We start from the raw sequence: 57,526 nt of genomic DNA, 5'->3' as shown, positions 1-57,526 counted from the left end.
AAAGATCTTCAGGGCCAAAAGACCTCTCTTCCAGAGGTTCTGTCGGAGACCGCTGGACTCCAGATACGGCAGTACGGGGGTCTTGATACCTTCGCCACCGCCTCCATCCGGGGGTCCACCTCTGAACAGGTCGCCGTCTATCTGGACGGTCTCCTTTTAAACACGGTGCAAGGAGGGGATTTCAACCTGGCAAGTATTCCCGTCAATGAGATTGAGCGGATTGAAATCTACCGGGGTGCCGTACCGGCACGTCTTGGGACCAGTGCCTTGGGAGGCGCCATTCTGATCCGAACCCGCTCTGCAGAGTTAAAGAAAGGTCACACAACCCGACTCTCCACCTCTTATGGCTCCTTCAACACGCTTGAAACCTCCATTTTTCAGGCCCAAAAATTACGATCGAGTCATTACGCGGCCAACTATTCGCTCACCCGAACGGATGGGGACTTTTCCTTTCTCAACAACAACGGAACCCCCTTTAATTCCAGTGACGACCGTACAGAGAAGAGGGAAAATAATGACCTCACACGCCATAAACTTCTCTTGAAGATGGGACGTTCACTCGCCAATGGATCGCTCGAGTTCCAGGAAAATTTCTTGAGGGAGGAGCGTGGAATCCCTGGATTGGGGGCATTGACCTCGGAGAAGGCAAGCCTTTCTTCAACACGAACCGTTACCCAACTTCGGTGGCAACAGGAGGAATGGTCACTCGCCCCGTTTCTCCATTTTGAAAAACAACGGTTTAAAGATCAGGAGGGAGAGATCGGACTCGGAATCCAGGACAATAGTAATAACACCTGGGGATATGGGTTTGATTCAAGTCTTGAGAGGATGATTGGTCGGTTTCAACGAGGGACGCTCGTGATGAATTATCGCGGAGAGCAGTTTTTGCCGGAGGATTTTTCTTCGAGCACCCCGGAGGTCAACAGCCTCCGAAACCAATTTGGGATCGGCCTGGAAGACGAGATCGTCCTTCTGGAGGAGAGAATCATCCTGAATCCTTCGCTGCGAACCGAACATATCCTGAACAACTTTTCCTCCGGAGAAACGAACTTCCATCCCGTGAGTGGAAAAATGGGAGTACGGTTTCATGCAACGCCTTCCGTTGTATTGAGGACGAATTTTGCGAGGGCCTATCGGATCCCGAGCTTCTCCGAGCTATTCGGGGATCGGGGAAGTCTCCTGGGAAATCCGGACCTCCAGCCAGAAAAGGGATGGAACGGAGATATCGGTTTTTCATGGGAAACAAGCCCGCTCTCCTTCTCGACCGCCTATTTTCTAAACCAGACGGAGGATATGATCCAGTTTCTTCAGACCTCCCAACTAACCGCCCGGGCCGAGAATCTGACCAAGGCAAGGATTCAAGGGGTAGAAACCGATGTGCGGATTCCGCTGTCCGAACAGGCAGCCTTTTCCGCGAATTACACCTTTCAAAGGGCCAAGGATGCCTCGGGGTTTCCGGGCACGGAGGGGAAATTTCTCCCCGGCCGACCGGTTCATGAGGCAAGTGGGCGACTCCATTATCGCTATCGCATGGCCCAGATCTATACCGATCTGACTTATCTCGATAACAATTTTCTCGATACCCAGAACATCCTCAGGACGGAGAATCGTTTTCTGTGGGGAAGCGGTATTTCAATCTCACCCGTTAAGTGGCTCACAACCAGTTTTGATGTAAAAAATATCTTAAGTGATCAGGTGGTTGATGTCGTCGGATTTCCCCTGCCGGGACGGAGTTTTTATGGAAGGTTGGAAGCAAATATTTAAGCGTACCACCTGCCCGGTCATCGGGGTTGTGTCGCTCTTCATAAGTATCGGCTGTGGTGAGATTTCGGAGCTGACTCATCAACCGCCAAATCCTCCGGTCGCTTCCCCTGCGGAATCGACGCCTGCCGTACAAGGCAAGGTTGCCGTCATCCTGGGGGCCAACTTTACGGATTCGACCGGGACGATCAACGTCATTCCCCTTCAATCGCCCCGAACCGCTTCAACCCATTTGACAACAACGCATAGCGACGCGACCGTTCGCTCCTTCAGTGGTCTCATTTATGTGATCAACCGGAAAGGGGCCGACAATATTCAGATCATTGACCCTTCCGATTTCAAAACCGTTCTTCAGTTGTCCACGGGACTTGCCACCAATCCGCAAGATATCGCCGTCGTCAGCGCTTCTAAGGCGTATGTGACGCTGTACGAACCGGAGGAGAATCAGACGCCGGGATTGACCGTCGACGACCTGCTCATCATTGATCTTTCAACCGGGACGATCGCTCGGACAATCGACCTCACACCATTCACGTGGGATGACGGAGATCGTTTTGCGCGCGCCTCCTCCCTCTTATTGATCGACAACAAGCTTTACATCGCTATCCAGGATCTGCCGGGAAATCTGGCGCTCCGTCCCGACCAACCGGGCAAACTGCTCCGTCTCGATACCCGAAATGAGCAGATTGATGCCGCCCTGACGCTGGAATGTCGTAACCCCTTCTCCATGAGCACCTCACCAAAGACTGGGAAAATTTTTGTCGGTTGTGCCGACTTTTTTGATCTCCGCTCCCCTTATGGTGGGGTGGAGGCGGTACGTATCGAACCTTTTGAGACCGAGGGGATCTTTCTGGATGATCTGTTTCTGGATGGCTGGCTCGGAGACCTGGAGGTTTCCGGTGAACATGGTTTCGCGGTGGTTGGGGCCACAGACTACTCCGAGAATCGTATCGTCCGTTTTTCCATGAATGAGGAGAATTCTGAATTTACTGTGCTGTACCGAAGTGGCTCCTATCTTCAGGAGATCGCCGTGAGCGATGAGGGGGATTTACTGGTGGGGGATCGAAACCCCGAACAGAGTGGTGTCTTGTTTTTAGATCCGGCAACGGGAGCGGTTTTGGAAGGGCCGATCAATGTCGGTGCGGCCCCGTCTTCGATTGCTTTTGTGGAGAGATAAATGAGGTTGTTGCTTATTCTAACATTGTTTTTCTTATCGGGTTGTCTTGGGGAGGAATTTCGTCTGCAGAACCAGACAACACCGTCCCCTCCTGTCTCCTCTCCCCCCTCCTCAGCCGGGTCGAATTCCGATGAGGAGACGATCACCAAGGTGGTTACCAAACCGCCCTATCTGGCGCTTGAGGGAATCGGATCGAGACGGCAACTCCAGACAGAAATCACGTTAGAACAGCCTTCTTCGTTACCCTCTCCATCCGCGGGAGAGGGGGTCATTTGGAAATCAGACGACGAGACGATTGCAACGGTTGATACAAAAGGTCTTGTCACGGCCCGTGGAACGGGAGCAACCTTTATACGAGCAACATCGGGTAACAAGAGCGGCTCTACCTATCTGGTGATCCGGGAGACCCCATCCGCCGCCTCTGCGACGGAATCAACAACGGCTGGCACCCCGACAACTGCAGAGCCAAGAGAGTTCGTCGACTGTGATCCGCTTCCGCGAACGGCCGATCCGTATGCGGATCGTGTTGTCTCATTCTCTCCGGGTCGCGGTTTTTCTGAAAACCAGGATCTGGATCGGGCCTTGGGTCCTCCCAAGGGAGAGGGTTGCTGTCAGGGGGGTCATGACGTTGTCAATCTCGGCCGCGGTGAAATTATCCTTGAGTTGACCGATTATGAGATTTGCAACGGTGACGGCCCGGATTTGATCGTCTTTGAAAACCCATTTTTTGTTGAGGGGCCGAACCGCCAACCAACCACGCGCTCCTTTGCGGAACCGGCCCGCGTTGCCCTCTCCCAAGATGGGGAGAATTTTTATGAATTCCCATGCGACGTCTCTGATTGGCCTTTTTATCCCTGTTGTGACACTGGGGTTCTTGAATATCATGGCTGTGCCGGCATCCTCCCGGTCTTTGCCAATCCGGACGAAAATGAGATCGATCCAACCGATCCAACGGTCGCAGGAGGGGATTCCTTTGATTTAGACGAGATTGGACTCAACTCCGCCCGATACATCCGGATCCGGGATGCAGGACTTCAGGCAATCCTTGTAAATGGATTTGATCTTGATGCCGTGGCGGTTGTGAACGGGAGGAGGCCATAATGTTCATGGTCGGCTTAAAACTTGCTCGCACAGGGGCCTATCCTGTCAGAACATCCTTGCCGCTCCCGCTGGCTCAAATAGCCATTGATGATTCACTGGCCCAAGAGATCCATAAGGGTCTCAAGGCACTTGAAAACGGCTCCAAGTGGCCCAGTCTTTTTTCGCCGATCAAGAAATTCTGGGAAGAGCACCCGAGGATCTCCAGTATCGTCCTCTTTTATGGGGTACTCCGTCTCTTTGAACTCTTTTGGGGGGATATCTCCACCCCCATCTATACAGATCACATAAAACCGCACCTCGCCTTTTGCCTCGACTACTGGGGCCTTCTCGAGTACTTCCCCTCCTTCCAGGACTACAACGCCAAAAGCCCGTATAAAAATCTAAATCGTCAGCAACATTTTATTGATCAAAGCGATCTTCGTGAGAAGGAAATTCTAGGAAGGCAAAAGGCGCTAGAAAAAAAGATTGAAGATCTTAACCAAACATTAGAAAGGGGACATTCATGCAAGCACGTCACATCACAGCAATAGCCTCTACAGCCGCCGGTCTCTTGGCGGCCTGTGGAATCTTTTCAGAGGACGATTACGAACCCCGTCCGGGAACCGGGCCTGTGGGAGGCGGAGGGAACCGCTCCCGGGATGATGGAGGGGTTGAAAAAGATGAAGGAGTTGTCAATCCACCGCCCGCTCCCGAAAAACTCTCGGTCGTCGTCGAGGGCGATTATGTCGCCGCACGTGGAAATGCCCTGGTATTTAGTGAGAAGGGATCTTCATTCGTCGATGGACGGTCTATGCCGGTCTACTCCGATTCAACCGTTTTTCTTTACGGCCGGAAGGCGTATCTACTCCAGCGGTGGGGCGAGGATTCCCTGAAGTGCCTGGATGTGGATACCGGAAGCTCCTGCTTCAACTTTGGGGGAGTGGAAAAGATCGACTTCGAGGATAACAGCAACCCACAGGCGGTCGTCGTGAAAGACGGTTTTGCCTACGTCTCCTTGAACCACCCAGCCATTTCGGGAGATGTGGTAAAGATCGATCTTGCAACCGGTCTGATTGCTCCAAATCGATTTGATTTCACCTCTTTTATGAATCCAGATGGAGATATGCACTCATTTGCCGGCAACATGGTCGCTGTCGGGGGCACGCTCTTCATCCTCTTGGGGGATCTTCAATCCGACTATTATGCCAACACAGATGGAAAATTAGGGGAAATTTACACCGGGGATGAAGATAATCTGCGCGTTTTTCCCCTTACGGAATGTCTCAATCCGGTCGGCATCGCCCACGCAGAGACTGGAGAGCTCTTTTTTAGCTGCGCTGGCAATTTTTTCCCTCCGGAAGGTCGTGCCGTCGGGTTTTTTGATCTCAATGCGAGGATTGTCGGGGGCTACTTCATTGGACATGAAGAACTGTACAATCGGTTCCTCATGAGCGGGTCGCCCGGAGATATTGAAATTAGCGGTCGTCGAGGTTTCTTCACCTTGAATTTCACCAATCAGGACGATTTCACCCCTCATTCGGCTGAAGTCCGGTCGTTTGATGTCGATCGTCTTGTCCTCGATCCAGAACCTTGGCATTTCAGCGATGGGGGATTTATTGGTGACCTGGCTGTTGGGTCAACCTTGATGGTGGCCGATCGCGGTTCAACCCTTGAAAATAGTGGAACCTTTGTTTATGACCTTGAAACACGTAGGAGATTGGGGCGTTATTTAAGGCTCGATCCACCGGTGGCGGTGGCTACTGAAAAGTGAGTTCATCATTAATTGATTGAAAAGGAGAAAATTATGAAACCTCGTATCCTGACTGTCATCGCTATCGTCCTCGCGGCTGCCTTGAGTCGGCTGATTCCACATCCCTGGAATTTCGCACCGATCACGGCGATCGCCCTCTTCGGAGGAGCTCACCTTCCGAAACAGTGGGCGTATAGTTTACCGCTTGTGGCGATGTTTCTGAGTGATCTCATACTCGGTTTTCATCCGGAGATGCCGCTGGTCTATCTAAGCTTTCTGCTCATTGTGGCAATCGGTCAGTTTGTCTCACAGCGGAAGAGCTTTTTCCGCGTGACGGGGGCTGCCCTTGTAAGCTCCGTTCTCTTCTTTCTGCTCTCCAATCTCGGAGTCTGGCTCGTTGGGGTGTTCTATCCAAAAACAGTTGATGGCCTTGTCACCTGTTACATCGCAGCAATCCCGTTCTTCCAAAATACCCTGATCGGAGATCTGCTGTACACGGCAACGCTCTTCAGCGGCTTCGCATTGTTGAGTCGCTCCTGGTCGGCGCTTCGTGAATCGGCAACAGCCTAGTTTGATTCGACTCTTTCGATTCATTGTTATCTCTTTGGGGCTCCACTGTGGTGGGGCCCTTGTTGCCTCTCTGTTTTTCCATTTTCCCCCCTCTCCGCTCGCCGGTGGAGAGGAGCGAATTCAAGTTGTTTTATCCGGAGGAACACCCTCCCCTTGGCCTTCGGAAGGTGGGTCGACGAGTGGCGGGAGGGGAAATAAAACAAGTGGTCCCCTCCAGGCAGGGCGTGAAGGTGTATTAAATCCAACCGGGTCCGGCCCGGAGGGTACGGATCCGCTTCTTGCAAAGATTCGTACACAAATCGAAAAAAACCGATATTATCCGTACCTCGCCCAGAAAATGGGAAAGAGCGGAAAGGTTGGTGTTCGATTTCAAATTAACGGGGAGGGTGGTTTGTCGCAGCTGGTGGTAGAGCAGTCTTCCGGTCAAACGATTTTTGATGAGGCTGCCTTAAAAACGGTTCAAAAAGGGGTGCCGTACCCCCTCTATAAGGAACCCATCTTCGTCTGGTTGAATTATGAATAAATCGACTGTTGTTCTTTTGACTTTCTCATTTTGGAGCGGAATTTGCTCCAATTTACCCGCCGAAGAAAGAGATCCAGGTCCCCCCAACGCCCCTTTACAAATAGAAAATTTTTCGAACAGCTTCGTTCAAAAATTTCCAAGGCACTTTCGAACCTTCCCGTTTCAGGGGGGGAAGGCACGGCAGGTGTATGAGGTTCGTGAAGAGAACGGGAATCGTTATCTGGCGGGAAAGGATGACCAAGATATCTCCATCCAGATTTTTCGGCGGTTTCACTGGGAATTGGAAAAACACCCGATCTTCCAATGGCGTTGGCGGGCCCGTCTCCTCCCGCAAGGGGCGAAGGAATCCGAACCGACAAAAAATGACAGTGCCTGCGGTGTCTACGTCGTTTTCGGCGGATACACCGGCAACAGCCTGAAATATGTCTGGAGCAGTTCCTTATCCGTAGGAACCGTCGCTGTTAAAAAGCCGGGAAAGGCATATTTTGTGGTGATGAATCGAGGTTCGCCCGGCAGCTGGCAGGAGATCAAGGTGGATGTCTTAAACGACTACCAGAGAATTTTTAAGGAAAAACCGAGGGCGAATCCAATCGGATTTGGAATCTTGACCGACGGCAATGCGACCCACTCTCCATCGGCCTGTGATTACGATGATTTTGCCGTCTCAAGGAGCTAGGAGCCTGTCGGAATAAGGTTATCCTTTTCTCCCCTTTTACTTCTTGATTTGTCCCGTAAGCACCGTTAGAACCGCAGCCGGCATGGAGTTGATTTTATTCTATCTTTTTGCCGGTCTTTCGGTTCTTTCCGCTATTTTTGTCATCACCTTTAGAAACACACTCTCATCGGCCTGCGCCCTTATTCTGACCCTGTTTGGAATCGCCTGTCTCTTTGTCCTGCTCGGAGCCCACTTTTTGGCAGTACTCCAGGTCCTGGTTTATGCCGGAGCGGTCATGGTCCTGTTTGTCTTCATTATCATGCTTCTTAATCTGGGACATGAGGAGCTTTTGCGACTAAAACTCTCCTACTCCTCCGTCCTGGGAATTCTATTTGCGAGCTACTTCGGTTTTCTCCTGATATTGAAGATAGGAATGATTTCAAAACCGTTCTCTCCGTTCCTATCGAAGGACTATGGATCGGTCCAGGAAGTTGGAAGGCTCCTCTTCTCAAAGTTTCTGGTCCCGTTTGAGGCGATTTCCCTGCTGTTGCTGATTGCAATGATCGGGGCGGTCGTTTTGGGGAGGAAAAGAGCATGATCACCCTCGGTCATTACGTGATGCTTTCCGCCCTTCTTTTTATCATCGGAGTTGCCGGCGTGCTCACACGCCGAAATGCAATTGTCATCCTCATGTCAATCGAGTTGATGCTGAATGCGAGCAATCTTGCGTTCGTCGCATTCTCCAGGTTTCATGGTCTCCTTGAGGGTCAGGTAATCTCATTTTTTGTTATTGCCCTGGCCGCCGCCGAGGCAACGGTAGGGCTTGCGATTGTGGTAGCCATTTTTAGAAAACAGGGAACGATCGATCTGGGTCATTTCAAATTTTTGAGAGGTTAGGTAACGATGGAATCACTCGTTCTAGGTCTGCCGCTGGCTGCCTTTGTGGCATTGCTACCGCTCCTGCCACTCCTGGGGGCATTCTTAAACGGTATCGTTGCGGTTCTTTGCCGGAGCGGCTTAAGAGAGGTCCCAAAGGCGTTGGTCTCATTGATCGGGGTTGGACTCCCGCTCGGGGCATTTGGACTAACCCTGCTCCTCTTTTCTCTTGCTAAAAATCCTGCTGAAGGGATTTCAACGGCCCCCCTCTGGACCTGGATTGCCTTTGATGATTTTGCGGCCCACGTCGCCTTCAAGGTCGATCGCCTTTCACTCACCCTCTCTTTGGTGGTGACAGGGGTCGGCTCCCTGATCCATCTTTATTCGGTCGGTTACATGTCCCACGACAAGGGGTTCGCCCGCTACTTTTCGTATCTCAATCTCTTCCTCTTTTCGATGCTCGTACTCGTTTTAGCGGGAAATCTTCCCTTGATGTTCGTCGGTTGGGAAGGGGTCGGCCTTTGTTCCTATCTTTTGATTGGGTTCTGGTTCGAGGACCCAGCCAAGGCTTATGCCGGCAAGAAGGCGTTCATTGTCAACCGGATAGGAGATCTTGGTTTCCTTCTCGGGATGTTCGTTCTCTACACCGTACTCGTCAAAAAGGGGGTGGCTTCGCCGCATGGCCTGCTCAGTTTTGACATCCTCCAGCAGTATCGCACGGAGCTCTCAGGGGTAGCGACACTCGCCTGCCTTCTCCTGTTCACGGGGGCCGTTGGAAAATCGGCCCAGATCCCCCTGTATGTCTGGCTTCCCGATGCGATGGCTGGTCCAACACCGGTCTCGGCCCTCATCCATGCCGCAACGATGGTGACCGCCGGCATCTACATGATCGCCCGCCTTCATTTCCTCTATACGCTGTCACCCGTTGCGATGGAGGTTGTCGCCGTCATTGGCGCCTCCACCGCCTTTTTTGCCGCCACGATCGGACTCGTGCAGCGAGACATCAAAAAAGTCTTGGCCTATTCCACCGTTTCCCAGCTCGGGTACATGTTTCTGGCCTTGGGTGTCGGGGCCTTTTCTGCCGCCATTTTCCACCTGGTCACCCATGCCTTTTTCAAGGCCTGTCTCTTTCTCGGTTCCGGTTCGGTCATCCATGCGCTCTCGGGCGAACAGGATATCTGGAAAATGGGCGGCCTTCGAAAGAGGATGCCGGTCACCTTTGCTACCTTTTTTATGGCGACCCTCGCCATTGTTGGCCTCTTTCCGTTTGCCGGTTTTTTCAGCAAGGATGCGATCCTCTTTCAGACCTTTGCAACAAACCACAAGATCCTCTGGGGCGTCGGTTTTGTAACCGCCGGGCTCACCGCTTTTTATATGTCTCGTCTCTTGACCGTTGTCTTTCTGGGATCCAACCGAACGGAGAAGGAGAAATTGGCGCATCTCCATGAGTCTCCTCTCAGCATGACGATTCCGTTGATCCTTCTGGGGCTCCTCTCGCTGGGAGGGGGTTGGATGGCAATTCCGGAGGCACTTCATGGAGGAGATCATTTCTTCAAGTGGCTAGCCCCGCTCTTCCCTTACGAGCATTTTTTCGATCTCCTCGAGGCGGCGGGGCATGGGCTTGAGCTTTTGTTCTCCGTTGTGACGCTCCTCTGGGTTTTTCACTTAGGCCTCATCACCATGATTCTGTACGCCCAGAAGCCGGCCATCATGGATCGCCTGGCAGGACGGTTCAGACGACTCCATAAAATTCTGGAAGAGAAATATTACCTGGATGAGATCTACAATTTTCTTGTTGTCCGATCGATCGAGTCCTTTTCGCGCGTTGTCCTCTGGCGGTTTCATGATGAAAAGGTGGTCGATGGCCTTCTCGTTCATGGCTCTGCGGAGACGGTCGGTCTGATGGGTCGAACCTTAAACCTTCTTCAAACGGGGGTTGTTCAAAATTATGCCCTCTTCTTTATTGTAGGAGTGATTTTTCTGATCGCCTGCGTGATTTTATGAACTTTTTGGATAACCATCTTTTGTCGCTTCTCATCTTCTCTCCTCTCGCGGGCATCCTCCCCCTTTCTCTCGTTTCAAACGACCGCCTTCAACGTTCGATCGCTTTCTTGACCACATTGATCCCGCTTGCCTTGTCACTGCGTCTCTTGGCCCTTTTTCAGGGAACCTCTCCCTTCGAATTTCAGGAAGTCGTCCCGTGGTTACCCCTGTTCAATGTTTATTACCGTCTGGGGCTTGATGGCTTCAGCCTGCCACTGGTTCTACTGACCACCTTTCTGATGCCGATCATTTTTCTCTCCTGCTGGGAAGAGCCCAAGAAGAAGATCCGCCAGTTCCTGGTCTTTTTTCTCCTCCTCCAGACCGGGATGTTGGGGGTTTTCGCAAGCCTCGATCTGTTTCTCTTTTATGTCTTTTGGGAGGCGATGTTGATTCCGATGTATTTTTTAATTGGCCTCTGGGGCGGCCCGAGGCGGGTTTATGCCGCCCTGAAGTTCGTGCTGTACACGATGGTCGGAAGTCTTTTGATGCTCGCCGCGATCCTCGCCCTCTATTCTTTGGCCGGGAAGACGTTCAATCTTCTGGATCTGTACCGTCTGGGACTCAGTGAAACCAAACAGCTCCTCCTGTTTGGTGCCTTTGCCTTGGCCTTTGCAGTCAAGGTCCCGCTTTTTCCGTTTCACACCTGGTTGCCGGATGCGCACGTCGAGGCACCGACCGCCGGTAGCGTTATCCTGGCCGGTGTCCTTCTAAAGATGGGGACTTACGGGTTTGTACGCTTCGCCCTTCCCCTCTTTCCCCAGGCCGTGGAGCGCCTCGCCCCGCTGTTTATGATCCTCTCAGTCATCGGGATTGTTTATGGGGCACTCGTCTCCATGGTCCAGGAAGATATGAAGAAGCTCGTCGCCTATTCCTCCGTTTCCCACCTGGGATTCGTCATGTTGGGGATTTTCTCTCTCACCCCTCAGGGGATCGCCGGGGCAACGCTTCAGATGGTGAACCATGGAATCTCCACCGGCGCCCTCTTTCTCTTGGTCGGAATGATCTATGAGCGACGCCACAGCCGTCAGATAGCCGATTTCGGTGGCCTTGCCTCTTCGATGCCGATCTTTGCCATGCTGTTCCTGATCGTCTCTCTCTCCTCCCTGGGTCTGCCCGGAACGAACGGATTTGTTGGAGAGTTTCTCATCCTGCTGGGAACCTACAAGGTGGGGCCGCTCTTCGCAGCGATTGGAGGAATTGGGATCATCTTTGCCGCCGTCTACCTTCTCTGGATGGTTCGCCGCGTCTTTTTTGGCCCTTTAAACAAAAAGGAAAACAGGATGCTTCGGGACCTCACACCGCGTGAGATCGGGCTCCTTCTTCCCCTGGTCTTTCTGATTTTCTGGATCGGTTTTTACCCCGGGTTTTTACTGAAGAGAATGGATAACGCCGTCAACCAACTTTTGGAAAATACGGTGTACTTTAGCCATGGAAATACTCAAAACAACTGACTGGTCACAGCTTATCTTTGCGGCCCTCCCGATATGGCTCCTGGTGACCGGGGCGATCCTCATCCTGATATTCTCTGCCGTTGCCAAAACGCTTCCTCACTCGATTTACTGGGTTATTGCCGCTTTACTGGCGCTCTCCTCGCTGTTTCTTGTCGGGGCGGGATGGTGGAGGATGGAACCGACCTCGATTGCCCTCTTGTCCTTCGACCGGCTTGCCTTCTGTCTCGATGCGATCTTTTTAATCGCCCTGTTCCTCTCGCTCTTCTTTTCCCATGATTACCTCAAGGAGAGAGGTCTGGAGGGGGGCGAATATTACACCCTCCTGCTACTCACAACCGCTGGTCTCATGCTGATTGCGCACGCGGCAGACCTGCTCATCCTCTTTCTTGGGATTGAAATTGCCTCGCTCTCTGCCTATATCCTGGCCGGATTTCAAAGAGGTTCTGTTCGTTCCTACGAAGCGGCCTTGAAATACTTCATCCTTGGTTCTTTCGCCTCCGGTTTTCTGCTGTATGGGATAGCGCTCTTGTTCGGTGCGACCGGTTCCACCGATCTGGCCGATATCGCCAAGATCTCCGATCTGGTCTCCGACTCCGAGGGGATTCTGATGGGACTTGGCTCTCTCCTCCTCCTCGTTGGTGTCGCCTTTAAAATAGCGGCGGTCCCTTTCCAATTCTGGTCTCCTGATGTTTATGAGGGGGCCCCCACACCAGTCACCGGCCTCATGGCCTCGGCGGTCAAGGCCGGCGGATTTGCCGCCCTTCTCCGCCTTGTTGTGCCGTTGATGGAAACTCTCCAGGTCCCTTGGGTCCCCATCTTTTGGACACTCTCCGCGCTGACGATGACGGTCGGAAATCTCATGGCGCTTCGTCAGACGAATATCAAGAGGATGCTCGCCTATTCCTCGATCGCCCATGCCGGTTATGCCCTGGTCGGTGTTGCCGCCGCCTTTCAGGAAAAGACCTCTTTTGAGACAACGCTCGCTGCGGTGCTGTTTTATCTCTTTGCCTACTCGTTCATGACACTCGGGGCGTTTGGCGTTGTTGTGGCCTTGGGTCGTGGTTCCTCAGAGCCTGATGAAATTTCCGAATATGCCTCTCTAGCCGAGAAGCGGCCTGTCTTGGCCGCCAGCCTGACTTTTTTTCTCCTCTCCTTGATTGGAATCCCGCCAACGATCGGTTTTGTCGGAAAATTTTATCTCTTTTCCGGTGCGGTTCAGGCAGGTCTGACAGGCCTTGTCGTGGTTGCGGTGTTAAACAGTGCCGTTTCTGTCTATTACTATCTCGGTCCGATCGTAAAAATGTATTTCCAAAAAGGAAACCCGCTAACACCCCAGCCTGTTTCCAAGCTGTTGATTGCCGGGCTCGTCATCTGTCTCTTTGCCGTCCTTTATTTGGGGCTCCTTCCGACAAGTCTCATGGTGATTGCGCAGGAATCGGTGAAAGGAATGTTGTTTTAACTTATGCTTAAAGACCTCGATGATTATCTCGATGAACGGCGCGAGCAGGGACATTTGGTCGGCGCCTGGGGATTTCATTCCCATACCGACTTTACCAAGATGAGTCCGGAGGAGTCGAACGTCTGGTTCTTTGAACAGGTTTTCAATTTCCTCCGCGCATTTTTCGGATTGGTCCTCCCCGACTCACTCGAGCTGATCACCTACAACGCCACCCAGCGGATCGAACGCAAGGGGCTCGACCAGATGACCTTCTTGGACGAATTCATGCTGATCTTGAAGAAGCTCAAGGAGCCGATCTGGACCTGTCGCCTGGGGCTCGGCATCATCGGTTTCTTACGGACGGCTCACGATCCCCAGAATCTGATCCGGCTACAGATCCAGGAACCAACCTCCTTTATTATATGGGGCGGACCCGATGAGACCGGTTTTCAATCGTTCTCGATCGGCTACACCCTTTTCTCCGATGTCATCTTGCCGGGTGAAAACACCGAACTCTGGTCGCTCAATCAACCGCTCTTAGAGAAAGGTCTTCGCAAATGGGAGGAGCAATCCGGTCACCGGATTGAGGTAGTCGACTCCAATGGCAATCTACCCGTCTATGAGTATGGGTTTAAGAAAGACTGACGACTTCTTTAGGATGACCTAAAGCAATTTCGGACGTTGGTTTGTTAATCACCGAATGGATCCAGCCGCTTAGGATCATTCCCCCTATTAGGGCAGCATAGGTAACGACACTCAAACCAATGCTTTGACTTATTGTAAATGTATCCTTCTCATCCAAAACGGGCTTAACCAACAGATAATCGATACCTTTAAAGAGGATAGCTGAAAAGCCACCTCCAATCACCCCAACAGTCGATTCGATGCCAATATCGGCTGTTCGTTCTAAAGGGGGATAAGGAGAGAATAACGCCTTTTGAATAAGGCTTGCCCCCAATTGAACAGACCCTCCAAGAATGAAGGCCCTCTTGAGAGTTTCACCACCCCAAGCGATGATAACAAAGGAACCAATCACTGCCGCGTTAGACGACCGGTCTCGGTCTTCTACGAACCCGAAAGAACCTGGGCTAAATATTGAATCTGCTATCATGACTAAGCTCCTCTCCTGTAGGCGGTTTAATTACCACCGATAAACTTCTCAACTGACATTGTTAGGTCAATACCTCCGTGTTTATTCTCGACTGAAAGCCACACGCGGTGCGAAAAAGTACTCTTTGAGGGGATTTTCCGTACCTTGCGGGGGTACGCGACGTAGCGAATTATTTTTATACCAGTATAAAAAACTCGCGATTAAATTTGACTGTGGTATAAAAAACTCGTACTATCCATTTGGTGACTGTGAATCTACAGAAACGTTACCTTCAAGATCAGATTGAGGCCGATTTAAGACGCAAGATGGTTTTTGTGGGGGGACCACGCCAGGTCGGCAAGACAACCGTTGCCTTAAAAATCATGGGGGAGGACCAATCAGGATATCTCAATTGGGATGTTCCAGGACATCGAGAGCTTATTTTGAGACGTGAGCTTCCTCCCACATCACTTTGGGTTTTTGATGAAGTCCATAAGTATCGCTCGTGGAGAAACTATCTGAAGGGGTTGTATGACCTTCATCGTGAAAAGAAGAAGATTTTAGTCACAGGAAGCGCACGACTTGATTATTACCGAAGAGGAGGGGATTCTCTTCAGGGCCGTTATCATTATTTGCGACTGCACCCCCTTTCAGTGGCCGAACTTAAACTTGAAAGAGAAGAAGATTTTCAATCCCTTCTCAAACTAGGTGGATTTCCGGAGCCCTTCTTTTCAGGATCAGAAGTAGAGGCTAAGCGTTGGTCACGAGAATACCGAACAAGATTCATCAGAGAAGATTTGACTTCATTGGAAAGGATTCAGGATCTGGGCAACCTCGAGCTTCTGATGATTCGTCTTCCAGAATTGGTTGGTTCACCCCTTTCTATCAATGCCGTTCGCGAAGACCTCCAGGTGAGTCACAAAACGGCCACCACATGGCTTCAGATCCTCGAAAGGCTTTATACCATTTTCAGACTCTCTCCCTTTGGGAGTTCCAAAATCCGAGCCGTTAAAAAAGAACAGAAGCATTACCATTTTGATTGGACACTTGTCTCGGAGCTACCTTATCGATTTGAAAATCTCGTTGCCTCGCACCTTCTAAAATGGGTTGAGTTCAAGCAGGACACCGAAGGAAGTAATGTCGAATTGAGATATTTTAGAGATATTGACGGTCGTGAAGTTGATTTTGTTATTGTAGAGGGCAAAAAACCGATCCTTGCCATTGAGTGCAAGTGGAGTGACTCAGACATTTCGGGAGGCCTAAAATATTTTAGGGCCAAATTTCCACAATGCGAAGCCTGGCAGATTACAGCAACAGGTAAAAAAGATTATCTCTCACCAGACGGAATTCGAGTTGGCCCAGCCATTTCTTTGTTAAAGAATTTTATCTAACACCTTAAAAAACATACCAGAGATAGAAAAGATTCCCGGCCAGTGTCACCCAGGCGATCTGTTTTCCTCGAGAGGCTCGCCTCAGAAGATCACCAGAGAGCTGATCGCTCTTTTGTAGCCGCCAAAGAATTGTTGGGATCAGGATAGCACTATTTAAAATGAGGGGGAGGAGAAGCCACCAGGAGGTGTGACTGTTTTCGGTCAGCAACGCCCCCTTCCCTCGAGCAAGATCAGCGATATGGGTCATCAAGAGCAGGGTCGTCGCAATGAGTGTCAACCAGGAGCCGGCCGAAGAGCTGAGAATTTTGTGCTCCAGGTGATTGTTGTGCCTGGACCTTCCCGAAATATGACTATGAACCGATCCGTAGCAGATATAAATGACGAGCCCGATATTGAGCCAGCTCGCAAAACGAAGCCATGAGGTGGGGGGCAGGTAATAAATAAGACCGAGACAACTGAGCGCCCCCAAGATTGGAAGAAGAAGCCCACCAGGCACCTTAAACGGCCTCTCCCTCCGGGGATCTTTGACGCGGAGGATGACGATCCCGACACAGACCAGAATAAAGGCAAACAGGGTGCCGATATTGGTCAGGTCAACCATCTCATCAAGGCTGCTAAACATCGAGGCGACACCGACGCCGACACCGGTCAGGATCGTGGTGACGTGAGGGGTCCGAAACCGCGGGTGGATCCCGGCAAACCAGGGGGGGAGAAGCCCGTCTCGTGCCATCGCAAAAAAGATTCTTGGCTGACCCAGCTGAAAGACAAAAAGGACAGCGGTGTGGGCAATGACCGATCCCAAGGCAATAATAAAAACATAGAGCCCCTTGTATTTCCCGATATTGGCATATTCAAAGGCGAGCGTAAGTGGCTCTGCCTGCTGGGTTGAAAGTGTCTTTGCCAAATCAGGATACGGGATGATGCCAGTGAAGACGGCGGCAATGAGGATATAAAAAATCGTACAGATGATAAGCGAGGCAATGATCCCGATCGGGAGATCTCTTTGGGGATTTTTAGACTCCTCTGCCACCGTCGAGACCGCATCAAAACCGATGTAGGCAAAGAAGATAACCGCGGCGCCCGACGCCACCCCCTCCCATCCGTTCGGCATGAAGGGCTGCCAGTTGTCGGTGTTCATGTATTTCATCCCGACGACGGCAAAAAAACTCAGGACGACCAGTTTGATGATGACCATGACGGCGTTGAACCAGGCACTCTCCCGAATCCCGATGACAAGAATAACCGTGATCAGGGCAACAATCCCAAAGGAGAGGAGGTTAAAAATGATTGGAATCCCCAAAAAATGAGGGGCATTTTCAATGAGCCCCGGAATCTTCTGGGCCGTTGTAAAATCGGTCGACAACCAATCGGGGATTGCCCAGACCGGCCTGACGAGGGTCTTGAAATAATTGGCCCAGCTGATCGCCACGGCAACATTGCCAACGGCATATTCAATGATCAGGTCCCAACCGATAATCCAGGCGACGACTTCGCCCAATGTGGCATAGGCATAGGTGTAGGCCGAGCCGGAGATCGGCACCATAGAGGCAAACTCGGCATAACAGAGGGCGGTGAACCCACAGGCAATCGCCGTCAGGACAAATGAAAGCATGAGGGCGGGTCCGGCGCCAAGTCGGTGGACATCGCCTGCCGCCGCGGTACCGATCGTCGCAAAAATGCCGGCACCGATAATTGCCCCCACACCGAGGAGTGTTAATTGAACGGGACCCAAGACCCGGCGAAGGGTTGCCTGACCACTGCTGACTTCTTTGAGGATCGACTCGATACTTTTGAGAGAAAAAATCCCCTTCATGGGCCTGTACTAAGCAGACTCGATTGAAGAAGCAAAGTTTTTCTTCAACGGGACTGTTGAATTAGACCCGCTGTCATTTTGAGGAGGTCTTGGAGCCCCTCGTTGGTGGCGGATGAGATGGCAACAACCACCTTTCCCTTCACCTTAAAAGCATTCGACACCACCTTTATTTGCCCCTTGATCTCCGGTCGATCCACTTTTGTGAGCACAATCAATTCCGGTCTCTTTAGAAAAAGTGGATTGTATTGTTTGAGTTCATCCCGAATCGCCCGATACGCCTCAAAAGGGTCGGGTTGGGAGGGGTCTGCGATATCGATCAGGTGCAAGAAGGCGCGGGTCTTCTCGATATGCCTCAAAAACTTGAAACCGAGCCCGGCCCCGCCACTGGCCCCTTCAATAAGGCCGGGAAGATCGGCAACCGTAAAACTCTTCTCTCCGTATTGAACCACTCCGAGTACCGGGGTTTTGGTGGTAAAGGGGTAATCGGCAATTTTTGGCCTCGCCTTTGAGATGACGGAGAGGAGGGTTGATTTTCCAGCGTTCGGAAAGCCGATCAGACCGACATCGGCAAGAAGTTTGAGTTCCAGATCGACCCATCGCTCCTCACCGGGGGAGCCTTTTTCAAAACGTCGCGGGGCCTGATTGGTGGAGGTGGCAAAGTTCATATTGCCGAGGCCGCCACGCCCCCCTTTGGCGATGACTTGACTCTGACCCGATTTATTCAGCTCCGCCAGAATCTCCCCTGTCTCAACCTCCTTGATAAGAGTCCCCGGGGGGACACGAATGAGGAGATCCTCGCCCGACCGCCCATTGCAATCGCTCCCCTGACCATGCCCCCCTTTCGGGGCCTTGAAATGTTTTCGATACCGAAAGTCCAGAAGGGTGGCGAGGCTCGCATCCGCCTTGAAGATCACATGCCCGCCACGTCCTCCATCCCCGCCATTGGGCCCACCACGCGGGATAAATTTCTCCCTCCGGAAAGAGACACAGCCGTCCCCCCCATCACCAGCCTTGAGAAAGATCCTCGCCTCGTCGATGAATTTCATAAAAAAATTCTAATGAGCTAATGAGCTGTGTAATAGATAGAAAGATTAATTTCTAGCACCTATTTCCATAAAGAACCGAGTGCCACCGGTGAGATGTCGAGCATTTCTGAATCAACCTTAAGGACTGCTGTCTTAAGGACTGCTGTCCGGATTTTTAGATCTCCGCTGCCTTTGATGCGTCTCCCCAAGAGACCTGACAAAGGCTGCAAACGTCTGCTTGACGACGCGGAGCGTTTTGCGCAGCTTATCCGACGCTCAACCCATCGACCATTTACATTAAGTGAGTCTCGGTACGTTATGAGGCAGCTGCTTGCCTCGGCCCATCGTGCCTCAAAAAATGCCCATTGTCCCTATTCACGCTTTCATGTTGGTGCTGCCGCCTGGGACGGTGCAAGCCTATTTGTTGGGTGCAATGTTGAGAATGCCAGCTATGGACTGACTCAATGCGCCGAAAGGGTTGCCTTGACAAGCGCCACGGCACAAGGGGCAAGACGGATTAGGGCCCTTGCCTTGGTGACCCCTGACAACTCGCCAAAAGCTGTTCTGAATCTTCGGACCCCTTGTGGGGCCTGCCGGCAAGTCATGATCGAGCTCATGGATGACAAGACCCCCATCCTTATTGAGGGGGCCGGCATTTTTACCCTAAAAGAACTTCTTCCCAACGCCTTTCGATTAAAGTAGACGGCATTGCGCTATGCTTCGCAAAAAGGCCGAGGAGTATCATTCGCTGATCCTCTCTCTGCTTTTCCATGTCTGTGATTTTATCGTAAGCCGAACACTGCTTGATCTTTTCCGCCTTTTCGGCGTCAAGCGGGATCAGATAAAAATCCGCCACCTGGAAATCTACCTCTGTAGCACCACTTTTCTGATCCTGTTATTGATTTATCTGAGTTGGTCCTCGAATTTTGCTGGTTGGATTCTTGTCATTCTCGGTTCAACACGCATCCTTCAGGTGATCAGCATCAATGCGATGTCGCTCCTCTTTGGGCTCCGACTCCTCTCTCCGGAGGTGCCGGATCGAGAGAGGATGCGATGGCATTTTATTGCCATCTTCTTTTCTGTCCTGGATATCCTTTTTCTTTATGGATTCTTCTATCACTTTTTTAACCGCCTCTACGGCGTCCTCTCGGTCTCTCCGGATTCCTTCTTTGACCATCTTTACTTTGCGATGATTACCCTCATGACGGTCGGCTACGGTGATATCGTCCCTCTATCAGCCCTTGGTAAATTTCTCGCCATATCTGAAACCTTTGTAGGCGTCTTTGTCTTTGTGTTCCTGGTTAACTCGGCGGTCAGTCGTTTTCAGAGGCATCTCGAATAGTTTAAAAACGCTATTGTCCTTCTCCAACAAATTAACTACCATTCCGAACCTTATGAAGCAGGAGAGCTACGCTGGCGCGGATCAGCAGATTAAACCGTTCTTCCGGTACCACCTCATCCCCCAGATCTATTTCTTTCTGAAGGGGTTTCCCAAAGGCTCCTTCATGTCGGTTGATGTGACGGACCAGTGCAATCTCCGCTGTGCCCACTGCTATTTCTTTGAGCAGGAGCAGGAGGGGGTTCTCGACGTTGACGGGTGGGAACAAAAGATCCTCGACCTCAAGGCAAAATCGAAATTCCTTCATAGCTGTACGTGGGTCGGTGGTGAACCGCTGCTTCGAAAAAACATTATTGAACGGTGCAAACGGCATTTCATGCATAACCTCATCGTCACGAACGGAACAACACCGCTCCCGGACTGGCCGGATGTCTACTTCCATGTCTCGATTGATGGAAATGAGGAGGCGCACGAAACGATGCGCCGGCAACGAGGACTCTACCAGTTGATGATGAAGAACGTGAGTCGCCCTGATCTCCACGTGACAGGGACGATGTGCATCACCTCCATTAATATGAATACGATTGAGGAGGTCCTGGATGACTGGCGACCCCACCTGAAGGGATTTATGTTCGACTTTTACACCCCGATTGAGGGACTCTCGGATGAGCTCTGGATGGGTTGGGAAAAGCGGGATGAACTGATTGATCAGCTCCTTCGTCTTAAAAAGGAGAAATACGGCGACTTCGTCGCCATGCCGGACCGTGTCCTCGAGCTTATGAAGAGTACGCATTCAAAAAAGGTGACCGATCATTGCATCTTTACAACACACGGCTACTCGCTCACAACGACGGGCGGAACTAAGGAGAAATGCATGCTTGGTCCCAAGGCCGACTGCGACCGGTGTGGCTGCGTCGTCCCATTCTGGCTCCACCACCGTATCGAAAAGAAGACTATCCTAAAGGCGACCTACCATGAAATTCGGCGCCGGCTGGGTCACCCTGGAAATGGAAGGGGGGAGGCATGACGGAAAATTCCCCTCCGATTAAGGTCATGATCGTCGATGATTCCGCCTCGTATTGCAAGGCAAGGAAACGGCTCCTGCTGCAGCGATTCGGTTCAAGAGTTGAGGTCTCTTCTTATCAAGACCCACAGGAAGCGCTCGATCAACTTGGAAAAGATTTCTCGCTCATCCTCGTCGACTGGCTCATGCCCGGTCTTGATGGACGTGAATTTTTGAGGAGGGCGCTCGAGAAAGGGATCGACTCAAAACGAATTGTTATTCTTTCAGGGAAGCCTGCCGATTTTCTGCACGAAGAATTCCCCTTGGGGGAATGCCTCGCGGTTATTGAAAAGGGGGATCTCGCCCAGGAAGAGGCGCTTTTTTCGATCGTCAAGGAAATAACCGAATCGGCTGCTTGAGTGACAGGCACTCTTCTGGAATGTGAGGGTGAGACAAGGTCATAGACCAAACTCGAATGCGCCAACATCAGGTGCTAAGCCGCTACAGGGGAGGCCAACATAGGTACCATGATCAATAACCGGAGATTTGTCACCTGGCATAAATTGCTTATCGAGGAGGGGGTTGGCTATTGAACTATTCCTGTCCTGACCCGTCATGATCTTCCATCGCTTAAAATCAATATAGTCTCTGGGTGCACCGATCCCAGGATAAACGAACTCGAGCCCCTCATCAGACCAATAATAATTGTAATCAAACGTTCCAATATCGCCGTCGATGGGTTTGCCAAGATCAAGAAAAATTCCAATTCGCCCATACAAAATATTGTTTTTTAGACTGATTCCTGAGAGATCTGATAGGCGTAAGAAATAGACAGAAACTCTGTTATCAATAAAGGTGTTGTTGTGTATTTTGACTTCAGAGGCTCGAGAGTCTACTCTCAATCCCCGACCCATATTACGATAGACAATATTATTACGAAAAACAATATTCTCACTCCGCTCATCTATGGAAACGCCATTTCCATTTTCATAAATTTGATTATTGTAAATGACCATATTCTTCGACCTGTCTTCTTCTTCGTAGGTTCCTGACTGGATTTGAATTCCCATCCCTGGATTATCATTAGTTCCCAAAGTCACTCCACCATTTTGATAAATTCGGCAGTTTGTAATAATTGTGCCATCTCCCTGGATGTAGAAGCCATGACCTTGATTACTGGCCGGTATACCGTTGTTATGAACCTCACAGGTATCGACAATGGTGTTGAAACCACCTGTTTCTTTAAAGCCATGGCTGGTATCGTGAAGTTTCAGATTGCGAAAGATAGTATCCCGGGCTTGATAAACATCAATCCCCTTACCCCCTTGTCCTCCTGGATGCTTAGAATCTGGGGAAATTCCCAACCAATTTCGTACTTCGAAATATTCGAAAACAATCCCTTCTATACCACATTGGACCGACAAACCGTTTGTCCCCCTAGGGAATTCACTCCCATCAATAATGATGTACTCACCAGGTATTGAGGATTTGTAAGTAACATGATTACGAACGTTCCGCTGCCCACTACAACCGGACTCACCTCCATTAAAAGTAATAATTTCTCTGTAAACTCCAGGGGAAATGCTAACGGTATCACCCTCTAACACATGCTCTTGATCATCCGATGCCCTCCTGATCGTCTTCCAGGGATGGGCCTCACTTCCGTCTCCATTTTCATCATCACCACTCGCCCCGTTGACATACCAGATCCTTCCGGATGTGGGTGTGACAGCTGGAAGGGGATGGGGATCTGGCTTAAACGTAGATCCTAAAGGATAACAGAGGCTACTCTTGTTCTTAATTTGTTTAAGGGCAACTCCTTGTGTTGATTTAGCAGCAGAATGAAATGAGACGAAAATGATCATAAGACACAAAAGACTACAATAGCTGATCACTCTTTGCTTCATCCCGATCTCGAATCCTCTTTTCCCTAGGAATTATACAATACAATAATATGACTGTCACCTAATTGAGGGGTCGCCTCATTGGACCTTCGCCGGGAGTTCTTGGGCCTCCCCCCCCTCCGTCACCCGATTCGCAGCGGCCGGTGGCAGGATTGCAGGAGCTTCCCTCCAGACAGGTGACATTTCCACAAAGAGTGGCCGGGGTAAGAGTGGAGCCGCCAGCTCCGCAACCGTAACATTTGCAGGGGTCTGTTGGATCATCAATGCAATCGATCACACCGGGTCCGAATGAAAATCTGTAGAGATTGGGTACTGATCTCTCCTCACCCACAAGTTCCCTCGCACAAGAAGAGTAATCGGGAAGAAGCGGATCACCACCTCCTTCCTCATGAGGTCGGAAAACCGGACCGATGGGGTCGCGTGGATGCACTTCTTCTTCGCTGGTGCAATCAAGAAGCTGCTGTTGGGCCGTGTTTAAAGCAGAACAACCGCAGTCGGTGCTGTCCGGGTCACAATCTTTTTTTGTCCCATCCTTTTTGTCATCCGGTTGGCAGTCCCCCTTTTTTTCACAACACTCTCGTGTATCCGGGCCGTACTCGCTCGTGTCTTGACATGGGTCTTCCTTTTTGGTGTCCTTTGCTTTGGAAGACTCGGCATTCTGGCATCCCGCTGATTCGTCATCCGGGGCCCTGCACGACAGTTCATCCAATGATATGTGGTGAATCGACTTGCTTCCCTCCATAAGGGTTGTTGGCACACCCATCTGTGCTAACATGATGTGCCCAATTTCATGCGCCAAAGATCCGCTAGGAGAGTTACCAATACCCTGTGCCTTCAACTGATCCCTTGATTGAAACATATACGGTGTAACTACAATCGCAGCATTCGTCAATTCGCCCATACCTTGAGGGTCCACAGCCGGAGCAAAAGCAAATTTTCCCGTCTCAATTGTACTCATCTGAACAGCAAGGGGGTCGGAGATCAGCGTTTCTCCAATGGCCTCAGCCAATAATCCCCAGTCGGTTCCCGCACAAGCGTTGGTCTGTGCTGCGGAACAGGCTTTATTGAAGAGATCTAAATTATCCCTGATAAGATCAACGGCATTGTGGGTAATCGTGCTGAGTTGCGTTCTTTCCTGGTCCGTCAATTCTTCGGTTATACTGCATAATCTCGTTAGTTGAGCGCATTTAGCCTTTATCGCATCAGCGGTGGATATTCGAGCCGATTGGGAATACTGGCATCCCGGATCCCGGGTTACTTTCCACGGACTGCCTGTTTTGGGGAGTCTGATCCATTTCTTGGTAGAGGCAAAGGCATACCCACATTGAAGCACTTTATCCGACCTCACATCTCCTCTTTTGAGGGCGAAGCAGGCGGCGGGGATGGAAAATCCCCCACCCCCTTTCATGCCGGATCCAAGACTCTTTGAGGGATTGCACTGGGTCATCGGATTTTCGGCATTGCCGACAATACCTTCAATACCCTGCGAGATATTGGGTCCCTGACCCGTCAAGCCTTGAAAGGGAGTGGTTTTGTTCTCCCCACTTATGGAAGATCCCTGTCGCATCATTCCGGCCGTTCCCTCGGGACCTGCCGCCGCTTCAAGACAAGGGGGGAGACCCTTTCCGCAGAAGAAATCGTTTTCGACCATTTCACAGGAAGAACAACCCCAGACGGGGCCCTGAAGTTCTGGGTTTTTGTAGGTATTTAAATATCCGGCCATGGCCGAGACACAAACCTTCTTTCCCTTTTCTCCCGGCTTCTCGCGACAACCGCTTTTGTAGCGGCGCACCTCGTTTTGTTCAAAATCGACGCAGGCCAGACCGATATCTTTATTGGGATAATCGCGCACGGCGGCCACAAAGAAAGACCAATTGTTCTTGACCATTCGTTGAAAAAGGCAGCCTTTTTGAGTTGGAAGCAAGACATCACACGTGGCGATCCCCAGATTTAAGACAGCCTTGAGCCCCTCCTTGGATTCGTCGACGTTCCCCTTGGTGATGACCGCCTTGGCCAAGGCGGAGAGGGCTAAATCATAAACACGGGCCGTATTTAAACTGATGAGGGGCTCGTAACTCACCCAAGCCGCATATTGCCTCATGGCCTCTTCATAATTCCCCCTGTTGATGGCGCGCCCGTATTTCAGGACAACATCCTGTTTGATCGGGTCTGATTTGCAGGCGGGGTCATCGGCGAATTTGACCATGCAATCGGTGTAAAAACGGTTCAAAACATCTTCCCTGATCTTTGCCCATTCCTTTTCCCAAAGGGGAACTTCGGAAAAAAAATTGACGAAATGAAATTCATTTTTTTTCGGTTTAACCCACTTCTTCTCCGACTTCTTCAACGATTCTACCTTCTGTTTATCGGGGAGCTTGATCGGACCGGCGTGACTTGAAAAACCAAGAAGCCCAACAAACGAGATCAGGAGTAAGGCTATCTTGATCATCCTCATAGTTTAGGGAGTTCTCCCCTGGTATTGCCAGCGCTGGGCGAGTGTCATGCCGGGCCTCAGCTCAAGGGTTGGGATTTCATCCAGATGGGCTGTTTTTGGGTCCTCTTCAATCAATAATCCAATAAAGAGACCGAGACCAGCACCGACGGCGGCTCCACCGGCAAGCCCTCCCAATGCCCATCCTGCGTATTCACAGGGAGAAGGCTGTTCGCAGACGATATTGGCAAATAAAAGCCCTCCACCCGTTCCCACCACGGCCCCCGTCAAGGTGCCAATGAGAAGTCCTTTTTTCCACTTGCTCTTGGCCTCAACGAGATGAGGCGTTGAGAGGGCTAACAAAAAAAGCCCGATCAGAAAGATTGCCCTTTTTGTCTTGCGATGATTTCTGGATTGGTTGCTCATAATGTCTCCTGTAGACACGTTGTCCCACACCTGATCTTTCGTCGATTATCCCGGCAGGCTAGGTCTGGGACAGCTCTGATAACGAAAGTTTCGGGGAACATGGACCGTTGCATCTAGCGTAGGCTCCCACAAGCCACGACACCGACAAAGAATTTCTCGGATAACATCATCGACATAAGACATGGCACCCGAGGCGAGTTCGGACATCGATGCTTCCTCATCGACGTAGAGATAAGCCTTCCTTTGGCGCCCTTCAAGGGAACAGGCGCCCAATTGGGCCTGCTCCAGAATAAACCAGATCTCCTGCTGGGCCTTGAAATCGTCTTCACATTGGTCAATAGCACGTCGAACAGTTTGTGAGAGACCACCAAACGGGTTATACCCAGAGCCTCGATCCCCCAAACTCTCTGTGGGAAATGAGGTAGTTAATCCAATACCAATGATACTCACTACAAAAACGAGAATCTTTCGCATAAAACCTCCTTAAGGGGGTCATTATAGCTCCAAAACTAAAGGAAGTTAAATGAAAAAGGCCTGAATGATCCTGTTATGAAAAAAGAAGTGTACCCTACCCAAGGTACGTTCAAAGCAGATTGATCTCTGTACAAGAGCCGGTAAGGTCGGAGAGGTCAACGTGCTCCAGATTATCAACATCACCCTGCACCTCTGCATCGGACGCCAAGGAGATATCGGCCTCGATCTGACAAAGAAACCCTTCCATAAAGGACCCTAAGTCACTTGTTGAAACATTACACGCCGCTTTCAAGGCATCAACCGCCTTATCAGGCAAAGGATTTGTATCGTATCCTTGAATCAAGGATCTTACCCCAGATTTTTCCGTAACCGTCTCTGTACAATTTCCAACGGGAGGGGCTCCCGGCGTAAAAGGATTTGGCAGATCCACAGGGGCTGCTTCCCCACCAAGACAACCCGTCAGCAAGGGCCCAAATAATAAAACGTAAAGCAGATGCCTCGTCTTCATTTCTTTAGGAGCTGTGTCTCCATTAAGGTCTTCACATCTTTTTCGGTGATCTTTGATGTTTTTAAATCGTTTTTGCTTGAGACAACCTTCGATTCCACCTTTTCTTCTACAGTGGCAGAGGCTTGTTCGTAACCCAACAAGGCGTCTGCACGAAGGGACTCCAACCTGCTGCAATGATCTATCAACCGGATCGCCTCACGGTAGGCGATGCACGCTCCACCCCGATCACCTTTTTCAAAATTCAGTCTGCCCGATTCAAGGTAAGCTTGGCATAAATACTGTGTCAAGGTTAACGAACGATTGCTCAGTTGCTCCAAGATACTGATGAGATGGCGAAGAAAAAGGGAGGCATTGGATCGATCCCCCTGGTTCCGATAAATCATCGCCAGATTGAGGGCAATAGCGAGACTACTCTCCTCATCTCCCAGGTGTTGTGCCAACTCTAAGGCATGCTGATAATGATTTTTAGAGGTCTCCCAATCATTCTGAAGATGAGCTATCTTTCCCAGGCCGTTGTGGGCATAAAATAGATATTCCTTGGCACTACTTTTCAAGCTTAAATTGAGGCATGTCTCGTAATATTTTCTTGCCACTTCCCATTGTTCGAGAGTAACGTAGCATTGTGCAAGCCCATAAAATGCATACGCCTGCTTTCTGATATTACCTATTTTTTTATAATAACTTATCTCTTCTTCAAAAACCTGAATCGCCTCTTCTACCTTGTTTTGTGCCAGCCAAGTAAGCCCCAGTTCGTTATTCAAAACCTTCCGTTGCTGATCATTTGAAAGGGATTTCCACTTTTTATAATTCTCATCGAAAACCCTCGCCGCTTCATCAATAAATCCTTCCCTCATTTTGATACTGGCCTGCAGATTACGCAAAAAGAGGATCCTTGGATCCACCTGTTCTCGGATTTGACTCTCCATAAGAGACATCGCTCCCTCCAGAACCTCTTTGGCAGAGTCAAATTCCCTCATTTTGATATAAATCATCGTCATTTCACGAAGGCATTCTTCGACCCATTCCCAATGGGCCGAAGGATTTTCTTTGAGAAGTTTGTGGGTCTCCTTTAGGAGATCAAGCGCCTGTTTGTGGTTGTTGGTAAAAAACAGGGCCTGCACCTCACCAAGAGAGGCCTTGATTCGATCTTGAATTTCTGAAGAAAAAAGCCGAGCTGTCCGAAAGACATGGAGCGCCTCTACCCAGTCGTCTCGAGACACCACATATTCTGCATATTGTAAAATAAGTTGAAAACGTTCCGAAGACCTTCCTTTGCCCAAGCCAAGATGATACCATGCCACCTCTTTGGTATCTTGAAGTTGAGAAAACAACTCACCCAAGGCCTGATGAACCGAGGCCAACAAAGAGGAATCGACATGCCCTGAAACCCAGTCTTTTAAACTGACATTTTTGAATTCCAGCGTTTCTTCTTTTGGTTTCCATAAAACCAACTGTGCAGCCAAGAGAGATTCCCAATCCCGGGAGCTAATCTTAAAACCTAGCTTGTCAACAAGAGTTCTGGTCAGTGGAGTTTTTGAAACGGCTATGCCGATCAAAAGCTTCTTCGCAGGAAGGGATAAGCGAGAAAACGTCTCTTTATGATAATTTTTTAGTTTCAAAGGGAGATCCCATTTTTCCTCCGCAAGAGGAAGTCCCTCAATCAGTTCTGCATTCCATTGCCCATGTTCGTCGAATATTTGTTGGGCGTGGATCAGCGCCTGTAAAAGGCCTGTCAGATAGAGGGGATTTCCTCCACTTCTTGAGTTAAAGGGAGCCACGATCAAATCGGGCGGATTCTCAATGCCCAGAACGGAAGAAACGAATTCTCCGACTTCTTTCTTGTCAAAGTTGTCCAATGAAATTTTATGTAAAGAATCAACCTGTAAATCGATAGGGCCTGCGAGACAGATCATAATTGAATAGGGATAAAATTGGCTCAGCCATTTTCTTGCTAAATTAACTGTTTCATTGTCCGCGTTGTCTGCTAGAAGCAAGGTATCTCCCCGAATATCCTCTCTCTTGACCTCCGTTAGGGGTAGGACCTGTACACCTTGAAGTTGGGCGTGATACTTGAGTTCGCTTAAAAGACGTGACTTCCCTGTTCCAATCTCTCCTGTGATAAAGAGACCTCCTTGAGGAATCGTATGAGATTGGAAAATCTGACCATAGAAATGCAGCAGATTTTTCCATTCTATTTCTCGACCGATCAACCGACCTTCTCCCGGAATATAAGCAAGGGCCGTTGCCTCTGTCTCTAACGGATAGTTTTTCTGCCCCAGCCAGTTCAGATCGCGAATCACTTGATGGGCTGTATGGTAGCGCTCCGACGGATTCTTTCTTAATATTTTTTCAAAAATGGGGTCGAGGTAGGAAGGAATATCCGAATATTGCTGCGAAATAGGTAGTGGTGTCCAGTGGCGCTGCCTTTCAAGAGTCTCCATTAAATTGGCTGTTCGAAACGGATTCTGGCCGGCGAGGCACTCGTACCAGGTAATGCCCAACGAATAGAGATCGGCGCGACCATCAGAGCCTCCCCCAAGAAGGTTTTCTGGGGCCATATAGGCGGGTGTTCCAGCAAGAATCCCCTCCTTACGAAACGCAACAAGTCCAAAATCGATCAATTTGGCTATTTTCTCGCCGGAAGTCGATACCGTAACGAGTATATTTTGAGGTTTAATGTCGAAATGATAGATTCGTTCCCGATGTAAATAACCGAGGGCCCTTAAGACCTGTATAAAGAGTAAATTCACCTCTTCAGGTGACCACTCCCTTGTTGCCTCAAAGATGTTTTTCCCCTCAATGTACTCGCTCGTAAAAAAATATCTGCCTTCATCGTCCCTCCCGAAATCGATGATACGGACAATGTGTGGATGATTAAGTCTTTTGAGTGTCGTAAACTCCCGTTTGAAGTTCTCTAAAACTTCTTCCGGGGTCAGTTTTCCCTGATCAATATTTAGTTGTTTGAGGGCAACGCGTTGACCCTTTGCCTCGACAAGAGAAACAACGCCACCAAGCCCCTCACCCAATTTTGTGATCCGCCTCATCGAAGTTTCTTCAAGAACTCCACGTCTTGAACATCTGCCGCGAGATTTCTCTTCCTTCGTGCTACTTCTTTCAGGCGAAGAAGATCTTTTCGGGAGGCAACGCGAAAGCAATATGAATGTATTTTTTTCTTTCTGGCACGCAAGGCGATTTCATCGGCTGGAAACGGAAAATCAAAAAGAAGGTCAATGCGTAACCCTGTTTGTCGATTCAAAAAATGGGCGCTTGAAGGAACATCCAGCTTCAGGCGGATAGAGGCAACTCGCTCATTGTCGATGGTCGAAACAATCTCTCCTTGTTGATCAATCTTCGAGGCCAGTTCGAAGCCATTTTTATAAAAGACCTTGATGATCCCCTCTTGATCGCGTGCCTCTTTGGAAACCAGAAAATCGAAATCTCGTGTGACACGCCGTGAGCCCAGGATAACAAGGGCCATACCACCAATGAGGACTGGGGCCAAACCAAACTTTTCCAGCTCGGAAATGATTTGTCCTGTCTGTTCAATATAGGAAGATGGGTCAGCCATGAATCTCGGGGAGCTTGCCCTGGGCTGTTTTTAAGGATTGAGCTGGGGGCGATTCTGTCAATTGCCGTATCACTTGAACATAACGAAAATTTTCCTCAATCCGCTTGGCGATCTTCAGGGATTCGGCCCGGACCCGCCCTCCAAATGAAGCGATTTCTTTTGTTCTCTTGGACGAAAGGCGTCGGGCTCTCTCCCGTCCCCCTCGCCTCCCCAATACCTTTGCTATATGATGAATCGACATGCGGTCAATTTAGCTTACCGCTAAGCAGAAGTCAATTGGGGGGATAACTGGGGTGGTTCAAATATCGAGATTCTTGACGGCCAAGGCATTCTCTTCAATGAATTGACGACGGGGCTCAACCTCATCCCCCATAAGGACGGTGAAAATTTGGTCGGCCTCGACGGCGTCATCCACACGAACCTGAAGCAGGGTACGCGTCTCGGGGTTCATCGTGGTCTCCCAGAGCTGGGTCGGATTCATCTCTCCCAATCCTTTGTAGCGTTGCACATCCTGGCCCTTCCGGCCGTTCTGGAGGATAAAATCCTTCACGCCATCCAACGTCTCAAAGACTGAAGTGCCCTCTTCATGGACCACGTTAAACGGCCCCTCACCGTATTTGGCAAACTCCTCGGCCGACCTTTGAAGCTCGGCAAACTCCGGAGAGCCGAGGAAGGAGACATCAATAATAGTCTGACGTGGAGAGTTTTTATAGAGTGTCTTGTAAACTAAACGGGCGGTCCCATGTTCGGCATCACTCGATACCTCTAGTTCAAAGTCCTTAAAGTCGGGATAGGATTTCTTGAGATAGTTCGCCACCTTGTCAAGCTCTTGATCGAGCTTCTTCCCCTCTTTGAAAGAGACCTTGGAAAGGTCAGCCACTTCGACAAAGGCATCTACAATTCGTGGGTCCTGCTTTTGCTCAATGAGGCTCAACAGTTTTCTGTAGCGAATCAGCTTTTTAGTCAGGTTAGCAAGCTCCTTGCCGGAAAGCCCGGCCCCCTTTGCCTTGAGCTGGATCCCCTCCATGCCTAAATCGATCAGGTAATCCTCAAGGGCCACATCGTCTCTCAAGTATTTTTCAGATTTCCCCTTCTTCACACGGTAAAGAGGGGGCTGGGCAATGTAGAGATGGCCTCTCTCCACTATTTGCGGCATCTGCCGATAGAAAAAGGTCAGCAGGAGGGTTCTAATATGAGAACCGTCAACGTCTGCATCGCACATGAGAATGATATTATGATAGCGAAGCTTCGTTAAATCCTGCACCTCGCCTTCATCCGTTGCAATCCCTATCCCCAAGGCGGTGATCATCGTCCTGATCTCCTCGGAGGAGAGCATCTTGTCGAAGCGGGCCTTTTCCACGTTAAGAATTTTTCCTTTGAGGGGAAGGATCGCCTGATTTCGTCGATCACGACCCTGCTTGGCTGATCCACCCGCTGAATCTCCCTCAACGATATAAAGCTCCGAGACTGTTGGATCCCTCTCCTGACAATCGGCTAGTTTTCCTGGAAGAGAACCGAGGTCCAGGGCCCCCTTCCGACGAACCAGGTTCCGCGCCTGTCGGGCTGCCTCACGAGCCCTCGCCGCATCGATAACCTTGGCAATGATCTTTCGTACCACACCAGCATTCTTCTCAAAATATTCTGAAAGCCTCTCGTAGGCGATCTGCTTCACAAGCCCTTCCACCTCTGAATTTCCGAGCTTGGCCTTGGTCTGTCCCTCAAATTGTGGATCGGGAATCTTTACCGAGACGACCGCGGTAAGGCCCTCGCGCACATCCTCTCCTTGCGGATTTTCTTTGAGATCCTTGAGAAGATTCCTTTCCGAGGCAAACTGGTTGATCGCCCTCGTAATCGCCGACTTAAAACCGATCAGGTGGGTTCCTCCCTCAATCGTATTGATATTATTGGCAAATGAAAAAATGCTCTCGGCATAACTGCTATTGTATTGCATTGCCACTTCGAGGATGATTCTGTCCTTTTCCGCCTCAAAATAAATAACGTCATGAAGTGGGGTCTTTCTCTGATTCAGATATTCAACAAAGCTCTTGATACCCCCCTCATACTGAAACTCATGCCTCTTCTGGGTCTTCTCCTCCACAACGGTAATCTTGAGTCCCTTGTTCAAGAAGGAAAGCTCACGTAGCCTCTGCGAGAGGGTGTCAAAACTGAATTCGGTCATTTCGAAAATATCCTTATCCGGCTTGAAAGTGACCTTTGTTCCGCGGCGATCGGTCTTGCCGGTTACCTCGAGTTTGCACTGGGGACTCCCCCTCTTATACCACTGGTGATAAACCTTCCCGTCGCGAAAGATTTCCAGATCTAACTTTTCCGAGAGGGCATTCACGACAGAGACACCAACCCCATGGAGTCCTCCGGAAACCTTATAACTATCATGGTCAAATTTTCCTCCCGCGTGAAGCTTGGTCAACACCACCTCGGCAGCAGAAACCTTTTCCGTTGAATGGATATCCACAGGGATCCCTCTTCCGTTGTCCACAACCGTCACGCTGTTATCAATATGAATTGTGACATCAATCTGGGTACATTCACCGGCAAGCGCCTCATCCACAGAGTTGTCCACAACCTCATACACAAGGTGATGAAGCCCTGGTGCCCCGGTGGAACCGATGTACATTGCAGGACGCTTTCGGACCGCATCAAGCCCCTCGAGGACCTTGATGTGGGAGGCATCGTACTTGGCAGACTCCTTCACCTTTCTGGCAGGACTTTCTTTACCCATAAGTTTGATTAACCCTAGATTCTCATTGGCATAACAAGCGCCAAAAAGCCACGGTCAAATTCAGACCGGATGACGCAGGGAGAAACATCATCTTTGAGCTCCAGGACAACCTTTTCATCCTGAAGAACCGAAAGAATATCTAAAAGATATTTTGGATTGAACGCCACATCGAACTTGGGGCCCCGATAATCAATCGCCAACTCCTCTTTGGCCTCTCCCAGATCGGCGTGGGCACTGCTTACTTCGAGGATACCTGAGCTGATCTCGAGACGAACCCCCCTCCCTTCATGAGCCGTCAGAATAGAGGCCCTTCGAAGGGAACCAGCAAACGGGTCCCTTTCCACAGAAATAACCTTGTCTGTCTCCTTCGGTATAACCTGTTCATACTGGGGATACTCCCCCTCGGTCAGACGAATGGAGAGCCTAACCCCCCCTCGTCGAAAGGAGATGATTTTCTCGTCGGAGGTCACAAAAACATCCCCCTCTCCTTCCGAAAGAAGTTTTTTAAGTTCTTGAACCCCTTTCCGAGGAAGAAGGATCCCTTTCTCCAATTTCCACTTCTTATCAACCTCCTTTTCCGAATAGGAAAGGCGGTGTCCATCTGTCGCCACAAGTCGGAGGAGATTCTTGCCATCCGTTCCATTGATTCCCGTAAAATAAAGGGCATTAAGGGTATATCGCGTCTCGTCCGTAGAGACAGAATAAAAGGTGTTTTCAATCATATCTTTCAAGTCGTCTGGATCTATCTTGACCTCTCCCTTCGAGGTTGGAGGGGGAATTTGAGGAAATTCATCGGGATTCATACCAACCACCTTGAAGTGGGCCTTGCCCGAGCGGATCTCCAGACCTTTTCCCTGACTACTAACAAGTTTTATTTCCGTTGTCGGTGCCTCACTCACAATTTCAAAGAAATGTCTTGCACTAACGACCCAACGTCCACTCCCCTTGCTATCAATCTCCCCTTCAGTGGTAACAACCACTTCCAAGTCGGTTGCCGTGACCCTCAAGTTTTTATCCTGGGCCTCAAGGAGGAGATTGGAAAGGATGACCATGGGGCTTCTCTTTTCTACAATCCCTTGTGTCCATCGTAAAAGGTTTAACAGTTTCTCTTTCTCTATTTTGATCTCCATACTTCCTCCCTCTCTATTAGTAAGATTATGTAATTAACATAAATAGTAGTCGTCCTAGTGCCCCATAGAATCTGTGGAAAAATGAGTCAAGTGATTGTGAAATAGGGACAAAGAAACAAGGAAATCTCTTGGGGTAAGGCCGACTCAGATGCCGGTAAAAGTGGGGGATAACAGGCAGTAGAGAGAAACCAACAGTGAACAGTTGATTTATTCACAGTGATTTCAGCAGGGTTGTTAGAGGGTTAGCTGTTGTTCGAGGGCCTTAAGCTGATCTCTCAATTGTTCGTCATCCTGCAATTTCTTCTCGATCTTGGCGACGGCATGGACGACGGTGGAATGATCTTTTCCACCAAACTGGGATCCGATCTCAGGGAAGGAGGCCTTCACGTGTTTTCGGCAGAGATACATCGCAATCTGGCGTGGATTGGCAAAGCCACGGATACGTCTTTTTCCGGTTAAGTCGTTCATCCGAATCCCAAAAAACTCCGATACTGCTTTTTGGACCTGGAGGACGGTAACGACATGGCCAATCTTTCCGATCACATTCTTGAGAACCTCCTTAGCGAACGGTATCGTAATTGGAACGTTTGCCAAGGAAGCGAAGGCGTTAACCCGAATGAGGGCACCTTCCAGCTCACGCACATTGGAGGTGATATGGGTCGCCAGAAAGAGTGCGACGTCATCACCCAAATCGATCTTATCCTGGTCCGCCTTTTTTTTCAGAATAGCGACGCGGGTTTCCAGATCCGGAAGTCGGATATCCGCAATTAAACCCCATTCAAAACGGGAGCGAAGTCTGTCTTCAATGCCCGGGATCTCCCTGGGAACACGGTCTGAGGTTAAAACAATCTGCCTGGCCGACTCGTGGATCTGATTAAATGTATGAAAAAACTCTTCCTGGCTTTTTTCCTTCCCACCGATGAACTGAACGTCATCGACGAGCAAAACGTCGCAGGTTTCCCGGTACTTTTTTCTGAAATCCCCCATTTTTTCAAAGCGGAGGGACTGAATCAGCTCGTTGACGAATTTTTCTCCGGATAGGTAGAGGATCTTGGTTTGGGGATCATTCTTGAGCAGGGCATGGCCTATGGCATTGAGGAGGTGTGTTTTACCCAGTCCGACCCCCCCGTAGAGAAACAACGGGTTGTAACTCTTCACCGGTTGTCGTGAAACAGCTTGAGCTGCCGCATGGGCAAACTGATTGGAAGAACCGACCACAAAGTTCTCAAAGGTATATTTCGGGTTCAGTCCGTAAAACGAAGATCGATCCTCCACCACAACGGGTTGGACTTCTACTACGTTAGGTTGAGGCGACTCCCCTGTTTCCTGTGTCAGGACCAAACGGATAGGAACCTTTTTTCCCGTCAAGGCAAACAGCTGGGCCGAAATAGACTCAAGATGGTACTCCCTAACCCAGTCGCGGACGAATTTGTTCTTTACAGAGAGTGTCAGGCCCTCTTCATCATTATAAGCGAGGACTTCAACCTGACCTGCAACGGAAGGGGATAAGGAAACCTCTTTGAGATTTTCCTTGATTTGATCGAGAGAAAAGACGCGAGAATTCCCCATAGGTACAAACTACCCACAACCATATCAACAAGGGCTAATGGTTGAAAAAAAGACAAAATTTCAAGCAGTTAGAGACCTTCTCCAACAGCTAACCCACTCCATTTTAAGTCCAGCCCCAAGAGTGATCCCCGAATGATCCAAAATGACACTCTAAGGGGTGACATCTACAAAAGTGTGCTGTGTCATAACAGATCGAAGAAGCATGTCAAAAAAATTAATATTTTTTTTTGAAAAAAATGAAAGTCGTTGAAAAAAAAGAAATAAATTTTTGCTTGACGCAAATCAAAATTGATTCTTAATTCTTGTTTTGAAAAAAAACGGCGCCAAGCCAACAAAACAAAGGAACAAAAATGAAACGCACCTTCCAACCAAGTAAAATCAAGCGTTCGCGGACGCACGGTTTCAGAAAAAGAATGAGGAGCCCCAACGGACGAAACGTCTTGCGAAGGCGCCGCCAGAAAAAAAGAGCGCGACTCAGTGTTCTTTAAGATCTTTTGTTCTCTTCACGAGTTGGGGAGAAAAATTCGGAAATCATTTTTGAATTTTAGCCTCAAATTAGTTGGCAAGAGATCGTGAGGGCGTCCGGCTGCGTAAGCCCGATTTTAGTTTTTTGAGCAGGAGGTTAAATTGAGCAAGACGTTGTTTTTATGCGATATTTTACTCCGCCGAACAGCTCTATTCCTCATCCGTCTTTATCAATTTTCCCTCTCCCCATTTTTAGGGGGCTCCTGCCGTTTTAAAGTGAGCTGTTCTGATTTCGGTATCTGGTCTCTCAAAAATCACTCATTCCCGAGGGGGCTGTTTTTTTTATTGAAGAGAATTGCAAGTTGTCATCCCTACTCCTCTTGTGAGAGAGAAGCCGCGGATCATTTATGAATCAGGAACAAAGAGCATTACTGGCGGCGGGAATTTCATTCGTCATTTTTATAGCCTGGTATCATTTTTATGGGAGCCGGCTACCTCCTTCGGGACAGGTCTCGCAGCCTCCTCCACCGATCGTCTCTACGAGCGAACCACCGGCAGTTCTTGAGCAAGCGGCGACTCAGGGCACCCCCCATTTGCTACCGGAAGAGAAGACGACATTCCGGAATGGAAAGGTTACCTGGGAGCTCACTTCTCATGGTGGGCAGCTACACAAAATCATCCTCCATGATTATCATGAAGGAATTCATAAAGAATCGCGTCCTATCAATCTGATTTTGTCGGAACAGGACCAGGTGTTGACCCTCGTTTGTGATCAGTGCAATTTTGCCTTGCCGCAAGAATCTTCCTACCAGGTTATTTCTAAAACCGATCAAGAGATCATCTATGAAGGGCAAAACAACGATCTTCTGGTCAGGAAGAAATTTATTTTTCCGTCCTCTGATAACTACCCGTTTGAGCTGGAGATTTCTCTAGAAAACAGGTCCACTACAGGATTGACAGGAGCGATCGGGCTTGTATGGAAAGCAGCTCAAAAAAAAGAGCCACCAAAAGGATTTCTCCAGTCATTAAAGGGGCCTGCAGATCTCAGGGATTTTCTTTATCAAATAGGTAATCAGACAAAGAGGGCAAACTATAAAAAAGGTGAGACATCATCGATAGCCGGATCGGTTACCTGGGCGGAGATCAAGGATCGTTACTTCGTTATGGCGCTGGTAAATCGCCGTGTTACGTCAGAGACCTCTCTGAAGATGATGAGCGGTGAGGGAGAAACCTCTCTTATTCTCTCTCCTGGAAAGTTTGGGCTCTCCATTGGTGGGAGACATGAAGAGAAATTTACGATCTATGCGGGGCCGAAAGATCGTGGGCATTTACAAAAAATAGGCGTCGGACTCGAGAAATCGATTGATTACGGCTACTTTTCATTCCTTGCTGTCCCACTCTTCTGGCTACTGATCTTTTTTCAAAAGCTGATACACAACTGGGGCTTTGCGATTATCCTTCTGACGATTTTTATAAAAATTCTTTTGAATCCCCTTTCAGTCAAGTCATTTAGGCAGATGAAGGAGATGCAAAAGATTCAACCACGTCTCCAGGAGCTCAAGGAGAAGTATAAAGAGGATCGACAACGGCTCAATACGGAGACGATGCAACTATTTAAATCCCATAAGGTCAATCCGATGGGAGGTTGCCTTCCGATGCTTCTCCAAATACCTATTTATATTGCCCTTTGGAAGGTGATCTACAATTCGATTGAGCTCTACAATGCCCCATTCTTCTGGTTCTACCGTAACCTTTCAGCCCCCGACCCTTATTTTATACTGCCGATCCTCTCGGGGGTTGTTACCATTCTCCAGCAGAAACTGACACCATCGACGACAACCGATCCAGTTCAGAAACAGATGATGATGATCATGCCACTCATGTTCACGGCTTTTATGCTATTTCTTCCACTCGGGCTGGTTCTCTATTTCTTTGTTAATACCGTTATGTCGGTTGCCCAGCAATATAGCTACCAGAAGGATATACGTCTCCGGGATCTCCGGCTCCTCGACGTACCCTCAAGTACGCCTGCGTCGCGGCTCCTCGGGGTGCCTTGCAGCTGGGCATTTTTGAACAGTCCCCAAAAGCCATTTTTCAACATACCCTTAAATCCTAGAAATTCTTGAAGCAAATTGAGGTCTGTGCCACACTGAGGGCAGGCGTGGCTAAACACCTTGAAACAATCGCTAATGTCACCCGGATTCTTCAAAAGTCCCGGCCAGAGGAGAACCCGCTCTCTCATATTGTAACCTTGGTTCGCCATGAAATGGCGGTCGACGTCTGTTCCCTCTATCTTTTACAGGGGAGGACACTCCTTTTGGTTGCCACCGATGGACTTGAACCGTCCTCGGTTGGTCATGTTCGAATGACAATAGAGGAGGGCTTAACGGGTCTCGCTGTAGAAAAACGCCAGCCGGTTGTTGTTAAAGATGCAGCCCGTCACCCCCGCTTCAAGTATTTTCCGGAAACCGGGGAAGAGAAATTCCACTCTTTTGCTGCCTTTCCCCTTATGGAGAGGGAGGATATCGTCGGAGTTTTAACCCTCCAGACAGTAGGGCCAAAGGAATTTACATCGGCCGAGATGGAAACTCTCAAGGTGATCTCGTTTCAGCTGGCCGGCGTTGTTTACAAATTGGTGGCACTGGAAACGGTTCAGTCTCAGGTACGCAGGGAAGGGCATCAGATGAGACTAAAGGGGATTCCTGTCGCCCCCGGGTTCGGGATAGGGACCGCCTTTTTTCTTACCCCCGGAGTCGATCCTGTCATCCTGGTACCTGGGAAGGGGGGGAAAAAAACCCACGCCCAGTCATGGAAGAGAGTTCGTGAGGCGATAGCCAAGACATCAACTGATCTTTTACGCCTGGAAAAAAAGCTTCTTAAAAAGTTTTCGAAGCAGGAATCAGATATTTTCTACAGCCACCGGATGATTCTCTCCGACCGCAGCTTTCAGAAGAAGCTCAAGATGATGATCGACAGGGGAAAAGGGCCTATTCAGGCAGTCCGCGATGTTATTGGAGAATATCTGAGGGAGTTTGAGAAGATAGAAGACCCTCATTTCAAGGAGCGGGCTGGTGATTTGGAGGATATCCGGCAACGGCTCATGGAGCACCTGATTGGCGGAAAATGGAGAGTGAAGGAATCCTGGGAGGGGGTCTTGATCGCCGAAACCCTTGTTCCTTCCGATACCGCACGGCTCGATCCGTCTAAGGTTCAAGGGATTATTACCGAGCGTGGAGGCGTCACTTCGCACGCCGCCATCCTGGCGCGATCGTTGGGGATACCGGCTGTCATGGGGGTCAGTGGTGTCCGAAACCGGGTAAGTCCCGGGGCAGCTATCATTGTTGATGGGGATTCCGGCAATATTATCGTTAACCCGAGCCGGGAGGTGATCCGAGAGTATGAACGGATCCAGGACCAGTTTGTGGACCGACTGGTTCATCTTCAATCGATCGTTCATCTTGCGGCGGAGACACTCGACCATAAGAAGATTCTCCTGGAGGCGAATGTTGGGATGCTCGAAAGCCTTCACTCCTTAAGGGAGTATGGCGCCGAAGGGATCGGTCTCTACCGGACGGAATATCCATTCATGATCCGGAAACGTCTTCCCAATGAAGAGGAGCAGTTTGATCTCTACAAGACAATTGTTGAAGAGGCGAATGGCCTGCCAGTGACCTTTCGAACCCTCGATGCTGGAGGAGACAAGCCGATCGCCTCCCTCAACTTCGAGGCGCCGGAGGCCAACCCTTTTCTGGGATACCGATCGATCCGTCTCTGTCTCGCCCAACCGGAGATCCTGGAGGTCCAGTTTCGGGCAATGCTCCGGGCATCAGCCTTGGGGCCGATCCGTATCCTGATTCCGATGATCTCGGGAGTGGATGAGATCCGGCGTGTTCGAGAGATTCTAAAAAAGGTGCAGGATGAGCTAACCAATGAAAGTACCCGATTTGATCCGAAGATTCCTGTCGGGATGATGATTGAGGTCCCCTCGGCGGTCCAGATGGCCCATTATTTAATCCGGTATGTCGATTTTTTCAGTGTCGGGACCAATGACCTGACCCAATATACCCTCGCCGTTGATCGAAACAACGAAAGGGTTGCCACCTTCTTCGATTCTCTTCATCCGGCCGTTCTAAAGTCGATCGCCCATGTGGCCGCTGTAGCCGTGGAGGCCAAGAAACCGGTTGGGATTTGCGGTGAGATGGCGGGAGACCCCCTTGTGGCCCCCCTTCTGGTAGGCTTAGGGATTACAGGGCTCTCGATGATCCCGGTCAGCATTCTACAGGTCAAAAATATCATTCGTCAGGTTCGGTTATCCGAGGTAAGGAAAATGGCCGTGGAGGTTCTGAAACTGGCGACCGCGAGTGAAGTTCGGGAAAAACTGGCCCCTTATCAACATCTTTTAACACAACTAGCCTCATGAAGCTGACACGCCTCGAATTTGAACAGAGAATAGAAAATGGAGCGCTTCCTCTCCTTTTAATCGGTATGTCCAACGTCGGTAAAAGTTTTCGGGCAAGACAACTCCGTGATGAAAAGGGATTCGGGATGGTCTCGATTGATGAGGAGATTGAGAAAAAACTGGGACTTGCTGGGCTAGAGGCACTCGCCTCCTGGATGGGCTTTCCACATCAGGGCGGTTATGCGCCCAAGGAAAAAGTCTATCTTCAAACGGAACAGGCGATGATGCAGAATCTTAAACTCCCTCAAGGGAAGAATTTCGTTGTCGATTCTACCGGAAGCCTCATTTATTTGGGGAACAAGATTTTGGAAACGCTTAAGGGCAATTATTTGATCGTTCACCTGGAGGTGGTCGAATCAATGATTCCACTCATGACGGATAAGTTTTTTACCCGTCCAAAGTCGGTTGTTTGGGGGGGGATGTTTGAGCGGGGGCCCAAAGAGGCGGTGGAGGTCGCCTACCGTCGTTGTTATCCGGAGTGGCTCCAGTTCCGTCTTGGCAAATATAAACAGCTAGCCGATATTTCAGTTTCAGGGGAACTTTCTATCGATCCCAAGGTAACGATCGACCGTTTTCTGGAGGAGATCCTGGAGAAGTTGGGCTGAGGGCTTAATCTTTTTGCGATCGCAGCGCATTTAAGGCCGAACCAGCCCTAAACCATTCGATTTGATTCTTCGTAAAACTGTGGAGTACCGGCAGTTCTTCCACAGCACCATTTTCATGTCGGAGAGAGAGTTTTAACGACTTGCCGGGCTGTAAATCTTTTAAACCCTTGATGCCTATCCGGTCGGTTGCCTGAACCTTGTCATAGTCTTTGGGATTCGCAAAGGTGAGTGGCAGGATCCCCTGTTTCTTGAGGTTGGTCTCGTGGATTCGCGCAAAACTCCGGGTAATAACGGCTGCACAACCCAGGTAGCGAGGGGACATCGCGGCATGTTCCCGGCTCGAGCCTTCACCGTAATTTTCGTCTCCGACCATTACCCAGCGGACCCCATGATCTTTGTAGTACCGGGCGATCTTCGGGATCTCCTGTTCTCCTTCACCTGTCAGGAGGTTGAGGCCTCTTCCGGCCTCCGTTCCGAACGCATTCACCACACCCAAAAAGGCGTTATCACTAATCCGGTCGAGATGTCCGCGATATTTAAGCCAGGGGCCGGCCGGTGAGATATGATCCGTTGTGCACTTTCCCTTTGCCTTTGCAAGGACAGGCAGATTTTCAAAATCATCTCCATCCCATGGCCCAAACGGTTTAAGAAGTTCCAATCGGTCGCTCTTTGGATCAACCACCACAGGGAGCCCAGCCCCGCTCTTTGCAGGGGCCAGATACCCCTCTTTGGAAAAAATGAACCCCTTTGGGGGAAGGGCAGCCCCCTTTTTGGGGGGACGAAGCTTCACCTTTTGTCCATTTTTTGTCGTTGTCGAGTCATGGAGTGGGTCGAATGTAAGCCTTCCATCCAGACTGATGGCGACGACGAGCTCCGGACTTCCAATGAACGCCATCGTGGTTGAATTGCCGTCATTCCTTTTTGGGAAGTTTCGATTGTAAGAAGTCAGGATGGCGTTCGGCCCTCCTTTATTAATATCATCCCTCTGCCACTGACCGATACAGGGGCCACAGGCGTTTGCGAGGACGGTCCCGCCAATCTCTTCCAGGATCTGAAGTTGACCATCCCGTTCCAACGTTGCCCTGACCTGTTCAGAACCGGGGGTAATCACGAGTGGTACGGCAACTTTCAGGCCCAATTCCTTTGCCTGCCGGGCGACGTCGGCCGCCCGATCAATGTCCTCGTAGGAGGAGTTGGTACAACTTCCAATAAGGGCGTAGGTGAGTCGCTCCGGGTATCTGTTTTTAGAGACATCCTCCTTCAATCGGGAGATCGGACGGGCAAGATCGGGCGAGTGGGGACCGACAACATGTGGCTCCAACAAGGAGAGATCGATTTCGATGACCCGTTCAAAAAATTTCTCCGGGCTTTTCTCTACCTCCGGATCGGCGCCAAGGAGTGATTGAGAGGCATCAGAGAGCTTGGCAATCTTCTCACGGCCGGTTGCCTTCAAATATTCTCGTGTCGACAGGTCATAGGGGAAGATTGAGGTGGTTGCCCCCAGCTCGGCCCCCATATTGGTGATCGTTGCCTTCCCGGTGGCGGAGAGGGAGCGGACACCAGGTCCAAAGTACTCCACTATCCGGTTGGTCCCCCCCTTGGTCGTGAGAATCTCGCAAACCTTCAGGATCACATCCTTCGGGGCGGTCCAGCCATTCAGCTCACCGGTCAGACGGACCCCGATCAATTTCGGTTGAAGCACCTCCCACGGCATCCCGACCATCACATCAACCGCATCGGCCCCACCAACACCGACCGCAATCATCCCAAGTCCCCCGGCGTTCGGGGTATGGGAGTCGGTCCCGATGATCAAACCACCCGGGAAGGCATACTGTTCCAGGACGACTTGATGAATAATCCCGGCCCCCGGCCCCCAAAAACCGATCCCATATTTTTGGGAACAGGTTTTGAGGAACTCGTAGACCTCCTGATTCTCGCGGAGCGCCACCTTCATGTCCTCTTTTGCCCCTTTGCGGGCACGAATGAGATGATCACAATGAACCGTGGTGGGGACGGCAGTCGACGGCATCCCGGCCGTCATAAATTGCAGAAGGGCCATCTGGGCGGTCGCATCCTGCATCGCAACCCGGTCGACATGGAGATTTAAGAGTGCCTGCCCCGGGGTCAACTCCTGCCCTTCAGGATCCCAGAGATGACCGAGCAGGATTTTTTCAGCGAGTGTGAGGGGACGCGAAAGCCGTTTTCGGATGATTTTGAGATTCGCTTCGAGTTGCTGATAGATCTTTGTAACCAACTCGGGCGTCGTTTCGACCTGATTGGTTTCCATGGGGAAACCTTATCTAAAACCGCCTTGCCAAGTCTAGATCCTTTTCGTGGCGCTTGATGAACGCCAGACAGGTTTTGTTAGCAGGATGATGGAGGACGACCCTGGTAAAGGAATTCGGTCAGGTGGGCAGCTACCCATCCCGAAACTGCCCCGACCGCCCCGGCCGCAATTCCGAGACTTCCTGCCACATCCCTGTAATTGGTTGTAAAACTAGCGATAACTGACAGGCATACTGCAAAAAGCCCTCCCACCAATGCGGCGTTTACAGGGCTCAGCTCTTCGCTGAGGACATTTCTCTTTTGCGCATAACTAGAGGAGCTAGCACCGGCCCCGGCCAAACTGGCGAATGCCCCAAAAAATCTTAATGCGGTACGATCCTCCAGAGGCAGGAGCTTGCGAGAACCAAAATAAAACAGGGCAGTTAACGGTAGGCCAACGACTAAAGTTGCCTTTCCGGCCGCAAAATAAATATCCTTGAGAAAATCGTCATAGGTACACTCCCGGACTACTATCTCATCGTGAATTATTTCGGGGGCATTGGGCGAAGTGGTGCTATTTGGAACGGGCTGATCGATCCGACCTGTTGCTCCTGACATGATGTCCTCCTTTGGCTTTTGCCTACTTACTGTAATAGTCGATGAGGGATTGTCGACCTGGACAACTTAAAGTTGCCCTCTTTTGCGGCTTTGGACAGATAAAAACGTACTCTGGGGGAGTACGGAGAGAATTGAGGTGTTTTCCGTTGTACAGTCAGGTTATGGGTGTTTAGGTTTCATTGTATGATCGAAGTACGTCATCTCAAAAAATCGTATTCGGGTCATGGTGTCGTTGTTGAGGACCTCTCGCTTCAGATACAGGAAGGAGAATGTCTCGTCCTCGTTGGCACCAGCGGCTGTGGAAAATCGACGCTTCTCAAGATGGTGAATGGCCTGATTCGGCCGGACGAAGGGACGGTCCTTATTCGGAAAGAGCCACTTCCGTACGATAACCTGATCCCTGTTCGTCGTCAGATCGGTTACGTGATCCAGCAGGGGGGACTTTTTCCGCACCTCACGGTCTTTCAGAACATCTCGTTGCTGGCGCGTCTGGAAAAATGGTCTGAGGGCAAAATTCAAGAGAGGGTCCGCCAACTTTTAGAGTTGGTCGGTTTGGCCTCGGGACGATACGAATCAAAATTTCCCTCGGAGCTTTCCGGAGGAGAGCAGCAGAGGGTTGGAGTGGCGCGTGCCCTGATGCTCAATCCTCCGATCGTTCTGATGGACGAACCGTTCGGAGCGCTCGATCCGATCACGCGTCGTGGGATCCAGAACGATTTCTTGAAGCTCCAGGGCCGTCTCACCGGCCGCAAGACGATCGTCTTCGTGACCCACGACATGGAAGAGGCGGTCCTCATGGCGAACCGGATTGTTGTGATGGATCGGGGACAGATCGTTCAGATCGGTACGGCAGGCGAGATTCAAAAAAATCCAAAAACAGATTTTGTCGCCGATTTCTTTTCAAAATGAGAAAAATTGTCTTCATTCTTCTGTTTTTTCTTTTTGCCACCATTGCCGAGGGGAGGGACTCGGTGCGAGTCGGTTCCAAGAAATTCACCGAAGGGTATCTGGTGTCCGAACTATTGGCCCAATTGATCGAAGAAAAAGGGAACTTGCCGGTGGAGCGCCGTTTTGGTCTGGGGGGGACGATGATCTGTTTTGAGGCGCTCCGGCGGGGTGAAATCGACATTTATCCCGAATACACCGGAACGGCCGTTGAGGTGATCCTCAAGGGGCAGGGGAGTTCCGATTGGGAAAGCCTGCAGAAGATTTTCAAGAGCAGTTTCGGGCTCGTTTGGTTAAAGCCGCTTGGGTTCAACAACAGTTACGCGTTGGCGCTCACGGAGCAGTTGGCGGAGAAGAAGGGGATCCGGACCCTCTCAGATTTAGTCGGACATCCGGCCCTTCGTTACGGGCTCAGTCATGAGTTTTTAAATCGTCGCGATGGTTGGCTCGGTCTCGTGGAGGCGTATCATTTGTCTCCTCAACGTGTGACCGGTCTCGAACATGGACTGGCCTACGAGGCGGTTGGTACCGGTGAGACAGATATCATCGATGCCTACACGACCGATGCCAAGATTGATCTTTTTCATTTGAAACTCCTCGAAGATGATCGGTCCTTTTTTCCAAAGTATCTTGCAGCAACGATTGTTCGCGATGAACTCCTGGTCCGTCATCCCTCTCTGAAACCGCTCTTGAATCAATTGGCCGGTCGTTTGACCGAAGAAAAGATGAGACGGCTGAATGCGGCGGTTGAACTGGAGAAAAAATCGGTTGTTGAGGTCGCCCGACAATTTTTGGTCGAAGAAAAGCTCTTGGAAGGGAAGGCTTCCTTGACAGGTCCGACCCTCCTTGATCGGGTTCTAACCCATCTCTTCCTGACCTTTGCCTCGACGGGGCTTGTTGCGTTACTGGCAGTCCCGCTGGGGATTCTCATCAGTCGCCGCAAGAGACTCGCCCATCTCGTCATTTCTATCGCAGGGATCGGACAGACAATCCCCAGCATCGCCCTCCTTGTCTTTATGATTCCCGTCTTTGGCATCGGGATTTTGCCGGCCTTGGCCGCCCTGATCCTTTACGCCACCCTCCCAATCCTCCGAAACACCTGTACCGGTCTTCAGGAGATTTCCCCGGTATTGCTTGAGGCGGCGGATGGGCTCGGATTGACCCGGTTTCAGCGGCTCCTCCATGTTGAGTTGCCGCTCGCACGAAGGTTTATTTTGGCCGGGATCCGGATCAGTGCCGTAACTAATATTGGAACAGCAACGCTCGCCGCCTTTATTGGGGCGGGGGGATTGGGGGTCCCGATTGTGACCGGACTTGCTATGAATGATACCAAGCTGGTTTTGTCGGGCGCGATTCCGGCTGCCCTTTTGGCGATCATAACGGAGATCCTTTTTGAGGGGATTGAAAGATGGTTGACCCCGCGGGGACTCTCTTTTCCTCCTTGATCTTTCACCTCAACTTTGCAAAATGTCAGCCGCTTTCCTCGTATTAAGGCACCCCGAGGAGCCGCGACGCAGGCGTACTTGAGGGTACGTCGAGGAGCCGGCGACGAGGGGAACGCAGCAGATGGCATTTTTCAACAGTCCCATTACTGCAATAGAAAGGCAGGTTTCCATGAAGATCACCATAGCCCACAGCCCCGATGCCGACGATGCCTTTATGTTTTACCCCCTCTTTTCAGGAAAGATCGCGACAGGGGGAATTGAGCTTGAAGAGGTTCGGGAGGATATAGAGACGCTGAATCGACGGGCCCTGGAAGGGGCCTATGAGGTTACGGCCCTCTCCTTTAATGCCTATCCTTCTGTTTTGCGCCGGTATCTGCTTCTTCCGACCGGTGCCTGTTTTGGAGAGAAGTTTGGTCCGGTCCTTGTTTCAAACAAGAAACTCAAGCCGCGTCAGGTCTTGCGACTTCGGACGGGTATCCCCGGCAAAAATACTACGGCCTCTCTCCTCCTTAAGCTGTGGGAAAGATCGACGACGGCCGAGGGGAGATCCGGGATGTCCCACACGGAGGTCCCTTTTGACCAGATTATTGGCCGTCTGACAGAAGGCAAACTCGATTTAGGACTCCTGATTCATGAAGGGCAGCTGACCTATGAAGAGAAAGGATTATTTAAAGTAGTTGACCTCGGTGAATGGTGGCACAAGGAGACAAAACTGCCTGTTCCTCTGGGTGCCGTTGTCGTACGGCGAGATATTGATTTTGAAGTCCAAAAACAGATTTGTAGGATGATTCGGGAGAGTGTCCAGTGGTCCCTCGATCATCGTGAGGAGGCGGTTCAGGCGGCACTTCCGTACGCCCGTGGGCTGGACAAGGAAAAGGCGGAAAAGTTTATTGGGATGTACGTTAACCAAGCGACACTCCAGATTGACCGGCAAGGACGGAAGGCGATCAAGACCCTGTTTGAACGGGGGTATGAAAGTGGCCTTATGATTGAAGAGATTGATCTCAAGGAGGCCCTTTTTGATCCGGAGGTCCCGCCCGCCGGGCCGTCCCTTCCATCGGTCTCTCCAGAAGCGGGCCGTTCCAAAAGACCTCTCTCCCTGATCAAGCCGGATCTTCCACAGGTCGACAGCTCCTCAACCTCCAAGACAGCTCCGGAAGCTGAAGAGGCTTTTTATGATACGGACGGTGATGGGGGTGAGGGAGAGGACGACGAAAAGTTTGAGTCTTAACGGCAGGTGAGCGGTTCTGGCCTCTCCCCAAAGTTGGCCGTGCAACGGATGAATCCACCCCCTTTGAGACTTATTTCTACCGTTTCCTTTATCTTTTTTGGCTCATAAAAAACGGTCACCCGATGGTTTCCCACCGGTAGGGAGAGATGATTCAAGGGGCTTTCCTTTTTTAAATTGTCATCGACGGAGATTTGTCCCCACGGGAGGAGAAGAACACTTAAATGGCCTGTATCAGATAGGCCTGAGGAGACCGTTGAAGGAGAGGATGGCAAGGTCGTCTCATCGAGGGAAGGGAAGGTTTTCATGAAATGGCTGGAGAGCAGCCAGAAGGCCAACAAGGCAACACCCCCCAGGAAAAAGGGGCGGAATTTTTTCGCTGTTTGAACAAAATTGAAGGGGGTGGCCAGCGGGACCGTCTGGTCTTTCTTGAAGTCAATGTCGATCCTCTTCCCGGAAAGACTTTTTTCCAAAAAGAGGGCGAACTCCTTCCTTCCTGTTGGCCTGCCGATATTTCGTGACAGCTCCTCCAGTTCTTTGAGAAAATGTAATGCGCTGGGGAAGCGGTCCTCCGGCCTTCTCTGGAGCGCCTTAAGAAGGATGGACTTCAGTCCGCGTGGCCATTGGTTTTCAGTGTCACGAAAATCAATTTCACATCGACGTATCCGGTCTAATGACTGAAGATCCGATCCCCCGCCGAATAGCCGTCGGCCCGTTACCATCTCGTAAAAAATAATTCCTAGAGAGAACAGGTCGGTTGCCTGTCCCACGCTCTCGAGATTTGCCTGTTCGGGGGACATGTAGGAAAATTTTCCTTTGTGAACCCCCGAGGCTGTTTCAGTGCGGGTCAGGGTTGCCTTGGCAATACCAAAATCGGTCAGTTTTACATTCCCATCCCAGGAGAGCAGGATATTTTGAGGAGAGATATCACGATGAATGATTCTTAAGCTCTCGTTGGCACTATTTTTCTTGGAATGGGCGTATGCCAATCCCTCCAGAACCTGTTCCATGATGAAGAGAGAGATCCCGAGGGGAAGGACCTTCCCTTCCGCCGTGGTATGTTCCCAGAGTTTTTTGAGATCGACTCCTGGCACATATTCCATGGCGATGTAGCAATTCTCACCCTCTCTCCCTAACTCGAATACCTGAACGATATTGGAATGCGTGAGCAGGACCGCCAGCTTGGCCTCGTCGACCAACATTGAAATGAAATCTTTATGCGAGGACCATTCGGGAAGGATCTTTTTTATAACGACCTCTTTTTCGAATCCCTCGGCGCCGCACAATTTGGCACGGTAAATTTCCGCCATTCCTCCTTGGGCAATTTTGTTGCAGATCTCATATTTCCCCACGAAAGTACGCTCCGGTTGCGGCTTCGCGGGCGCCTTGCATCTGGACCTTTCTCACCATCCTTTGGTGAAAAGGGGTTTGTCAACAAACTGCTAGGGAGAAAGGGCGCTATTCCTTCAGTCCGTATTCCTTGATCTTCTTGAAAATGGTGGAGGTGGCGATCCCGAGTTTTCGGGCTGCCTTGGCCTTGTTCCATTCAGTCTCCTTGAGCTTCTGAAGAATCATCTCTCTCTCCATCTCTTCCATTGTACGAGCAGGGACCTCTTGAGGACTCTCCCCCGACTCCATAGAATGCGGGAGAAAAACAAGATGGTGGGGATTGATCGTTTCTCCCTCGGAAAGCATGACACTCCTCAGAATAACATTTTTGAGCTCTCTGACATTTCCCGGCCAACGGTGGGAAAGCAGTTTTTGTCTGGCCTCTTCCGTCAGCAAAGGCGGTCTTTCAGGTGACATCTCTTGGAGAAAACGTTCGGAGATTGAAAGAATATCCCCATTCCTGTTTCTTAGAGGAGGGACTTCAATCGGCATCACAAAGAGACGGTAGTAGAGATCTTCTCTAAATCTTTTCTTCTGCACTTCTTCTATAAGGTGGCGATGGGTTGCCGCGACGATCCGGCATTTGACCGGTATCTCTTCGCCACCCCCCACCCGCCGGATCTTTTGTGTTTCAAGGACCCGCAGAAGTTTGGATTGGACATCCAGTGAAAGTTCTCCCACTTCATCCAGAAACAGAGTGCCTCGTCCCGCTTGCTCAAATGCCCCACGGCGAAGATCCGTGGCACCGGTAAATGCCCCCCTTTCGTGGCCAAACAACTCACTCTCCACGAGTTGCGGCGAAATGGCTGCGCAATTCATGGCCCAGAACATGTACGGAGAGTGCTTCGAGAGCTGGTGCAAGGCATTGGCAACGAGTTCCTTTCCTGTTCCGGTCTCTCCCAGGATCAGGGCAGGAGTATCGTTCGCCGCCACTTTTCTGATGAGACCAAAAAGCCTTCTCATCGGCTCCGATTGACCCACCATGTTGGCCAATCCCGTCTCTCCCTTGGCAACGTGCTGACGATCCAGGGAAGTGACGGTGATCGTTTCTTGCTTTTCTGACGAAAGATTCTCCAGAAACTGAAGCCGCCAATCGCCTATTCGGATAATGTCCTTGTGGAGCAGTTTCGCCTTTTTCACATTCTTTTCATTGACCGATGTTCCGTTCTTGCTCCTGTCTTTCAGGTAATAATAGCCCCCTTCATAGGAGATTTCTGCGTGGATTCGGGAGACCTGTGTCCCTTCCAGCGTGATGGCACAGTCCGCTTGACGGCCGATCGTTGTTATTCCCTGAGAGAGCGGAAAACGGATTGCCTGACGACCATCTTTTAAGAAGAGAAGCTGGGCCATAAAGCTCGTGGAGTCTAAAAGGAGGAATCACTTCTGTCAATCGACCCTGCCGTTTCATGAGGGGCGAAAAGGGCTGCTTTTTTCAAATGAATTCTTCCTTCCTCTTTTTTTCTCTTGAGCAGCAATTGTCCCAGGGACCGGTGGGCCTCGGCGAAGGTCGGTGAAAGGCGGACGGTCATTTTATATTCTTGCAGTGCCTTTTCCTCCTCATGATTGGTCAGCAGGACCGTTGCCAGGAGGTAGTGACCCCTCGCCGAGTCGGGATGTTTTTCAATCCATTTTTCAAGCAGTATTCTTTTTTGGCTTTCATCGGGGATCGATTCAACTTTTTCAAAAGAAGTCTCTATTTCCGCCGCCTCAGTTTCTTGATCGAGCCAACGCATCGCCTTGGCAGCGGCAAATGCAGCCGGGTGATCCGGATTCAAGGAGAGAAATTGATCCAGGTGGGCAAGCCCTTTTTCCCGGTCTCTCAATTTAAAAGCATAGATCATTCCGAGATTGAAGTGGGCCTTTTCAAAATCGGGATCTTTTTTAAGCGAGTGTTGATAGTCCAAAATGGCCAGATGAAATTCTTCAAACCTCTGGTAGGCCGATGCCCTCAAGAAAAGTGCCTCGAGGTTGTCAGGATCGATCTCCAGGAGCATCGATAATTCATCGATCGCCTGACGTGATTGTCCTATCTGAATCTGCCGCTTTGCCTCTTGAATCTCTTCCTGAAAAACACCCCGCCAGAGGGAGTGGCGCGAGCTTGCACAGCCGGTTATTAAAACAGCGACAAGAAGAATGGCAGGCCAACGTTTCATGAGGGAACCTCTAATCCAAGATCTGGTAACCTTCGGGATGAAGATCACCCGAATCATATTGGCTGTCTCCCTCCAGACGCACCAGATCTCCTATTTTAGGTCGAAAAGATCCGACGATCCGCGCCTTCGTAAATTTGGGCAATGCCTGGATAGCGACGATTTTCCCCATCTCCTTCTCCAAGAGTCCTAGCACTTCATTGGTCTCAGGATCGGTCAAAACCTTTTGGACCGTGCTGACACGAAACCGGTCTCCTTCTCTGATTTTTTGTTCGCTGCCGGCATCAAAATAGACCCGATTCTCCTCAACCTCAATGACACGGGCCATCCAGGAAAAATCGGCAGTCCTTTTTTCGATGACCTCTAGAATGAAGAGCAGTGCGTTTTCAATCGCCCTGCGGGTTGCCTTTCCGAGGGGGGTTTTATGGAACAGGTCGCCACCAAACTCGATGAATTTGTAATTGATCTTTGCCCCGAATGCCTTTTCCCAGGCACGTCCTTGGGCCCGGTGGGAATGGAGGATCTCTCCGGTTCGCGTGTCAATCACCCGTAGATCGATCCCAACATGGGCCGCCACCATGTCACTGCTGATTTTTGGGCCGAACCCCTTCATGATCGACAAGCCACCCCCCCCTCCCATCTGTTTCTCTTCAAACTCGGTCACCTCGCCAACAATGAGATAGTCAACACCGAGAAGGTGTCCGGCAGGAATTTGGGTAAAAGGGGAAGAGAGGTTGGCCTGACCGAGTTCCTGTTCCATGAGGACGCGTGACAAGATGGCACGCTCAACGACAACAACGCGCCTTGAATCAATCAAGGAGGTCACCAGTTGGGCGGCCAATCCCCCGCCGATATTCCAACCCCCATAGACCGAGGCGAAGCGGTCGGTTGTTCCAAACTGGGCGACAGCCACGCGCGCCTTGGGCCCCTGTTTGGGGAAATTGGAGGCCGGGAGGGATAGCGGGAGAAACAAAAAGAGAACGGCAAAGAATCTAGAAACATCGGCGATCATTTTGGGTCACCATCTGGACATTGACACTGTTATTAATCGTCCCGGCATTACTCTCGACGTTAATCTCCCCGTGTCCCGCCTCCACGTTGATTGTTCCGTCACCCCATTTCTTGCTGGAACCCAAGTCCCGGATCCTTTGCCGTGCCATCTCAATCGGTTGACAGAGATTCCCCTGCATCATCTGGATCGGTTGTTGGATAACCCGAACGACATTTTCATGATCCTCCTGCTTAACCCTTGCCTCATGAAGGTTGTTTAAGAGAACGGGATCTTTTGGATTGGGATCAAGGGCGATTGCTGTTGCCGCGAGCAACATTTTGATGACGATGACACCGAGAACGGGCCGGCCTGATTTTTTCTTCATTGCGAACCTCCCAAATTAACAATCGACGTGATGGAGGCGTCGATCATACTGTTTTGCGAGTCCCTCATGCCGTTGATCTCGATTCTTTCGTGTCCCACCCGGATATTCATGTCCCCCAGGATGGCTGTGCTGTTGTTGCCAAAATTATGGCTACGAAGACGATTATCATTGCTCTGCCATCCGATGGAGCCGACCGATCCAATCGCTGATGGCCCTTTTCTTCCTGCGGATCCTCTTTCACACTCCTGTAAACAGAAGGCGAAAAGAGATGGGGAAAGGAGGAGGGACAAGATGGTGAGAAACACTGTTTTGATTGAACGGTTCATTTTACAATAGTATGACCGAGTCCGAAATTTCCGGAGATGGAGTTGTCGATAAGGTTATTAGATCCCTGAAGACCGACAACACCGACCCCTTTGTGTCCAACCTGACTTTGATAGGCACCGTTGATCATGACCGAGTTGTCACCGAGGTTATGGGACTGGTGACGCTGATGGTCCTGACGGTTATCACTCATGTTACGGCTATCGCTCCAGGAGCGATTGTCATTCCGATGGGTCGTGCTTTGATTATTGGAATGATTCGTGTTGTACGAGTCTTGATAGGCGTTCCCACCGACCCTTTGGCGGTTGGCGTTGTCAATCTGTCGATTGTCTCCAATCCTGCTGTTGATCGTCCAGGCGTGGATTGTCGTTGTTGCTGCCATGATCAGGGCCACAGCAGCGAAACCCGTTAGTTTGTGATTCATATTTGAATCTCCTTTCTGTATCGTCGGCCTATTCAACATTTGTGCCAAAGATCGGGTTATCGGGATTTTTCTAAAAACCCGTTGATAAAATATTGGTTTTTGTCTTGGGGACCATCGGGTCGTTTTTACTGTAGGAGTGCGACCGTCTACTTTTTGGTTGGTATCGACCGAATTTCAGTCGGCTCCAGTGTCGTGCCCCATAAATTCCTTTACGCGGCGTCGCCCTTCGTCGGGCATCCTCGACGTACTTCCAAGTACGCCTCCGGTGCCCTTCTCAGGGCTCCTGGCTTAAAGAGAATTTCTGTGACACTTAGTCAAAATATCCACGGGATAAGGCATTTGGCTATTTAAACGCCGATCTCATTTAGAAACTCCTCGATTTGTCGGAGGTATTCCCCTTTTCCCACCGCGGTGCAGTCATTGTGGTGCCCCCCCTTGATCTCGTAAAAACGTTTGGGATGCGGGGCTGACTCGTAAAGTTGTCTCCCCATACCAAACGGGACCGTCTCATCCTCTGTTCCGTGGACCACAAGCAAGGGGGTGCGGATTTTTCGAATCGTGTCGATGGAACGGTAAACGTCGGGGACGAGCGAGGAAGGGACAAAGGGGTAGTGTCTCTTTCCTATGTCATGAAGGGAGGTGAAGGTACTTTGCAGAATAAGACCTCCGATATTTTCCCGCGCTGCGAGGTCAGTGGCTAATGCCCCTCCGAGGGATTCACCCCACAGGATGATTTGCTCCGGCGGAATTTTTGTGGTCTCTTTTCCTGAAACAAGCCAACGATAGGCGGCGTCGGTATCTCTTTGGAGCCCCTCAATCGTCGGAGAACCTTCACTGCCACCATAACCTCGGTAATCAAAAATAAAAATATTCCATCCGATCCGATACAGGAACTTGATCTTCTCAAGCCGGTCCCCGATGTTTCCCGCATTTCCATGACAAAAAAGGAGAGTGCGTCGTGGTATCTTTCCGGGAAAGAACCATCCATGGAGCAACAGTCCTTCCTCATTGCGAAAACGGACCTCTTCGTACGGGATTTCAGATTGGGAAGGGAGAACGGCAATCGGCTTCACGGGGAAAAAGAGCAGTTTTGTCACCAGGAAGGTGATCATCAGTTTTAGCAACCCAATTCCCGGGATATGACGATCCGCTGTACTTCTGAGGTTCCTTCACCGATCTCGAGAAGTCTCTGGTCCCGGTAAAACTTGGCGACGGGGTATTCTTCCATGAGGCCGTAACCGCCATGGATCTGGACGGCGGCATCGGCAACACGTCCCATCATCTCCGAGGCATACAGTTTGGCCATGGCTGCCTCTTTTTTGAAGGGCCGGCCTTGATCCTTGAGCCAACAGGCCTTGTAAAGAAGGGTTCGCGCCAGTTCAATTTCGGTTGCCATATCGGCCAGCTTGAAGGCGATTGACTGATGCTTTGACAAGGTCTCTCCAAAGGTCTTTCGTTCCTTCGCGTAGCGCAAGGCGGCCTCAAATGCCCCCTGGGCTCCACCGACGCCGAGGGCAGCGATGGCGAGACGTCCTCCATCGAGGGTTGCCAACATCTGTTTGAACCCTTCTCCCTTTTTGCCCAGAAGATTCCCCTCGGGCACCTTTACATTGTCAAAGTAGAGCTCGCCGGTATTGGTCGATCGCCAGGTCATCTTGTGATGCATCTCTTGGGTGGTGAAACCGTTCGTTCCCGTTTCCACGATAATGCAGGAGAGCTCCTTCTTCCCATCTTTCTGAATGCCGGTCACACACTGAACGGTTGCACCGGCGGTAACCCGGGAGGCCCCATTGGTGATAAAAATCTTGGAGCCGTTGATGATCCACTGTCCGCTTTTCAACTCACCACGGGTGGAAGAATTGGCAGCGTCGCTGCCCGCGTTTGGTTCTGTCAGGCCGAATCCCCACAGTTTTCTTCCCGCACAGAGATCCGGCAGATATTTTTTCTTCTGCGCCTCACTCCCAAAATTGTAGATAGGTCCAATGCCCAGTCCATTTTCGGCGGCAACTGTTGCCGCCTGACAGCCGTCGACCCTTGCCAGTTCCTCAACCGCAATGATGTAGGACAAGGCATCCAGCCCCTGACCGCCGTAATCGGGGGAAACGGTCATCCCAAAGAGCCCAAGCCCCCCCATTTTGGAGACGAGCTCATAAGAGAATTCCTCCTTCTCATCCAGTTTTTGGGCAATCGGCTTGATCTCTCTCTCGGAAAAATCACGGACCGTTTTTCGAAGGAGCTCCTGTTCGGATGTCAAATCATACGAAGGCATATTAAATGAATGGGATCAGTCTGGGAACCTGTCTCTGGTATTCCCGATAACTTTCACCGAATCTTTGGGTGAGTTCTTTCTCTTCAAAGGTGGTGACCCAGGGGATTGTCAGTATGTTCGCAACCAGGATGCTGACCATCATCCAGGAGGAGGTCACGAGGGCGATCCCCAAGAGGAGGAACCACTCCATGAAATAAAACGGATGTCGGACGAGGCGATAAGGGCCGGTTGCCACGAGTGTTGCCTTGACCTTCTCCGGCGTCACTTCGGGACGGGTTGAGAATGTTTTAAGACCCAGTGTTCGGATTGTCCAGAGATGAAAGAGGAGGGCCGAGACGACCAGGAGCAGGCCCGTCTCAAAACTCCCGTGAAAAGGGGCAAACTTCCACGCGACGAATTTTGGGGCAAAGATCAGCAGCAACAGACCGAAGAGGACCCAGTAAACCAGAAAGAAGAGATACGATTTCCCTCCTTTGTCTTTCCAGAAGCCGATCCCGCTGTGCAAAAAGAGGCGAAGGGGAACGAGCGGGAGCCAGATCAATGTGGCGAGGAGGATCAGAAAATCCATTAACAGGTCGATATCAAACCGGGGTTGCCTAGACAACTTAAAGTTTGTATGACTTTTTAGATGGGAATCCTGCAAAACCAATTTTCCTGGTCCAAGTCGCGGGATGAGAAATTCCGGGAATGTCCGAGGCAGTATTACTATCATCATTATGGCTCCTGGGGAGGGTGGGATGCCTCTGCGAACCCAAAAAGTCGTGAGCTCTACATTCTTAAAAACCTCAAAAGCCGCCATATGTGGTTGGGCGAGGTGGTTCACCACACGATTGAGAATACCTTGAAGCATTATCAACAAACAAAAGAGCTGCCCGCGGAGAATTTTCTGACTCAATTAACACAGAGGATGCGCCGTGAATTTAAGGAATCTCGCGACAAAAAATATCGTGAGAGGCCGGGAAAGTTATTGGGGCTCTATGAACATGAGTATGAAAAAAACATCCCGGATGAAAAGTGGGTTGCTGTTCATGAGACGGCCAAGCGGTGCTTTACGACTTTTACCAACATCATCTTCCCCGAGCGGGTCAAACCGGTCCCATTAGAGAATTGGAAACTCATTGAAACAATGCAGAACTTCCATTTTGAGGGGACACTGGTTTACGTGAAAATAGACTTTGCCTACATGAATGAAGAAGGGCTGAAAATTGTCGACTGGAAAACCGGAAGCTCGGAAGACGTTGATAATGAGATCCAACTGGATTGTTATGGTCTCTTCTCCCGCGACTTTTTCAAGATACCGACGGAAAAGATTGAGACGATTGAAAGCAATGTCAATACCGGTAAACAGACCGCCCGGAGGATGATTGAGGCGAAGATGGACTTTGCCAAGCACTACATCCGGAATTCGATTAACGGGATGAAAAAGCTTTTAAGAAATCCGGAGAAAAATATCGCCCAAGAAGAAGACTTTCCGTTTACCGAAAACGAACAGACCTGCCATTGGTGCTTTTTTAAAAAGGCCTGTCCAAAGTGGAGTTAGTACACGCCTTTCAGCTTACCGAAGAATCTGAGAGCACTCTTATTCTAGGCGGGAATGGTGATCTCACCGTCACCCCCCCAACACCCATCGGGTTCATTTCCACCCATTTTCTTTTCTTCCCCCTCAATTTTCTGATTGATTTTATGGGGATAAGAATAGAGGGTATTGGCATCGGTATTGCTCTGTTTGGTGGGGGAGAACTACAAAAATAGGGGGGTGGGGTTATGAAGAAATATTTTTCCTGTCTTTTTCTGTTGATCCTGGGACTGATCGGCTGCGGGACGACATC

At 50.3% G+C, this 57,526-nt stretch carries 55 protein-coding genes (1 of these 55 cut by a window edge); 29 read left to right on the top strand and 26 right to left on the bottom strand.

Annotated features, from left to right (window positions below):
- From HYT77_01815 to HYT77_01750, 14 genes are all read left to right on the top strand, one after another.
- Positions 1 to 1,764: the 3' portion of a TonB-dependent receptor gene (locus tag HYT77_01815; GenBank protein ID MBI2066737.1), read on the top strand. It extends 162 nt beyond the left edge of the window; the window shows 1,764 of its 1,926 coding nt (coding positions 163-1,926); its start codon lies off the left edge, out of view; the stop codon is at positions 1,762 to 1,764.
- Positions 1,739 to 2,938 (top strand): hypothetical protein, encoded by a 1,200-nt coding sequence (locus HYT77_01810; protein MBI2066736.1) that lies wholly within the window; start codon positions 1,739 to 1,741, stop codon positions 2,936 to 2,938. Before HYT77_01815 ends, HYT77_01810 begins: the two co-directional genes overlap by 26 nt.
- Positions 2,939 to 4,039 (top strand): Ig-like domain-containing protein, encoded by a 1,101-nt coding sequence (locus tag HYT77_01805; protein ID MBI2066735.1) that lies wholly within the window; start codon positions 2,939 to 2,941, stop codon positions 4,037 to 4,039.
- The gene (locus HYT77_01800; protein ID MBI2066734.1) at positions 4,039 to 4,569 is read left to right on the top strand and encodes a hypothetical protein; all 531 of its coding nucleotides are present in this window, start codon (positions 4,039 to 4,041) and stop codon (positions 4,567 to 4,569) included. Before HYT77_01805 ends, HYT77_01800 begins: the two co-directional genes overlap by 1 nt.
- Positions 4,542 to 5,789 (top strand): hypothetical protein, encoded by a 1,248-nt coding sequence (locus tag HYT77_01795; protein ID MBI2066733.1) that lies wholly within the window; start codon positions 4,542 to 4,544, stop codon positions 5,787 to 5,789. The genes HYT77_01800 and HYT77_01795 overlap by 28 nt, the downstream gene beginning before the upstream one ends.
- Before the next feature lie 33 nt (positions 5,790 to 5,822).
- Complete coding sequence (locus HYT77_01790; protein MBI2066732.1) at positions 5,823 to 6,338, top strand: hypothetical protein; 516 nt, start codon at positions 5,823 to 5,825, stop codon at positions 6,336 to 6,338.
- A gap of 1 nt (position 6,339) precedes the next feature.
- Positions 6,340 to 6,861: an energy transducer TonB gene (locus HYT77_01785; protein MBI2066731.1), complete on the top strand. Its 522-nt coding sequence runs from the start codon at positions 6,340 to 6,342 to the stop codon at positions 6,859 to 6,861.
- The gene (locus HYT77_01780) at positions 6,854 to 7,537 is read left to right on the top strand and encodes a DUF3047 domain-containing protein (protein ID MBI2066730.1); all 684 of its coding nucleotides are present in this window, start codon (positions 6,854 to 6,856) and stop codon (positions 7,535 to 7,537) included. Before HYT77_01785 ends, HYT77_01780 begins: the two co-directional genes overlap by 8 nt.
- 82 nt (positions 7,538 to 7,619) lie before the next feature.
- The gene (locus tag HYT77_01775) at positions 7,620 to 8,114 is read left to right on the top strand and encodes an NADH-quinone oxidoreductase subunit J (protein ID MBI2066729.1); all 495 of its coding nucleotides are present in this window, start codon (positions 7,620 to 7,622) and stop codon (positions 8,112 to 8,114) included.
- A complete protein-coding gene (gene nuoK, locus HYT77_01770; protein MBI2066728.1) occupies positions 8,111 to 8,413 on the top strand; it encodes an NADH-quinone oxidoreductase subunit NuoK in 303 nt (100 codons plus the stop codon). The genes HYT77_01775 and nuoK overlap by 4 nt, the downstream gene beginning before the upstream one ends.
- Positions 8,414 to 8,446: 33 nt before the next feature.
- Positions 8,447 to 10,396 (top strand): NADH-quinone oxidoreductase subunit L, encoded by a 1,950-nt coding sequence (gene nuoL / locus HYT77_01765; protein ID MBI2066727.1) that lies wholly within the window; start codon positions 8,447 to 8,449, stop codon positions 10,394 to 10,396.
- Positions 10,393 to 11,886: an NADH-quinone oxidoreductase subunit M gene (locus tag HYT77_01760; protein MBI2066726.1), complete on the top strand. Its 1,494-nt coding sequence runs from the start codon at positions 10,393 to 10,395 to the stop codon at positions 11,884 to 11,886. Before nuoL ends, HYT77_01760 begins: the two co-directional genes overlap by 4 nt.
- Positions 11,864 to 13,345: an NADH-quinone oxidoreductase subunit N gene (locus HYT77_01755; protein ID MBI2066725.1), complete on the top strand. Its 1,482-nt coding sequence runs from the start codon at positions 11,864 to 11,866 to the stop codon at positions 13,343 to 13,345. The genes HYT77_01760 and HYT77_01755 overlap by 23 nt, the downstream gene beginning before the upstream one ends.
- 3 nt (positions 13,346 to 13,348) lie before the next feature.
- Positions 13,349 to 13,969, top strand: coding sequence for a hypothetical protein (locus HYT77_01750; protein MBI2066724.1), 621 nt, complete (start codon positions 13,349 to 13,351; stop codon positions 13,967 to 13,969).
- Here the strand turns inward: HYT77_01750 and HYT77_01745 are convergent.
- Positions 13,956 to 14,435, bottom strand: a complete 480-nt coding sequence (locus tag HYT77_01745) for a hypothetical protein (GenBank protein ID MBI2066723.1) — start codon at positions 14,433 to 14,435, stop codon at positions 13,956 to 13,958. The two genes, HYT77_01750 and HYT77_01745, sit on opposite strands and share 14 nt — an antisense overlap.
- 305 nt (positions 14,436 to 14,740) lie before the next feature.
- Here HYT77_01745 and HYT77_01740 point away from each other — a divergent pair, with 305 nt between their 5' ends.
- Positions 14,741 to 15,805 (top strand): ATP-binding protein, encoded by a 1,065-nt coding sequence (locus HYT77_01740; protein ID MBI2066722.1) that lies wholly within the window; start codon positions 14,741 to 14,743, stop codon positions 15,803 to 15,805.
- A gap of 4 nt (positions 15,806 to 15,809) precedes the next feature.
- Here HYT77_01740 and HYT77_01735 read toward each other — a convergent pair whose 3' ends face one another.
- Together HYT77_01735 and obgE are read right to left on the bottom strand one after the other, a co-directional pair.
- Positions 15,810 to 17,618 carry an amino acid permease gene (locus tag HYT77_01735; protein ID MBI2066721.1) on the bottom strand — a complete coding sequence of 603 codons (1,809 nt, stop codon included), beginning with the start codon at positions 17,616 to 17,618 and terminating at the stop codon, positions 15,810 to 15,812.
- Between the two features lie 44 nt (positions 17,619 to 17,662).
- The gene (gene obgE / locus HYT77_01730) at positions 17,663 to 18,664 is read right to left on the bottom strand and encodes a GTPase ObgE (protein ID MBI2066720.1); all 1,002 of its coding nucleotides are present in this window, start codon (positions 18,662 to 18,664) and stop codon (positions 17,663 to 17,665) included.
- 174 nt (positions 18,665 to 18,838) lie between these two features.
- Between obgE and HYT77_01725 the strand changes: the two genes are divergently transcribed.
- From HYT77_01725 to HYT77_01710, 4 genes are read left to right on the top strand one after another with little or no spacing between them, the layout of a single operon-like run.
- Positions 18,839 to 19,345, top strand: coding sequence for a cytidine deaminase (locus HYT77_01725; GenBank protein ID MBI2066719.1), 507 nt, complete (start codon positions 18,839 to 18,841; stop codon positions 19,343 to 19,345).
- Between the two features lie 13 nt (positions 19,346 to 19,358).
- The gene (locus HYT77_01720; protein MBI2066718.1) at positions 19,359 to 19,985 is read left to right on the top strand and encodes a two pore domain potassium channel family protein; all 627 of its coding nucleotides are present in this window, start codon (positions 19,359 to 19,361) and stop codon (positions 19,983 to 19,985) included.
- Between the two features lie 52 nt (positions 19,986 to 20,037).
- Complete coding sequence (locus tag HYT77_01715; GenBank protein MBI2066717.1) at positions 20,038 to 21,009, top strand: radical SAM protein; 972 nt, start codon at positions 20,038 to 20,040, stop codon at positions 21,007 to 21,009.
- Positions 21,006 to 21,404: a response regulator gene (locus tag HYT77_01710; protein MBI2066716.1), complete on the top strand. Its 399-nt coding sequence runs from the start codon at positions 21,006 to 21,008 to the stop codon at positions 21,402 to 21,404. The genes HYT77_01715 and HYT77_01710 overlap by 4 nt, the downstream gene beginning before the upstream one ends.
- 39 nt (positions 21,405 to 21,443) lie before the next feature.
- Here HYT77_01710 and HYT77_01705 read toward each other — a convergent pair whose 3' ends face one another.
- The 11 genes from HYT77_01705 to dnaA form a co-directional block, all read right to left on the bottom strand.
- Entirely contained in the window at positions 21,444 to 22,850 is a 1,407-nt protein-coding gene (locus HYT77_01705; GenBank protein MBI2066715.1) for a right-handed parallel beta-helix repeat-containing protein, read from the bottom strand.
- Positions 22,851 to 22,950: 100 nt separating this feature from the next.
- Positions 22,951 to 25,344, bottom strand: a complete 2,394-nt coding sequence (locus HYT77_01700) for a hypothetical protein (protein MBI2066714.1) — start codon at positions 25,342 to 25,344, stop codon at positions 22,951 to 22,953.
- 3 nt (positions 25,345 to 25,347) lie between these two features.
- Complete coding sequence (locus HYT77_01695; protein ID MBI2066713.1) at positions 25,348 to 25,746, bottom strand: hypothetical protein; 399 nt, start codon at positions 25,744 to 25,746, stop codon at positions 25,348 to 25,350.
- Positions 25,747 to 25,791: 45 nt separating this feature from the next.
- Positions 25,792 to 26,220, bottom strand: a complete 429-nt coding sequence (locus tag HYT77_01690; protein MBI2066712.1) for a hypothetical protein — start codon at positions 26,218 to 26,220, stop codon at positions 25,792 to 25,794.
- Positions 26,221 to 26,329: 109 nt separating this feature from the next.
- Positions 26,330 to 26,467, bottom strand: coding sequence for a hypothetical protein (locus HYT77_01685; GenBank protein ID MBI2066711.1), 138 nt, complete (start codon positions 26,465 to 26,467; stop codon positions 26,330 to 26,332).
- Positions 26,468 to 26,724: 257 nt separating this feature from the next.
- Positions 26,725 to 29,772 carry a protein kinase gene (locus HYT77_01680; protein MBI2066710.1) on the bottom strand — a complete coding sequence of 1,016 codons (3,048 nt, stop codon included), beginning with the start codon at positions 29,770 to 29,772 and terminating at the stop codon, positions 26,725 to 26,727.
- Positions 29,769 to 30,296, bottom strand: a complete 528-nt coding sequence (locus HYT77_01675; GenBank protein MBI2066709.1) for a nucleotidyl transferase AbiEii/AbiGii toxin family protein — start codon at positions 30,294 to 30,296, stop codon at positions 29,769 to 29,771. Before HYT77_01675 ends, HYT77_01680 begins: the two co-directional genes overlap by 4 nt.
- Entirely contained in the window at positions 30,289 to 30,537 is a 249-nt protein-coding gene (locus HYT77_01670; protein ID MBI2066708.1) for a hypothetical protein, read from the bottom strand. Before HYT77_01670 ends, HYT77_01675 begins: the two co-directional genes overlap by 8 nt.
- Positions 30,538 to 30,594: 57 nt before the next feature.
- Positions 30,595 to 33,036, bottom strand: a complete 2,442-nt coding sequence (gene gyrB / locus HYT77_01665) for a DNA topoisomerase (ATP-hydrolyzing) subunit B (GenBank protein MBI2066707.1) — start codon at positions 33,034 to 33,036, stop codon at positions 30,595 to 30,597.
- Positions 33,037 to 33,050: 14 nt separating this feature from the next.
- On the bottom strand, positions 33,051 to 34,166 hold the full coding sequence (gene dnaN, locus HYT77_01660; GenBank protein ID MBI2066706.1) for a DNA polymerase III subunit beta: 1,116 nt from the start codon (positions 34,164 to 34,166) through the stop codon (positions 33,051 to 33,053).
- A 234-nt stretch (positions 34,167 to 34,400) separates the two neighbouring features.
- Positions 34,401 to 35,735 (bottom strand): chromosomal replication initiator protein DnaA, encoded by a 1,335-nt coding sequence (gene dnaA, locus HYT77_01655; protein ID MBI2066705.1) that lies wholly within the window; start codon positions 35,733 to 35,735, stop codon positions 34,401 to 34,403.
- A gap of 350 nt (positions 35,736 to 36,085) precedes the next feature.
- On the opposite strand from dnaA, the gene rpmH reads away from it, so the two are divergent.
- The 5 genes from rpmH (at position 36,086) to HYT77_01630 (ending at position 41,264) form a co-directional block, all read left to right on the top strand.
- Entirely contained in the window at positions 36,086 to 36,223 is a 138-nt protein-coding gene (gene rpmH, locus HYT77_01650; protein ID MBI2066704.1) for a 50S ribosomal protein L34, read from the top strand.
- A 151-nt stretch (positions 36,224 to 36,374) separates the two neighbouring features.
- Complete coding sequence (yidD, locus tag HYT77_01645; protein ID MBI2066703.1) at positions 36,375 to 36,611, top strand: membrane protein insertion efficiency factor YidD; 237 nt, start codon at positions 36,375 to 36,377, stop codon at positions 36,609 to 36,611.
- The gene (gene yidC, locus HYT77_01640) at positions 36,608 to 38,326 is read left to right on the top strand and encodes a membrane protein insertase YidC (GenBank protein ID MBI2066702.1); all 1,719 of its coding nucleotides are present in this window, start codon (positions 36,608 to 36,610) and stop codon (positions 38,324 to 38,326) included. Before yidD ends, yidC begins: the two co-directional genes overlap by 4 nt.
- Positions 38,327 to 38,361: 35 nt before the next feature.
- Complete coding sequence (ptsP, locus tag HYT77_01635; GenBank protein ID MBI2066701.1) at positions 38,362 to 40,620, top strand: phosphoenolpyruvate--protein phosphotransferase; 2,259 nt, start codon at positions 38,362 to 38,364, stop codon at positions 40,618 to 40,620.
- Positions 40,617 to 41,264 carry a hypothetical protein gene (locus tag HYT77_01630; GenBank protein MBI2066700.1) on the top strand — a complete coding sequence of 216 codons (648 nt, stop codon included), beginning with the start codon at positions 40,617 to 40,619 and terminating at the stop codon, positions 41,262 to 41,264. The genes ptsP and HYT77_01630 overlap by 4 nt, the downstream gene beginning before the upstream one ends.
- A 4-nt stretch (positions 41,265 to 41,268) precedes the next feature.
- Here the strand turns inward: HYT77_01630 and HYT77_01625 are convergent, their stop codons facing one another.
- Together HYT77_01625 and HYT77_01620 are read right to left on the bottom strand one after the other, a co-directional pair.
- A complete protein-coding gene (locus HYT77_01625; protein MBI2066699.1) occupies positions 41,269 to 43,551 on the bottom strand; it encodes an aconitate hydratase in 2,283 nt (760 codons plus the stop codon).
- Between the two features lie 77 nt (positions 43,552 to 43,628).
- Positions 43,629 to 44,147: a hypothetical protein gene (locus HYT77_01620; protein ID MBI2066698.1), complete on the bottom strand. Its 519-nt coding sequence runs from the start codon at positions 44,145 to 44,147 to the stop codon at positions 43,629 to 43,631.
- A 183-nt stretch (positions 44,148 to 44,330) separates the two neighbouring features.
- On the opposite strand from HYT77_01620, the gene HYT77_01615 reads away from it, so the two are divergent.
- From HYT77_01615 to HYT77_01605, 3 genes are all read left to right on the top strand, one after another.
- Positions 44,331 to 45,056: an ABC transporter ATP-binding protein gene (locus HYT77_01615; GenBank protein MBI2066697.1), complete on the top strand. Its 726-nt coding sequence runs from the start codon at positions 44,331 to 44,333 to the stop codon at positions 45,054 to 45,056.
- Complete coding sequence (locus HYT77_01610; protein MBI2066696.1) at positions 45,053 to 46,537, top strand: ABC transporter permease subunit; 1,485 nt, start codon at positions 45,053 to 45,055, stop codon at positions 46,535 to 46,537. Before HYT77_01615 ends, HYT77_01610 begins: the two co-directional genes overlap by 4 nt.
- Positions 46,538 to 46,706: 169 nt before the next feature.
- Entirely contained in the window at positions 46,707 to 47,768 is a 1,062-nt protein-coding gene (locus HYT77_01605; GenBank protein MBI2066695.1) for an ABC transporter substrate-binding protein, read from the top strand.
- Here HYT77_01605 and HYT77_01600 read toward each other — a convergent pair.
- From HYT77_01600 to HYT77_01555, 10 genes are all read right to left on the bottom strand, one after another.
- Positions 47,765 to 49,075, bottom strand: a complete 1,311-nt coding sequence (locus HYT77_01600) for a serine/threonine protein kinase (protein MBI2066694.1) — start codon at positions 49,073 to 49,075, stop codon at positions 47,765 to 47,767. The genes HYT77_01605 and HYT77_01600 overlap by 4 nt on opposite strands.
- A 148-nt stretch (positions 49,076 to 49,223) precedes the next feature.
- A complete protein-coding gene (locus HYT77_01595) occupies positions 49,224 to 50,504 on the bottom strand; it encodes a sigma 54-interacting transcriptional regulator (protein MBI2066693.1) in 1,281 nt (426 codons plus the stop codon).
- Positions 50,505 to 50,518: 14 nt separating this feature from the next.
- Positions 50,519 to 51,307: a hypothetical protein gene (locus tag HYT77_01590; GenBank protein ID MBI2066692.1), complete on the bottom strand. Its 789-nt coding sequence runs from the start codon at positions 51,305 to 51,307 to the stop codon at positions 50,519 to 50,521.
- A 10-nt stretch (positions 51,308 to 51,317) separates the two neighbouring features.
- The gene (locus HYT77_01585; GenBank protein ID MBI2066691.1) at positions 51,318 to 52,316 is read right to left on the bottom strand and encodes a hypothetical protein; all 999 of its coding nucleotides are present in this window, start codon (positions 52,314 to 52,316) and stop codon (positions 51,318 to 51,320) included.
- Entirely contained in the window at positions 52,297 to 52,680 is a 384-nt protein-coding gene (locus HYT77_01580; protein MBI2066690.1) for a hypothetical protein, read from the bottom strand. Before HYT77_01580 ends, HYT77_01585 begins: the two co-directional genes overlap by 20 nt.
- Complete coding sequence (locus tag HYT77_01575; protein ID MBI2066689.1) at positions 52,677 to 52,985, bottom strand: hypothetical protein; 309 nt, start codon at positions 52,983 to 52,985, stop codon at positions 52,677 to 52,679. Before HYT77_01575 ends, HYT77_01580 begins: the two co-directional genes overlap by 4 nt.
- A 17-nt stretch (positions 52,986 to 53,002) precedes the next feature.
- Complete coding sequence (locus HYT77_01570; GenBank protein ID MBI2066688.1) at positions 53,003 to 53,428, bottom strand: hypothetical protein; 426 nt, start codon at positions 53,426 to 53,428, stop codon at positions 53,003 to 53,005.
- A 347-nt stretch (positions 53,429 to 53,775) separates the two neighbouring features.
- Entirely contained in the window at positions 53,776 to 54,540 is a 765-nt protein-coding gene (locus HYT77_01565) for an alpha/beta hydrolase (protein ID MBI2066687.1), read from the bottom strand.
- Positions 54,541 to 54,545: 5 nt separating this feature from the next.
- Entirely contained in the window at positions 54,546 to 55,697 is a 1,152-nt protein-coding gene (locus HYT77_01560) for an acyl-CoA dehydrogenase family protein (GenBank protein MBI2066686.1), read from the bottom strand.
- A 1-nt stretch (position 55,698) separates the two neighbouring features.
- The gene (locus HYT77_01555) at positions 55,699 to 56,301 is read right to left on the bottom strand and encodes an isoprenylcysteine carboxylmethyltransferase family protein (protein ID MBI2066685.1); all 603 of its coding nucleotides are present in this window, start codon (positions 56,299 to 56,301) and stop codon (positions 55,699 to 55,701) included.
- Positions 56,302 to 56,325: 24 nt separating this feature from the next.
- Between HYT77_01555 and HYT77_01550 the strand changes: the two genes are divergently transcribed.
- Together HYT77_01550 and HYT77_01545 are read left to right on the top strand one after the other, a co-directional pair.
- The gene (locus tag HYT77_01550; protein MBI2066684.1) at positions 56,326 to 57,237 is read left to right on the top strand and encodes a PD-(D/E)XK nuclease family protein; all 912 of its coding nucleotides are present in this window, start codon (positions 56,326 to 56,328) and stop codon (positions 57,235 to 57,237) included.
- Positions 57,228 to 57,449: a hypothetical protein gene (locus HYT77_01545; GenBank protein ID MBI2066683.1), complete on the top strand. Its 222-nt coding sequence runs from the start codon at positions 57,228 to 57,230 to the stop codon at positions 57,447 to 57,449. The genes HYT77_01550 and HYT77_01545 overlap by 10 nt, the downstream gene beginning before the upstream one ends.
- Positions 57,450 to 57,526: the final 77 nt, after the last annotated feature.

It is taken from the genome of Deltaproteobacteria bacterium (assembly GCA_016180855.1).
Taxonomy (GTDB): domain Bacteria; phylum UBA10199; class UBA10199; order JACPAL01; family JACPAL01; genus JACPAL01.
This window is presented reverse-complemented; position numbering and strand designations above follow the sequence as displayed.

What these genes read in the sequence shown, in the direction of transcription:
- HYT77_01810 (MBI2066736.1), top strand. Translation starts at nt 1,739, where the DNA reads ATGGAAGGTTGGAAGCAAATATTTAAGCGTACCACCTGCCCGGTCATC.
- HYT77_01805 (MBI2066735.1), top strand. Translation starts at nt 2,939, where the DNA reads ATGAGGTTGTTGCTTATTCTAACATTGTTTTTCTTATCGGGTTGTCTT.
- HYT77_01800 (MBI2066734.1), top strand. Translation starts at nt 4,039, where the DNA reads ATGTTCATGGTCGGCTTAAAACTTGCTCGCACAGGGGCCTATCCTGTC.
- HYT77_01795 (MBI2066733.1), top strand. Translation starts at nt 4,542, where the DNA reads ATGCAAGCACGTCACATCACAGCAATAGCCTCTACAGCCGCCGGTCTC.
- HYT77_01790 (MBI2066732.1), top strand. Translation starts at nt 5,823, where the DNA reads ATGAAACCTCGTATCCTGACTGTCATCGCTATCGTCCTCGCGGCTGCC.
- HYT77_01780 (MBI2066730.1), top strand. Translation starts at nt 6,854, where the DNA reads ATGAATAAATCGACTGTTGTTCTTTTGACTTTCTCATTTTGGAGCGGA.
- HYT77_01775 (MBI2066729.1), top strand. Translation starts at nt 7,620, where the DNA reads ATGGAGTTGATTTTATTCTATCTTTTTGCCGGTCTTTCGGTTCTTTCC.
- nuoK (MBI2066728.1), top strand. Translation starts at nt 8,111, where the DNA reads ATGATCACCCTCGGTCATTACGTGATGCTTTCCGCCCTTCTTTTTATC.
- HYT77_01760 (MBI2066726.1), top strand. Translation starts at nt 10,393, where the DNA reads ATGAACTTTTTGGATAACCATCTTTTGTCGCTTCTCATCTTCTCTCCT.
- HYT77_01755 (MBI2066725.1), top strand. Translation starts at nt 11,864, where the DNA reads ATGGAAATACTCAAAACAACTGACTGGTCACAGCTTATCTTTGCGGCC.
- HYT77_01750 (MBI2066724.1), top strand. Translation starts at nt 13,349, where the DNA reads ATGCTTAAAGACCTCGATGATTATCTCGATGAACGGCGCGAGCAGGGA.
- HYT77_01745 (MBI2066723.1), bottom strand. Translation starts at nt 14,435, where the DNA reads ATGATAGCAGATTCAATATTTAGCCCAGGTTCTTTCGGGTTCGTAGAA.
- HYT77_01740 (MBI2066722.1), top strand. Translation starts at nt 14,741, where the DNA reads ATGGTTTTTGTGGGGGGACCACGCCAGGTCGGCAAGACAACCGTTGCC.
- HYT77_01735 (MBI2066721.1), bottom strand. Translation starts at nt 17,618, where the DNA reads ATGAAGGGGATTTTTTCTCTCAAAAGTATCGAGTCGATCCTCAAAGAA.
- obgE (MBI2066720.1), bottom strand. Translation starts at nt 18,664, where the DNA reads ATGAAATTCATCGACGAGGCGAGGATCTTTCTCAAGGCTGGTGATGGG.
- HYT77_01725 (MBI2066719.1), top strand. Translation starts at nt 18,839, where the DNA reads ATGCGTCTCCCCAAGAGACCTGACAAAGGCTGCAAACGTCTGCTTGAC.
- HYT77_01720 (MBI2066718.1), top strand. Translation starts at nt 19,359, where the DNA reads ATGCTTCGCAAAAAGGCCGAGGAGTATCATTCGCTGATCCTCTCTCTG.
- HYT77_01715 (MBI2066717.1), top strand. Translation starts at nt 20,038, where the DNA reads ATGAAGCAGGAGAGCTACGCTGGCGCGGATCAGCAGATTAAACCGTTC.
- HYT77_01710 (MBI2066716.1), top strand. Translation starts at nt 21,006, where the DNA reads ATGACGGAAAATTCCCCTCCGATTAAGGTCATGATCGTCGATGATTCC.
- HYT77_01705 (MBI2066715.1), bottom strand. Translation starts at nt 22,850, where the DNA reads ATGATCATTTTCGTCTCATTTCATTCTGCTGCTAAATCAACACAAGGA.
- HYT77_01700 (MBI2066714.1), bottom strand. Translation starts at nt 25,344, where the DNA reads ATGAGGATGATCAAGATAGCCTTACTCCTGATCTCGTTTGTTGGGCTT.
- HYT77_01695 (MBI2066713.1), bottom strand. Translation starts at nt 25,746, where the DNA reads ATGAGCAACCAATCCAGAAATCATCGCAAGACAAAAAGGGCAATCTTT.
- HYT77_01690 (MBI2066712.1), bottom strand. Translation starts at nt 26,220, where the DNA reads ATGCGAAAGATTCTCGTTTTTGTAGTGAGTATCATTGGTATTGGATTA.
- HYT77_01685 (MBI2066711.1), bottom strand. Translation starts at nt 26,467, where the DNA reads ATGGAAGGGTTTCTTTGTCAGATCGAGGCCGATATCTCCTTGGCGTCC.
- HYT77_01680 (MBI2066710.1), bottom strand. Translation starts at nt 29,772, where the DNA reads ATGAGGCGGATCACAAAATTGGGTGAGGGGCTTGGTGGCGTTGTTTCT.
- HYT77_01675 (MBI2066709.1), bottom strand. Translation starts at nt 30,296, where the DNA reads ATGGCTGACCCATCTTCCTATATTGAACAGACAGGACAAATCATTTCC.
- HYT77_01670 (MBI2066708.1), bottom strand. Translation starts at nt 30,537, where the DNA reads ATGTCGATTCATCATATAGCAAAGGTATTGGGGAGGCGAGGGGGACGG.
- gyrB (MBI2066707.1), bottom strand. Translation starts at nt 33,036, where the DNA reads ATGGGTAAAGAAAGTCCTGCCAGAAAGGTGAAGGAGTCTGCCAAGTAC.
- dnaN (MBI2066706.1), bottom strand. Translation starts at nt 34,166, where the DNA reads ATGGAGATCAAAATAGAGAAAGAGAAACTGTTAAACCTTTTACGATGG.
- dnaA (MBI2066705.1), bottom strand. Translation starts at nt 35,735, where the DNA reads ATGGGGAATTCTCGCGTCTTTTCTCTCGATCAAATCAAGGAAAATCTC.
- rpmH (MBI2066704.1), top strand. Translation starts at nt 36,086, where the DNA reads ATGAAACGCACCTTCCAACCAAGTAAAATCAAGCGTTCGCGGACGCAC.
- yidC (MBI2066702.1), top strand. Translation starts at nt 36,608, where the DNA reads ATGAATCAGGAACAAAGAGCATTACTGGCGGCGGGAATTTCATTCGTC.
- HYT77_01630 (MBI2066700.1), top strand. Translation starts at nt 40,617, where the DNA reads ATGAAGCTGACACGCCTCGAATTTGAACAGAGAATAGAAAATGGAGCG.
- HYT77_01625 (MBI2066699.1), bottom strand. Translation starts at nt 43,551, where the DNA reads ATGGAAACCAATCAGGTCGAAACGACGCCCGAGTTGGTTACAAAGATC.
- HYT77_01620 (MBI2066698.1), bottom strand. Translation starts at nt 44,147, where the DNA reads ATGTCAGGAGCAACAGGTCGGATCGATCAGCCCGTTCCAAATAGCACC.
- HYT77_01615 (MBI2066697.1), top strand. Translation starts at nt 44,331, where the DNA reads ATGATCGAAGTACGTCATCTCAAAAAATCGTATTCGGGTCATGGTGTC.
- HYT77_01610 (MBI2066696.1), top strand. Translation starts at nt 45,053, where the DNA reads ATGAGAAAAATTGTCTTCATTCTTCTGTTTTTTCTTTTTGCCACCATT.
- HYT77_01605 (MBI2066695.1), top strand. Translation starts at nt 46,707, where the DNA reads ATGAAGATCACCATAGCCCACAGCCCCGATGCCGACGATGCCTTTATG.
- HYT77_01600 (MBI2066694.1), bottom strand. Translation starts at nt 49,075, where the DNA reads ATGGCGGAAATTTACCGTGCCAAATTGTGCGGCGCCGAGGGATTCGAA.
- HYT77_01595 (MBI2066693.1), bottom strand. Translation starts at nt 50,504, where the DNA reads ATGGCCCAGCTTCTCTTCTTAAAAGATGGTCGTCAGGCAATCCGTTTT.
- HYT77_01590 (MBI2066692.1), bottom strand. Translation starts at nt 51,307, where the DNA reads ATGAAACGTTGGCCTGCCATTCTTCTTGTCGCTGTTTTAATAACCGGC.
- HYT77_01585 (MBI2066691.1), bottom strand. Translation starts at nt 52,316, where the DNA reads ATGATCGCCGATGTTTCTAGATTCTTTGCCGTTCTCTTTTTGTTTCTC.
- HYT77_01580 (MBI2066690.1), bottom strand. Translation starts at nt 52,680, where the DNA reads ATGAAGAAAAAATCAGGCCGGCCCGTTCTCGGTGTCATCGTCATCAAA.
- HYT77_01570 (MBI2066688.1), bottom strand. Translation starts at nt 53,428, where the DNA reads ATGAATCACAAACTAACGGGTTTCGCTGCTGTGGCCCTGATCATGGCA.
- HYT77_01565 (MBI2066687.1), bottom strand. Translation starts at nt 54,540, where the DNA reads ATGATCACCTTCCTGGTGACAAAACTGCTCTTTTTCCCCGTGAAGCCG.
- HYT77_01560 (MBI2066686.1), bottom strand. Translation starts at nt 55,697, where the DNA reads ATGCCTTCGTATGATTTGACATCCGAACAGGAGCTCCTTCGAAAAACG.
- HYT77_01550 (MBI2066684.1), top strand. Translation starts at nt 56,326, where the DNA reads ATGGGAATCCTGCAAAACCAATTTTCCTGGTCCAAGTCGCGGGATGAG.